Here is a 57,671-nt window from a genome sequence, read left to right as displayed (position 1 = left end):
CCAAAACAGTTTTGCCTTCAAAAGCCAATGCAAAAATTTCCATGAGATTGGTGCCCAATCAAAATGACGATGCCATCTGTGCGCTGTTTTCCAAACATTTCGAATCCATTGCGCCAGCTTCTGTAAAAGTGAAAGTTACCCCGCATCATGGTGGTTTGCCTTATGTTACGCCTACTGATTCTTTGGAATATAAGGCAGCCGAAATGGCTATGGAGGAGTCTTTTGGTATAAAACCAATACCAACCCGTGGTGGCGGCAGTATTCCCATTGTCGCTCTTTTCGAACAGGAACTAGGCAGGAAAAGTATTTTGATGGGATTTGGCCTGGATATTGACGCTTTGCATTCGCCAAATGAAAGCTACGGGCTTTTTAATTATTACAAAGGAATCGAAACAATCCCGCTGTTTTTCAAACATTACGCGGCGTTAAGACTTGCAAAGTCTTGAAGACTTGGCAAGTCTGCGCCGACTACCGCTTACGCCGCTGCTCGCGCTTCATCTTTTTCAAATTCGCGATCGCAATTTTCGCCTCTTTATCCTGGCTCGACTTCTTATCTGCCTTATCATCAGCCAGTTTGTAGTAGCGAAGCGCCTCGTCGTAATTCTTGTTAATCTCTGCAATTTTACCTAAGCCAATCAACGAAGAAATATAATAACCAGCATTGGTGGAGTTTGTTTGGGTCGAATATTCGATCGCCTTCTTATAATAACCGCTGGCGGCCTCATAATTCCGATGATAATTCATATTGTAAAATGCAAGTATATAAGCCGCATTTCGACCACTAACCCCTTCATATCCGGGCATTCCCTGGCCAATTTTATTAATGATATTTTGAGCCGCTTTCTCAGCTTCTACCATTTTACCGGTAACAAATGCGGTCCGGCAGAAATACCGTTCGAAATAAGGATTGTTTGGAAAAGTCTGCCACATGTATTTGGCCATTTCATACGCCTTACCATACTCATTTTCCATGCTATAAATCTGCAATAGAAAATACCTGGCCTCCACGCGCGTATAAAAAGCATTGTTGCCAACTTTTTCCAACTGCTGCTCTCCTAATTTTTTATTCCCTTTTGGAAAAAGCGCCAGGATAGGTTTTAAAATGGGATATTCCTTTGGGACCCATTCCGCATAATAATTGTAAAGTCCATCACCAAAAAGCAATTCGGGTGTTAGATCACCATTTCCTTTACATTCCTCGAAATATTTCAGAGATTTCTTTCCTGCAAATGCTGCCTTCGCCCAGCTCTCGCGCTCAGCATACAACCGACCTTTAAATGCATAAGCAGCCGCAAGAAAAAAAGCGGGTTCAACCTTACTTTTCCCATTATCGTAAAGTTCTTCGGCAAGGTTAATGGTCGAATCCATTTGGGCGAGAAAAGCCCGGTCGTGCGACTCATTGTCGGTGTTAGGTACAATCTTCCACCACTCGGCAAGACCCATTAAAAAATGGGGCATTGGATGTTTTGGGTAACGGTATTTAAGCCACCTGAACTCCGCGTCTGCCTCCGCAAATTTGTAATTATAAAGCATATTGATCGCCTCGGTAGACTCAATTTGCACACTCGGGTTTTTCAAAACCATATTATAGTTCTTGTCCAGTTCGGCCGAAGAATACAGTTGGGCTGAAACGTTGTGCGTAGTAAGGAAGGCTAAGCAACAGAATATGATGGTGTTAATGATACTTTTCATAGCAGGGGTATTATGTCCTATTTTAACGCGGGTTTTTTATTTTACGTTTGTCACCGGCCCGGTTTTTGAAAAAAGAGTTAATATTGATTCGATTAAAATGACACCTCAACTAATGATTAACATACTTGACAAAACATTCGTCCCTTTTATCTCAAAAGAAGACATTGAAACCCGCATAACCGAGCTTGCTGCGCTAATTAGCAAAGATTATAAGGAAAGTTGCCCGGTGTTTCTTGTGGTTTTGAATGGCGCTTTCTTGTTTGCAGGCGAATTGGTCAAGAGAATTCCGTTATCCTGTGAAATTACATTTATCCGTCTTGCCTCCTATTCTCAGACAGAGTCAGCGGGTAGTGTGACGGAAATTTTCGGAATAGATAAAAGCCTGGAAAACAGGGATGTTATCATTATTGAAGACATTGTAGATACAGGATTAACGATGAGCCAGCTATTGAAACAGATTGGCAAAATGTCTCCAAAATCAGTTGAGATAGCGACGTTGTTACACAAGCCGGAAGCTCTGAAAACCCCTGTAATCATACGATACAAAGGATTCGAAATCGCTAATAGATTTGTAGTTGGCTATGGTTTGGATTACGATGGAATCGGTCGCAACCTGGATTCTATTTACGTTGTAGCTTAGTAAAATCAGTTTAACTCAAGCACTAAACCTCAGATCATGCATATACATTTTTTTGGTGCGGCCAGAACCGTTACCGGAAGCAAGCATTTGATTACGACCGAAAAAGGCACCAAAATATTACTGGATTGCGGGCTTTTTCAAGGCATCCAGACAGATGAATTCAATCAAACTTTTGGCTTTAAACCATCCGAAGTTGATTATCTCATCCTTTCACACGCCCACATCGACCATTCCGGACTTATTCCCCGACTCGTTAAGCAAGGTTTTGAAGGCCCTATCTATTGTACTTCTGCAACAGCGGATCTTTGCCGCGTAATGCTGATGGACAGTGCTCATATCCAGGAACAAGACCTGGAAAGGATCAATCGCAGGCGACGAAAGCAGGGGCGGCCTTTACTGGAAGAACTTTACAATTCGAAAGATGCGGAACGTGCGTTAAGTCTTTTCAGTCCAGTCCAATACGGTCAGACATTTTATGTTGGGAATAATAATGAAGTTGCGGTTCTCTTTACCGACGCAGCGCATTTGCTTGGGAGCGCTGCCGTTCATTTAACCATCCCAGATAAAGGAAGCTCTGTCCAGCTAACATTTACCGGGGACATCGGCCGCCCAGAAGACCGGATTTTAAGAAAGCCAGACACTTTCCCGCAAGCAGACTTTATCATTTCAGAGTCGACCTATGGCGATCGTCTACACGAGAAAGAGAGAGATATGCATGCGCATCTCTTACAAATTGTGCAGGAAACGTGTGTCCAGAAACGTGGCAAACTTATTATTCCCGCCTTTGCCATTGACCGTACACAGGAATTGATCTACGCCCTGGATCAGCTGTACAGTTCCGGAAAACTACCGCACATTCCGGTTTATATTGACAGTCCATTGGCGATTCGGGCGACGGCTATTATGAAGGAACATGACGAATGTTTCAATCCCGAAATATTAGAATATATTGAAAAAGATGGTGACGCATTTGCGTTTCCGTACCTGCATTATATTTCCGACGTCCAGGATTCCATTGCGCTGAATGAAAAAAAGGAGCCATGCATTATTATTTCTGCTTCCGGAATGGCAGAGGCCGGGCGAATCAAGCATCACATTAAAAATAATATTGGTAATTCTGCCGCTACTATTTTGCTCGTTGGATATGCTTCGGCAAATACATTAGCCGGCGCTTTGAAACGCGGCGATAAGCACGTGAATATCTTTGGAGAACAATTCGAAGTCCGGTGCAAGGTCGCTTCGATGGAATCTTTTTCAGGGCATGGGGACTATAATGAAATGCTGGATTTCCTTTCATGCCAAACTCCTGAACAAGTAAAAAAGGTTTTTCTGGTTCACGGAGAATACGAAACGCAGGTTTCTTTCAAGCTAAAACTGGAAAAGGCGGGGTTCAAAAATGTATATATACCTGCCCTTTACGAAAATATCGAAATTTGAAAGACTTGGTAAGTTTTAAAAACTTGCCAAGTCTAGTTTGGAAAAAATTCCTATTTTTGCCAACCCAATTTCATATGCCGAAGTGGTGAAACTGGTAGACACGCACGTTTCAGAGGCGTGTGGGGGTTGCCCCATGCGGGTTCGAGTCCCGCCTTCGGCACAAGACGCTGTTCCTGCTATCAGGAACGGCGTTTTTGATTTGCGGGACAAAATCCGAATCCGGAAAAGTTGGTGATACCGCGTGAGTTTTTGGCACCCAATTGATAAGGATTTTCAGATAATGAGATGACGGCAGCTGAAACCAAGCTATAATCCTTCCCGGAAAGCTTGTGAAAAACTTTTCGGACTTTTGGCTCAATATAACCTGAACCCTCCTAACTTAAATAGTAGAAACTTAGCGCCAAAAACTTTCAAATAATACGATCTTGCGTAGCATTCGATTCTGATCGCCTGGCAATGGCTATCCTAACTAATCATTTTCATTTTTCCCTCTCATTTTGAGCAACTAACTATGGATTGGTATCTAAAAGTAATCAGGCAATATGCCGTCTTCAATGGAAGAGCAAGGAGGCAGGAGTATTGGATGTTTGTATTGTTCAATCTGATTTTCGCGGTTGCTGCCATTTTTCTTGACAATATGTTTGGAATCACAATGGATGGCATAGGGTATGGCCCCATTTATGGTCTGTACATCTTGGCGGTATTCATTCCCGGTTTGGCAGTTGCAGTAAGAAGGCTTCATGACATCAACAAGAGCGGCTTTATGATGTTCCTTGCTTTGATACCAATTTTAGGAGCGATCTGGCTGATCGTACTCATGGCGCAGGAAGGAAATGTGGGCCCTAATCAATATGGAGCAGACCCAAAAACGGTTGCCAGCATATCCTGAATAAAAAGTCAAATCCCTACCTATCCAACATGGATGAGTAGGGACTTGATATATAAAAACCTGAGGTCTAACCAACACTCCCCGCAACCGCAGCCTCATATTCTTTCTTCCTTCCCCCAAACTTGTGATTCAGGTAATTTCTGGCGGGGACTTCTACAAAACGATAAGTCACGGAACAAACGATAAGAGTTAGCAAAATAAAGGCGATGCAAATTATCCAGGCCGGTAATATGCTTGGAACGGGCGGTGGGCCGTAGATTCCTTCGGTTTTGTTTTGATAGTAAGAGTAAGCTTTGATAATGATCAGCATAAGCGGCTGGTGCATTAAATAAATTGAAAAAGAAAGGTCTCCCAGACGCTGTAACGCTTTTGTGCCAAAAAAAGAATTCATTTTTGGACTGCCATAAGCCGCCGATAACAGCATAAATGGTAAAAAGCTAACAGTAATGAAGTCATATGTTGCGAAATGCATGCAAACCAGCATTCCTGCTGTTAATGCCAGGAACACATATCCATTGGCCAACAATCCCTTACCCCAATCCTCTTTATACACCTGGTTTGCGATCATACCTAGCATAAAGCCGCTAAGGCAACGCAAAAAACTATATTGAACACAAGCATTGATGGTATTGTTCAGCGGATCGGCCGTGAAAAACGGCAGTGCAGCCGGAGCTGGCGCGTTTCTCAAAATCACGAATGTGAGCAGTAAGTAGCCTGCATATGAAAACGCTACAACTGCAATACGACCTGCCCAGCCCATATTTACAAACGGCCTCACCAGAAACGGAAATAGCATATACATCCACCATTCCACAGAAATTGACCAGGCCGCATGTGTCCAGGTAAACCAGTCGTGCACGTTCATTGCCTGGATGAGCAACAGATTGCTGATAAACGACCAAACGTTATTGTTGGGCTCAAAAATGAAATGTTTAGGAACACCTGCGTATCCGGCCACAGTCAAAATTACGACCATGGAAAGCAGCGATAACAAATGCAAGGGGTAAATCCTGGCAAACCGCGCAATGGTAAACCTCCTGAATTCCGACGCACTGACCGAATCCCGGAACCACTTGCCATATACGTGGCACATCACAAAGCCGCTTAGAATAAAAAAGAAATCGACCATCAGGTACATTCTCGAAAGGAAGAGCGAATCGGCGGTCTTTACCAGCGAATTGCCGCCTAAACCAAGCATCAGATCAACATGGAAAATTACAGTAAGCATTGCGGCGATTCCGCGCAAGGGAGTGAGGTTGGAAATGTATCCGGTCGTTTTCATATTTTGAGGATTGTTGGATTTTACAAATTACATTCCTTTACAGGGCAATTCTTAGAGCAATTCTACGCTTTCTCATTACGTAAATTTACGTAATAATCTAATTTACAATAAGTTACATAATGTTGCCGGGTAATGACAGACTCGACTTCAACGACGAAGCTAAGCATGCTTCCAGAAGCCTCCCACTTGCAGATTGCCAGTTGCAATGTAAACTAAGTGAGTATGCTGTTATTCTGAGTAATCCAAAATCAAAACCCCCAGGCAATCAGATTGCCCCGGGGGTTTTTTTAACCTTCAATAATAGGATACTATTTCTTAATTACAACTTTCCGAGTTTCTTTCAAACCCTTATCTGAAACGATCTCGATCAGATAAACGCCTTCTGACAAGTCACTTACATCCCAATTGTATGAATCGCCGGTCAACGCTTTTTTCTTGACGATCTGGCCGGCAGCATTCACCAGACGCATCGATACCTTCCGTTTTTCATCAAATCTGATGGTCAGTTTATCACTTACCGGGTTGGGGTAGATCTGAAACTGTCTATCAGAATTAAAGTCTGCCGATTCAATTTTTGAATAAGCAAATGTGCCGTCCGCATCCGTCATTTTAAGCCTGTAATAGTTTTGCCCGGCCAATGGCAACTTGTCTACAAAGCTGTACTGCTGATCACCAGCTGAATTACCTATTGACTTCACCACACCTATCTCCGTAAAACGCACCGCATCGGCCGAGCGCTCAATTCCGAAATGACTGCTGTTTTCCTCTGCGCTGGTTTTCCATTTTAGCGAAGCCGTGTTTTCATTTTCTTCCACTTTGAAAGATACTAATGTTACCGGGAGGCCTGATTCAACACCCTCGGCAAGGAAAAACTTGGAAAAGCCTGCGAAATCAACAGAGTATTTATAATAACCATCGGGAGCGTGGTTTTCAACAACCGGTGATTTTATGGTTCCATTTTCCGAACTGAGCTCGTTCACATTGGTAGCATTGGTCTTTGCAACTTTAAGAGCAGTAGGACCTACACCATATCCCGTCGATACTTCGGCTGTTTTGTAATAAAGTGACAGTCTGTAAGTTGCGGTTGGATTCGAACTAGGTGTAATCTGGATTACCTTTTGGGAGCGATGTCCTTCTTTAAAATTAATACCTCCCATACCTTCTGCCTGAGTAACGGTTGCAGTCACACAGCCCAGATCGGCACTGGCGTTATCAATGCTGGCGATCAGCTGGCCGTCGCTGGTGCTGTAAAAATAAACGGGTTTGCCAGTAGCAGGTAGCACCTTCTCGATGACAGAAGCATTCAGCTCCCCTTCAATGCTTCTGCCGGATGCTGATACAACCACATTGTCGATGGTAACACTGCCCAGCAGGCCAACGTTTTCATCGTTATTCCACAAAAATCCGAGATAGAATTGTTTTCCATTTAAAGACGCAGGTAAGTTAACGGTCACATTCTGATCCGTTGGCTGCAAAAACAAAGGAGCCAGCACATCAGGCGCAAAAGTCGAAAAATTCTGCCCGTCGTAGGAATACACCAGTTCGGCATAATCACAAGCAGGATCACATGCGGGCTCTCCGCCGGCGCTATAAGTAAATGATACTTTTATCTGCTTCAATCCCAGCGCATTAATCTGCTTTGTACGTAAAATAGTCTGCGCTGCCGTCGCAATCGGACTGTAAGTAGCCTGGCCTGGCAAAAGCGGATTTTCTATCACAGCTCTTTTCGTGGTCCATTGCAAAATACTCACAGCTGGCGCAGGAAGCACTTTCCAGCTTACTTCAGAAGGCGATATTTTGTCAATCTTATCCCAGCCCGCAGGAAGCATATCGGCTTCCAGGGCTCCTTCAAAATTTTCGTTCAGCAATTGCACAGAAGTTCCAAAAACCGGATTGGTATCGTCGTCAATGATAGTAATTGGCAGCTGTGATTCAAATGAACTGAAAGTACTTTGAGCTGTGATCGTCAGCGTTTCATTTCCTTCGACCGAAGCATCATCATAAATCCTTACCAAGATTGTTTTCACCCCTTTTTCGCCCGCATTGTAGGTGACCGAAGAAGGAATAAGCTGATATTCAGCCGTTGAAAGAGATCCGGATCCTGTGAAATTAACTGTAACCGCAGTTCCCTGAACGGCAGTAAGATTGGTAGTGACCAGATATTCATTAAACCGGTCACAAGCTCCGTTCGCATATTCGCTTACTTGGGTTACCGTACTTTTCGCCGATAGCAATGGTGCAGTACAGCTTCCAAATGCATCGCCTACATTGACAGCAAACCATGAATCCGTCACAGTTATTTCCTCCTGAGAGCAGGCTCCGTACAGAGCAACTGCCGCATTGATCGACGCCACACGTGCATCAGCAAATGTTGCATTCGGCGTAAGCATCATTTCCATCAGATAAGTGATTTTTTCTGATTTTTCAAATCCAAGCGGGTTAAATCCTGGCAAGGTCCCGTAATTTTCACTTAAATCATTTTGTCCGTCATCCGTAAAAGCATTTGGTGCCGTGCCAGTCGTCTTGTTCGGACCGTTTACAAGAAAGTAGAACCATTTATTGAGTACCCCACTATTGTTATGTACCCCGCATTGGTCATTCAGCAATGTTGGTGTACAATTTGGATCTGCCCAGTTATCGCCGCCATAGGTATCCGGATTGCTATAAGCTTTCGGGTTGTCCATTCGTCTCAAACCGACCCCGTCGGGAGCGATCTGCTCCCCGATCTGAAAAGGGTTGTAAGTACCCGGAAGCCCTGAAAGGCTCAAACCTTTTACGTAATTTTCGATTGCAGCTGCCCAGATATCACTCAACCCTTCATTCATCGCGCCTGATTCGCCCTGGTAAACCAAATCGGAGGTGAAAGTACAAACACCATGACCAATCTCGTGCGCACAAACATCTAACGAAACCAATGGTTTGAAGCCGCCGGCCGCCGTTCCGCTGCCGTCTCCATAAGTCATCACACTGCCATTCCAGAAGGCATTGTCATAAGCAACTCCATAATGTACATAGCTTTTGATCGCAGCATTATTGTTGTCATAACTAAGCCTTCCATGGCGGACTTTCCAATAATCATAAACCATTTCGGCACCCCAATGCGCATCTACAGCCATGTCGTCGTTTAATGCTTCGTCGACACCGGCACCGGCAGGTGGTACGGGGGCACGCAAAAGATCCTCGTTCGTTGCCGGAAACGGATTTTCATTTTTCCAATTGTTATCCTTGTCCACAAAAGCCAGGCCGGTTGATTGCAAACCTGGCACTGAAATCGGCAGACCTCCTATCCCGTTCAAATCATACGTTTCTACTCCTCCTCCACGTGTATCATCTTTCAGAATGTACACGTCCTGACTGGCCACGACTGGTATTATGGGTACTCTTGGCGTCGCGCCGCTGAATGACAGGAGGGCTAGCGGATTATTAGGGTCTGGGGTTCCACCAATAGGAACGGTAACTTTTGTGGTGAAAATGTTCCGGGTACCCGCATATCTCGTTAAACCAGTGCCCGCTGAGGATGCTGTGCGGAATGGTGAGTGAAATTTGAGCGTCTTCGGAACAATCAACTTCGGTGCTTTAATAGGCGGTGCAACCAAAACCTTATCGTTATTTGCCGATGCAGTTTTGTTGTCATTTGCATGTTTGATCACAGGATCGATCAGCAGTATTTCCGCAGATTTGGCATCGACATAAATCAATGTCCGGCTCAAAGGTTCACTCGCATAAATATCAAACTTGTACGCAAGCTTTGCGCCTCCTCCTTTGTAAAGCGCCTTCGCAATAACCAGTTCCCCTTTCGGCGTGTATTCGGCGATTAAATTATCCAGATTTTGAACCACTGCCGGTCTGTCTTTCACCTTCTTCTTTTCCTCTACAAGCGACTGCCAGGCGTAAGTTTTGGCGTTTATAAAATTTAAAGCACTTTCCTTTGCCTGATTTGAGGTTATTGTCGGTTTGATCGAGAAATCCGCGGGAATGTCAAAAGACTCCGCATTAATGGAAAAAATCTTTGAATCACGGGAAGTCACAATGTATGCCCCGTGTTCCACTTTAATTCCCTTGTGAAACTGCTTGTAGCGTTCCACCGTTAGTCCGTTGGGCAGGTCGGTATTGGCATGAAGTTTCAGTTCATCCCCGTCAGTAAGCGTATAGTAGTGTTTGATCAGCTCTTTTGCACCTTCTTTTTTATAGGGTGATTCGCTTTTGAAAGTAATGAAGGAAGGGGTTTTCAACTGCTCGCTCAATTGAAACGATTTCACATTCAAATCAGTCTCGAGGTTAATGCGCATCTTTTTCTGCCGTTCATTCATGAGCTGGCCAAAGGACGCCTGGGTCGTCAAAGCAATAAATAAGCATGCAAAACGGATCCGGCGGATCGAATTCGTAGAGTTTTTAATCATAAAAAAATAATAGTTAGGTTGTAAAAACATTGGATCGCTAAGTTCATGAAGAACATAGGGTATTTTTATGAAAGAGGACGTTGCAATTCTTAAAACATAGGATTTCTTTCGACCCCATTCCCGGAGCCGGATTAACACAAAAAATGATTGGAGAGGTATATTAAATATTGAAGAGTATGGCTGACAAAGCTCCCTTTGAAAAGGTGCACTCTGTTAACTAAACTTCGGTATTAAATACAGTAAAAACAAGTAGAACTAAATTTTATTAGATAGTTACAGTTCGCTATTTTCAGAGTACAAAAAATATTGGTAAGTATTGATTTACAATGGATTACAAGTAAAAATGTTATGACGCCGATTAGAACTAGTTGTTTGCAGCGAATCCAATCAGTTGGGGTTGTCTGGTTATAATTGTGCTAATCCTTTTTATTTTTTTTGCGCATTGATCTTACAATTCTTACTGCGGTCATGATCAGAATCGCAAAGGTAGTCAGTCCTAAAACTCCCCAGAGCCAATCAACCGTATTCTTCAAAACCACCAGAAATACAATGGAGAACAGAAATATGGTCGCAATCTCATTGAAAAGCCTCAGTTGAAATGAGGTATACCGGAATTTTCCGGCGCGTAATTCGAGCAAAATTTTGCGGGTAAACGAATGGTAACCAAGCAAGCCGAGTACAAAAAGCAATTTTAGCTTCATCCAATCCTGATCCAGCAAGGCGGGATTAATGTACAGCATCGCTGTTCCGCACAAAAGCGCAAGCCAGCAGGCGGGCGTCATGATTGCATTCCAAAGCAGTTTTTCCATCTTGGTAAACTGCGCGAAAAGGATTTCTTTTTCAAGAGCCGACTTATCATTTGCTTCCGTATGATATACAAAAAGTCTTGGCATGTAAAACAGCCCTGCAAACCAGCTGACAACAAAAATGATATGGAGGGCCTTGAAATGAAGGTAGGTCATGGTAGATCTTTTCGCACGCGAATTTCGTAAATATTGCATGAATACGGCTGATAAAACTTTCTTTCTCAGCTATTCGTTACCAATTTGAAAAATAATCGATATCAATATGATGAGAACGACCATCCCGATTTTCACGTTTCTATTCCTGTGCTGCATGGTTGTGATATCCTGCGCGCAATCGGACAAAAAACAAAAGAAAAACATGGATAAAGAGTCAGCATTAGCTGCATTGGATGAAAATAATGTAAACACAGCGGGTACTGAAACTGCGATTTTCGCAACCGGATGTTTCTGGTGTACCGAAGCGGTTATGGAATCATTGGACGGCGTTAAAAAAGTAGTTTCCGGCTACTCCGGCGGACATGACCCAAACCCTAATTATAAGGATGTATGTTCGGGCTCAACCGGCCATGCTGAATGTGTGGAGGTTACTTACGACCCGAAGGTGATAACCTATGCTGATCTTCTGGAAGCATTTTTCCGCAGCCATGACCCGACATCGCTGAACCGTCAGGGTAATGATGTAGGTACGCAATATCGTTCGGCGATTTACTATCGCACAGATGATCAAAAGAGCCTGGCGGAGCAGGCAAAATCGGAACTGGACAAATCTGGTGCGTATGGAAAGCCGATTGTAACCGAAATTACAAAAGCCTCGAAATTTTACCTTGCGGAAGATTACCATCAGAACTATTTCGCAAACAACCCGGATCAAGGATATTGTGCATTCGTAATTGCCCCGAAATTGGACAAATTCAAAAAAGTTTTCAAAGAAAAATTGCGTAAACAGATCTGAATTGCGGCCTGAAATCTGGTAAAAGGCCACTTACAAAGTAAGAGTACCCGGATAATAACTATAAATGGCACAAGTTTTGAAGCATTGAAATAAAGGCTTTAATTTGTGCCATTATTATTTAACAATAACAAATCTATTACGATGAAAAAGATTCTATTTATGTTTTTTGTTGCCTCTGTATTGAGTGTGACATCTGAGAAGGCTTTTGCCCAATTTGAAAAAGGAGATAAATTATTGAATGTGGGTATCAATCTAGGCGGTACTTACGGAGGTGGTGTTGGTGTGGGCGCTTCGTTCGAAGGTGGTGTTCATGACTTTATCAGCGTTGGTGCACAGGCTGATTTTGTTACCTGGAATTATGGTTACTTTGGATATAAGTGGAGATATAACTTTTTAACCATTGCTGCAAGAGGTTCCTACCATTATGGAAAGCACTTTTTGACAATGGATAACCTGGATCTTTACGCTGGTCCCGCTCTTGGATATCGCGTTTCATCTTTCAGCGATCCTGATGGTTACAATGGAATTTACGATGACGGATATGGAAGCGGCGTTTTCTTCGGTGCATTCGCAGGAGCACGTTACTATTTCAAACCAACAATGGGCGTTTTTGCAGAAGTTGGATACAATGCTTCTCCGTTGAAAGCTGGTATTGCATTTAAGTTCTAAGATATTTTATCATAAAAAAAGCGGCCTGGAAATGAGTTCAGGCCGCTTTTTTATGCATGAGTCTCAAAATTCAAGACGTACAGTCAGGCAACCCACACGGCTGGCAGGATTGAATCCCGGGCCAAATTGAATTGTTATTGGCTCGTTTCTCTGTAACAGTTCCCTACGAATTCTACTGGCCTTCGAACCATTTTTACCGGCTTTTATAAATCCTACCGTTCCAAAAGTTACAGCTCCTGCAAATCCTCCAATCATCATCAACGCCCCACGAATGGCTTTGCGCTCATCTTGATAACTATTGAAATTTCCATTTACATCGGTTGCACTTGCTACCATGCCAGTTCCAATACCTGCCACGATAACCCCTGCCGAGGTACCAGCAATACCCATGACCATTCCACCTTTCGATTTTGCCTTATAAAATTTATAGGTTGCCCTGAGATGGTCGGGAGCGGAAGAACGGATCTCGTCCAGAAATTTATTTCCTGTTTTTGGAGCGGCATTTACTGGCTTAACTCCATTTGTCGATTGTGATGGCGCATAATAACTAGGTACTTCCAACACGGCGTCAAAGGTTTCGACCTCTCCGTTCCCATAACGGATGGATGCAATTTCGGTTTTACGGATGTTAAAAACAGGGCCTTCCGGATCACTTATCTTTCTGTATTTCACCACAATGTCATCCATTTCCTGAATAGTAACTTCCAGCTTTGTATTGTCTCTCATAACAATTACATCTGGCTTGCGGGAGGTCTGCGCGAGTGAAAAATGACCAAAAAAAATCGTGAAGAACATGGCTACAAGCTGAATTCTTAGCTTTAATAAATTTACTTTCATTGTATAGGTATCTAGATATTGTTAATATACACCCACTGAAGGAATAAATTTTTCTTTATCAAAACGACATGCGTAATGTGAGGTTGCCCGATTTATTTAAAGGATTGAAGCCTGGGCTAAGTCGGAAAGTGGTAAGCGGCTGGTTCCTTCTTTCTAATTCTGACTTTACTTTTTCCGCCCTGCTCCTGTGTTTTTTGTAATTTTTAAAACCTACGGCACCTAATATTATTCCCACAGCCGGGCCTGCTATTGCAAGTGAATTTCCGATTGTTTTGTTATCAGGACTGTCGCCAGTCGATGAAATAATAATCCCCGCAACAAGAGATACGACCGCAACAGAGGTAAAAACGATCGCTCCGGTTTTTCCATCAATGGATCTGTCTTTATGATATTGGTATTTATCCCGCAGTTGGTCCGAATTGGCCATGACGACACTTTTTTCAAAAGCATTGTTTGGCAAATTATTCAAATCAGCATATTGTCCAACGCTGTCGGTTGGCATCTTCATTGCAGGAATGGAATCCCGGACATTGATAATTTTACCGTTTTTTAGTAAAACCCTCGCTACTTTGTCCAGATAAATATAGGTTTTAACACTGTCCGGCGTTCCCAAATCCCGGTAGTTAATTTTTTCGTAAGTCATCTGAGTAATCAGTGCCTGAATGCGGGAGCTATCGCGTTTAACAATCACATCGTTTTTACGCTCGGTTTGCGCGTAGGTGATTTGCATAAGAAGAATACCCACAATAGCTACGGAAAGAGAAAGCAACCTTCTTAATGTGTGTAATTGCATGACAGGATAGTTAGAGTGGAAAATAGATTTTAAACCTACTCAAAGTTTCCTGACTTCTGCTAAAAAATTATGCTATTACTTTCCAAATTTGTTCAATTGCTTCACAAGCACCTCAAAATCTTTGGGATACGGCGCGTCTATACGAACCGGATCGCCATTCATAACTGCGAATGATAATGAATGGGCATGTAACGCAACCCGCTGAATAAGAGGCAGTTCATCCGTATCTTTTTTCAGATTAAACTTGCGTTTCAGGTTTGAAAGGAATATGGGCTCTCCACCATACTGAGGGTCGCACACAATGGGGGCTTTCAGGCAGGAGAGGTGGATGCGGATCTGGTGCATACGTCCGGTAATGGGTATACATTCCACCAGTGTGTATCCACGGTAAACTTGGAGCGTATTAAAAATGGTTTCGGCAATCTTACCTTCTGCACGATCGATTTTTACTGCGGTGCCATTCTTCAAAGCCAAAATAGGCAGATAAACGGAGATACTGTCCAGATTGTGAATGCCGTTTGCAACGGCGTGATAGCGTTTGGTAACTTCGCGATGTTCGAATTGCATGGCTAAGTGACGATATGCGGCCGGATTTTTCGCAAAAGCCAATGCTCCCGAAGTTTCTTTATCCAATCTATGTGCAGCCTGAAGATCTGAATTATACTCTTTTGCCAGCCTCAACACGCTTCCTCCCCTATCCGCAGTCCTTTCGTCGAGCGTCGCCAGATGCGGCGGCTTATTGACCATCAGGAAATCCTCATCCTCGAATAAAATGAGGTCTTTGAAATTAATTTTCATAATTGTGCTGATAAAAATAATCCGAATGATTTACCACTTAACGGTAACTCATCCGGATCTACTCTGTTTTAATATATAACTGAGAGTCTTCTTTACAAAGGTAACTATTCCTGATTTTAATCAGAAAGTTTGTCACGATTTACACCAACGCACTCACTTTCTTTGGATTAGGATTAATGGTATCCGACTCAACCAGGCCATCGCGCAGACGCACGATGCGATGCGCGTAATGTGCGATATCCTCTTCGTGTGTAACCATTACGATGGTATTTCCTTTGCTATAAAGCTGGTCAAAAAGATCCATGATTTCGTAGGACGTTTTTGAATCCAAGTTTCCGGTAGGTTCATCCGCAAGCAAGATACTAGGATCATTGACCAATGCTCTTGCAATAGCGACGCGCTGACGCTGCCCACCTGAAAGTTCATTGGGTTTGTGGCCCGCGCGATTTTCCAGACCTACATTTTTAAGGGAAAGCATTGCCTTTTCAGTCCGGTCGGATTTATTCAAACCCGCATAAATAAGCGGTAATGCCACATTATCGAGAGACGACATTCGTGGGAGAAGATTGAATGTTTGAAAAACGAAGCCAATTTCTTTATTCCTGATTTCGGCCAGCTCACTTTCCGTCATATCACTCACATCCTTGCTATTGAGAATGTATCGGCCGGTACTAGGCGTATCCAAGCAGCCAATGATATTCATCAATGTAGACTTACCCGAACCCGACGGCCCCATAAAAGCAACATATTCTCCTTTGTCAACCGATATGGTAACTGACATCAATGCCTGGATAATCTCACTACCCATTACATATCGTTTCGAAATTTCAGTAGTATCTATAATTTTCATGGATTGCGATTTTCAGTAGGGTAAATTTTGATATGTTATTCTGATGTCATGCCGCAGCAGCCACCTTTCGAAAATGAATGTGTGCGTATAAGGATGCAAGGATAACTGCTGGAGGAATTTCTTGGTCTTCTATTTCTCCTTCTTTTTGCCAGAAACCCGTTTTTTTGAAAGCAGCGTGGGCGTTACCATTGCTGACATTCCATTTCCGCATGCTCCACGACGCAAACTTCCAGTTGTAATCAATATGATCATATGTAATAGTAGCCGAGCTGCTCATAAAATGAAACTGGATCTGTCCGAGAACTTTTTCCCCTTCTATATCCCTGATTTCAGTGATCTTCTGCAAAAACCCTTTTGTCTTGAAACGCAGAAGATTTCCATCTAACTCACCGTAACCTTCGTTTTTCCAGCTGCTTGTTCTCAATATTCCAGCAATGACTTTACCCCGGAAAATCCGAAATTCCGTACTGATAAAATTGGATTTCCAGGATAAAGACATGGTTGATGAAGTGTAATCAGAATAACTAAAATATTAAATCACTGAAATTCTGCCCGCTGTTTTTCGATAAGTGCCCGCATAGGCTGATAGCGAGTTATAAATCGCTGATAATCGGCTGGCACCGCGTATTGCTGAACTTTGGCCTCTCCCTCATTTCCCTGCCCGATTAACCCTTGTTCCAGGCTTAGAAATGCATATTGCTCCCAGATTTCGGGTGCATATTCATTATATCTCAGCGCATTCAAAACAATCCTATACGCTTTTGCCGTTTGTTTTTTCTTCCTCCAATATTCCGATGCAGCATAAACCACGCTCGCTTTGAAGGGATTAGCATTAATTGCTTTATTAAAATTCGCATCTGACGGAGATCCATTTGCGATTAGCAAAAGCGAATCTACGGGTGATATTGGCCTTACACCCGAAAACAATGTTTGCTTTAAGTGTTCAACAGAAGCATTTTTCTCCTTTTCCTGAATTTTGTCCAGCAAAATAACGGCGATCTCCTTTTTATTTGAAAGTGCATTGGCAACCGCCATTCCGATAGTCCCTTCAATCCCTTCTACCACCGATAAGGATTCAATTGCCTTATCGTACAATCCCAATTGCATTAGCCAATGTCCCAGAACTTTATGATACAGATTGCTTTCCTCCTCCTCTCCCGCCCATGCTGAAAGTGTTTCAATTGCTTTCAATTTATCCCCGCTGTAATACTCAGGATACAAGGCAGCGAAGGTTAAATCCTTTGCTAACATAGGATTTTTGAGCGCGAGTTTTGGCAATAATTTTGCAGTTGTGCTATCCTGTTTCGCCTGGTTGGTGGCATAATTTAAAAGGTAAGCCAGTCCGGAAACACTTAGTAACGAATCCGATGAAACCGACTCGTTGCTAAATGACTCTACCGTAAACTTTTTCCTTAAATTCTGTACAGCGAGCCAATTGGCCTGCCACGAGAGATAGTTCTTTTTTTCGCTTTTCGAGGCAAGAGAATCCAAAAGCCCTGCATCCGTGCTTTTAGCGAGAATGGACAGCAAATTTGTCGCAGGAATTTCCGGACGTTTTGTCTTCCCTTCCGCTTTGTCGACATAGTAATAAGCCGAATCTGCAACATTGGTTCTGGAATAAAGCATTCCGAGGTTATTCAGCAATTCCCCACTTTCAGGAAATTTGCGAATGCCTTCCTGCAAACTATAAACCGCATCAAAAAACAGGTTTTCCTGAATCAATATTCCACTTAACCCTGCGTAAGCTTGTGGCGACGGGTTTTTAAGCAATGATTGTCTGAAATAATAGGCGGCGGCATTGCGATCACCCTGCCGGAGTGCCAGCGATGCCAGTGCATAATTCGATTTATGGTTTTGAAATTCCTGCTGCAAGGCGAGTTTGTAATATTGTTCCGCCAGCGGAAACTCCTGCGTCGTGGTGTGCAAATCACCCAATCCGTTGAAATAACCCGCAATTGCCTGATTTACCGGCAAGAGTTTTTGAGTGGAGAATAAAATGACCACGCCGGCAAACCCGAACAGTCGTGTTTGCGTCAAACCAAAACGCATTGGTTTATAGAGTACCTTATATACAGCCAGTTTTTGCTGGAAAAGCGGAAAGAAATTGACCAGGATATAAAAGAAAAATAAAAGCGCCATGGCGAGTTGCCCTTGTACCACAACGTCTTCCAATGTTTCCAAAACAGGGTCATTGGCTGTTCCCGCAACCAATGCAGCAAAAGATATCGATATGATAAACATTCCTATGTAAAGCCAGAAACCGGTTCTTCGGAATGGAATGATCGTTCCAGTGGAATCCGCACGCCGCCTGAAACCCCACAATCCCAGGATCGCTGCTCCCATAGCAAGATATACCGGGCTTATCAATGTCATGTTCCAATCGATCGTCCTGGTGTTTTTGAGGTACATTAATAGCAGCAAAAGCAAATACAATACGCTGATTACAATGAAATTAAGTAATCCTGACCTTCCTTTAATAACCGACCCGCTGGTACTTAGCCAAACCAGCCCGGCCATAATTTCCGTTGAACTGACCAATAGGAAAATGACCGTGATGAATAGCCAAAGAGGAAAAGAATAGGCCGCGATAGTCAAAGAAGGAACAGCTGACTTGGATGCCAATGCTATTAATATGACTAACAATATTGAAACCAACGCAATACCGCCAATGCGAAAAGCAATTCCTAAATCCGGCCGGAATGCATGGAAATAGTAAGTGACTGCGCCGTACAAAATCACTGCGATCAAAAACAAAGTTCTGTTACTCTCTCCCAGCACATTTAATGTTTCAAGCCTCGAAAATGCGAGAAATAGGATAAACGCAACCATTCCGGCGAGATACCAAAAGCGCGACATTGTTGTCAATGCAGCCAAGATCAAGGTAAGGCCAATCAAAGCAAAAATCCAGAAAATATGAATCGTTGTAAAATCTATCTCCATCACGGATGCCATAAAGCTCTCCGTAACCAGATGTGAAGGGATTGAAACACCATATTGACACTGCCCCAATTGCAGCACATCTACAACAGTGCTGATCTCAGACAACTCGCTGACAACATTCCAGCGAATTACATTTTGTAAAGGGGCTATGATTTTGAAAGCAAAAAAAACAATAGCTAATAATAAGGTTGAGAGCGCCACAATCGTAAATCTACGCTCAGAAGAAGACCAAACTTTCCAGAAAAAAAATTCCTTCATAATTAAGTTAAAGAGGTATCAATATCCGGTAATCTCTACCAAATCAATTGTTTGAAGTAGTTCAAGGGCTTGGCGCAAATTTTGGTTTAACATTTCCATTAACCTGCTTTTCGAAGTATTTCCGCACGTCAGCCAGATCACCTTAGGTGGACTGCCATTCCGGTTCAGAAGCTCCACAAAGTCGTCGTCCTTTGTAATAACGATTGCGTTCTGCTCTCTTGCTAAGAAAAAAATATGTTTATCCTCAGCTTGTGAGAGATTAAGAAACGCCGCAGAGTAACATTGTATTTGAAAATTGGAAGTGATCCAGACAGCAAGACCTGGTGGGAGTTGGGCGTCAAGAATAATCATTAAGCCGCCTGTAGAACCGGGTGGTTAAGTTTTATGGCCGCGTAGAGCAGACAGGCAGTAACGTCTTCTGACTCAAGATCTGGCAACTCTTCGGAAACAATTTGTTCGGGAGTAATACCGTTGGCCAGCAATTCAAGAACATCAGTCACCCGGATACGCATATTGCGAATGCATGGCTTACCACCACATTGATTCGGATTAAAGGTTATACGTTCCAGAAGTTGCGTGTTCATCGTTATAAATGTTATTTCAGTCAAATTTAATCTTTTTTATAACTCCTTAAAGCATTTGAGAATTCCCGCTTTGGAAATACTAACGCAAATACTAAACTTTTTTGAGCCTTCAACCTTAAAATTTTAGACATTCTCAAGTTTAAAACGGGCCGATTTTCTAAATAATATCCAATAATTCACTCCGCTGACTATTGGTACTAACCAAATTATCCCATACTTTTGCGGTTCGAAAATAACCTCACCTGAGATAAATCAAAATTATATAATGGCAAACGCGACAAACATAGGAAAAATTACGCAGGTAATTGGACCCGTTGTAGACGTATCGTTTGAGGATAGTGCGAGTATTCCTGCTATCCTTGATGCGTTGGAAGTCATCAAACCAAACGGTCAGAAAGTTGTATTAGAAACACAGCAACATTTGGGCGAAGACCGCGTCCGTACCATCGCAATGGACAGTACCGAAGGGATGCAGCGCGGTATGCCAGTTACCCAATTGGGCTCACCCATCAAAATGCCAATCGGTGAAGGAATTAAAGGTCGTCTTTTCAATGTGATCGGTGAAGCGATCGATGGTCTTACGCCAATTGATAATACAAACGGTATCTCCATTCACCGTTCAGCTCCCAAATTTGAAGATCTTGCAACCGCTACCGAAGTACTTTTTACAGGTATTAAGGTAATCGATTTGCTTGCGCCTTATGTAAAAGGTGGTAAAATCGGATTATTCGGTGGTGCGGGTGTTGGTAAAACTGTATTGATCCAGGAACTGATCAACAATATTGCAAAAGCATACGCCGGCCTTTCGGTATTTGCAGGTGTTGGAGAGCGTACCCGCGAAGGAAATGATTTGATGCGTGAAATGATCGAAGCTGGTATTATCAAATACGGCGAAGAATTCAAGCACAGCATGGAAGAAGGCGGCTGGGATATTTCAAAAGTGGATTATAATACTTTGAAAGACTCACAAGCGACTTTCGTTTTCGGACAAATGAACGAGCCTCCTGGCGCACGTGCTCGTGTGGCACTTTCAGGACTTACCATGGCGGAATATTTCCGTGACGGTGATGGCGAAGGTCAGGGACGCGATATACTTTTCTTTATTGATAACATTTTCCGTTTTACGCAAGCAGGTTCAGAGGTATCGGCCCTTTTGGGACGTATGCCATCTGCGGTAGGTTACCAACCTACACTGGCCACAGAAATGGGTCAGATGCAGGAACGCATTACTTCCACAAAACGTGGTTCAATTACTTCTGTACAAGCGGTTTATGTGCCTGCTGATGATTTAACTGACCCTGCTCCGGCGACGACATTTGCCCACCTGGACGCTACTACGGTACTAAGTCGTAAAGTTTCTGAAAAAGGTATTTATCCTGCGGTGGATCCATTGGATTCAGCTTCAAGGATTTTGAATGCCGAAACATTAGGTGATGAACATTACGATTGCGCACAGCGTGTTAAAAGCATTCTTCAGCGTTACAAAGAATTGCAGGATATCATTGCAATCCTTGGTATGGAAGAACTTTCCGATGAAGATAAGCTGGTAGTGTCCCGCGCCCGTCGTGTGGAACGTTTCTTGTCACAGCCGTTCTTTGTTGCAGAGCAATTCACAGGTCTGAAAGGAACATTGGTTGATATCATGGATACAATAAAAGGCTTCAACCTGATCATGGACGGAGGTTACGACCACCTTCCTGAAATGGCGTTCAACCTGGTAGGAACCATTGAAGACGCTCAGGCAAAAGGAGAAAAAATGCTAGCGGAAGCAAGCAGACAATAGCTAAACGCCAAACAAATGCATTTAGAAATCATTACCCCAGATAAAAAAGTGTTTGCCGGAGACGCAAATGCCGTTACGTTACCGGGGACAGAAGGACAGTTTCAGGTTTTGAACCGCCATGCGCCTTTGGTTAGCACGCTAGGCAAAGGAAATGTGGTAGTAGACACGGGAGCCGCCAAAACGACCTATATTATCGACGGCGGAGTTGTGGAAGTGCTTAACAACAAAGTGTTGGTTTTGGCTGAGGCTATCTTATAGATAGAAAAGAAATTTTGCAAAAAGCAGAAACTGGAAACGGTTTCTGCTTTTTTGTTTTTTAGGAGTTTCTTTCAAGAATTTCAATGAAAGCACCTAGTCTAATGATGGATATTCCCTAAAACATTTCCAGTGATAATAAATCGGATTTATCGCCGATTATAAGATAATCCGCCTTCCCATCTTGAGCGAGAGCCAAAAGAAAATTGTCATCCGGATCCTTACTAGCTGCAACGTGAGAGAATACTTGGACAGGCTTTAATCTAAGTTTGAGAGCTTCAATGAAAATATCAACCTCAACAATTGAAACATACTTTCTGAACTTGTCCCGGTAGGCTACTTCTTTAATTTCGCTCAATAATGTCAGATCCGCCAGGATCTCGACCTCCTTATTCAAAATTACCTTTTCAAGTTTCTGGCGGTGCTTAATACCAATTAAAGCACTGATATAGTCATTGGTGTCTATGACTAATCTCATCTAGGATCTATTTCTATTTTTCCGAACCGCCTTTATCTCAGCTTCCATTTCCTCAGCAGTTATTTCAGGATCATTTTGAGGAAGGTCACTTGCCAGTTTCATCCATTGTTGCCGAAAGTCTTCAAAAGAATGATTCGGCGCAGGTTGCTTTATCTTTAAAAATTTGAGGCTTCTTAGTAATTCCATTACAAACGGAGCCTTTTTTTCCGGAATCTCAATTGTTATCTCCATTTCAGATCGTTTATACCTCATTGATTGCCTAAATATAACAATACAGTTTAACAAATATTTTAGAGCACCCGCGTCTCTCGCTCCCAACCATTTTAATCTCACCATAAATTATTATTATTGAGTAACTTATAATTAACGTACCTCAAACTCTCAATTCTCCACAAGTGAAACTAACGATCCAAAACCTCCAAAAAACTTATCCCAATGGTGTCCAGGCCTTGAAGGGTATCAACTTAACCATCGATCAGGGCATGTTTGGTTTATTGGGGCCAAATGGCGCGGGAAAATCCTCGCTTATGCGAACCATTGCTACTTTGCAGGAAGCCGACGCAGGCAGCATTTTATTGGATGATCTGGATATTTTAAATAACAAACCCGCAGTAAGAAAGATATTGGGTTATCTGCCACAGGAATTTGGTGTTTATCCAAAAATCAGCTCAGAGCTCATGCTGGATCACATTGCCCAGTTGAAAGGAATTCTGGATGCCAAAGAGCGCAAGCAAACTGTGGCAGCGCTCCTTGACAGGGTTAACCTTTACAATGAACGCAAAAAACACCTCGGCACTTTTTCGGGTGGGATGAAACAGCGTTTTGGGATCGCGCAGGCCCTTTTGGCCAATCCAAAACTCATCATTGTAGACGAACCGACCGCTGGTTTAGATCCGGCAGAACGAAACCGCTTTTACAATTTGCTCAGTGAACTTGGTGAAAATACCATTGTAATCCTCTCGACGCACATTGTGGAAGACGTAAGAACTTTATGCAGCGATTTTGCAATCATTTGTAAGGGAGAAGTATTGCGCAATGGTAATCCTGACGAGGCGGTGAAAGAACTGGAAGGATTTATTTACAATACAGTCATCGAAAAGTCAGAAATAGAAGAATACAAGGCCAAATACCAGGTAATATCCGCGCAAATGAAAAGCGGTAAACTGAGCATCAGGATTTTTTCAGAGTCGGATCCAGGTAACGGATTTATTCCAGTCGAACCCATTCTGGAAGATATCTACTTTCACCAGATTGCATCCAAAATGGACGTGATCGCCTTGTAATTCCCTCACTTCTAATGATTTTACTATGTTCTCTCAAATATTTTCGTTTGAACTCCAATACCGTTTCAACCGCCCTGCCACCTGGATTTACTTTGGCGTATTTGTTCTCGTAGGCTTTCTTTCTGTTGCTACCGGCTGGACGCCTGCATCCGAAAAGGTGATGCACAATGCACCCTGGACGATGGCAGAAGGAAATATCTTTTTCAGCTTTGTCATGATGCTAGTTTGCTCGGCAGTAATGGGAGTCCCGCTTTATCGCGACATTGAGTACCAGACCCGTAACTATCTTTTCGCGGCTCCGATTACCAAAGCAGGCTATTTCTGGGGAAGGTTTTTCGGGTCGTTTGCTTATGTTTTACTCATCGGGACTGGATTTAGCGTGGGCGCTTATATCGGCTCTTTTATCGGACCGCCACTGGGTTGGGTACCTTTGGAGCGGGTAGGCGACTATGGCATTTGGAATTACTTCCGTCCATATTTCGTGTATTCGATTGGCAATTTGCTGTTGTCTTCTACCATCTTTTTCGCGCTGGTATCTTTTACGAGGAATGTAAAAGTCATTTACTCCGCCAGTATCCTGCTTTTCATTGCTTATCTGCTTGGTAATTTTTTGGCCAAAGACATTGAAAATCACGAGCTTGTAAAATTGCTGGATCCATTTGCGATCAATACTTACAACCTTGAAACGCGTTTTACCACACCTTTTGAAAAAAACACGATCCCCGCTCCAATTACAGCAGTATACCTGCTCAATCGCCTGATCTGGGTCGGTTTGGCAATTGTTCTTATCCTTTTTACTTACTACAAATTCAGTTTCTCCAAATTTTTACAACCTGAAATCACAGGTACCAAAAAGCGGAAAAACGAAAAAGAGGAAAAAGCCCCAGCCTTGCTTTCTAACATTCACCAAGAATTTGGAAATGTTTATAACAAACAAATCCTCTGGAACCTGACCAAAATTGAATTCCTCAACATCATTCGCGATAACTATTTCAAAGCGATTGTGTTGGGTGCAATGATTTTTTTGGTGCTCGATATCTGGATTGGCGATACCATTTTCAGTGTCAGCAACCTGCCGCTGACCATTTTTATCATGGATTACAAAGGATACGATTACAATGTGTTCATCTTCATTATCCTGCTATTTTACACCGGCGAGGCCGTTCACCGGGAAAAAGCAACCCGGTACAACATTTTGAATGATGCGCTTCCGGTTTCAAATAATATTCTGTTTTTCTCCAAACTATTGGGATTGGCAGGAATAGCATTCGTGATGGCGACCATCCCGATTTTTGTAGGAATGATTATCCAGATCATAAAAGGCTTCTTTGATTTCAATCTGCCAGTTTATTTCATTGATTCCTACTTATTAACGCTTCCGGGTTTTATCCAAATGCTCCTGCTGTCATTTGCTGTCCACATTTTGGTCAATAATAAATTTGCCGGGCACGGTGTGGCCATGCTGATCTGGATTGCGATGTTCCTGCTCCGCAACTTTGCAGAGATGAATTATAATTTGTTCTTCTACTTTTTCACGCCCGACTTTAAATGGTCGGATATGAATGGGTTGGGGCATTTCGCGAAACCATTGTTCTGGTTCAATTTCTACTGGCTGGCCTTGGGAATGTTACTTGCCGCATTGGGTTATCTGTTTTTTCAGAGAGGGGTTGTTGGCGGATTTAAAGAGAGGTGGCGGGTTGCGAAACAACGTTTTACGGGCGTTCCACGGATATTGATGCCCTTGTTTTTTCTGGCCTGGATCGGAAGTGGCGCTTACATTTATTACAATGTTAGCTATCTCAATAATTATTACAGCGCATCCGAGACCCGCGAAAATTCAGCATTGTACGAGAAAAAGCTGAAAAAATACGAAAACCTCCCGATGCCCAAGGTCACCAGCCTGATTTTGACAGCAGACATTTTTCCTGATGAACGTAAGGCTAACATTTATGGAAAAATGATGATCAAAAATAAGTCCGGAGAACCTATTGAAGCCTTGCATTTATTGAGTGGCGACGACGATCTGGAATACAAAATGCTGTATAATGGGAAAAGCCTCCCGTTCAGCTATCCCGCCAAACACCCCTATTCCAAGTTCTCGTTCTTCAAAAAAGGCGAACAAAACTTCAATTACCGCATTTACCAGCTTCCTGCGACCATGCAGCCTGGCGATTCAGCTAAGCTGGAAATTTACTCGGTAAAAGACAACCGGGGTTTTCTCAACAGTGGGTTTAGCCGGGAAATATTAAAAAATGGTACTTTTTACAGTGGTGGGCTACCTTCTTTTGGTTATTCGGCAGAAGCTGAGCTGGAAAGTGATGAATACCGGAAAAAGCTGGGTCTGAAACCTAAAAAAGATGACTTGCCAGATCACAACGATCCCAAAGGAATGCGTACCCTGCGATTCAACGACGATGCGGATTTGATCCATTTCGAGGCAACCGTTAGTACCACAGCAGACCAGCTTGCGATTGCTCCGGGTTACCTGTTGAAAACCTGGGAAAAAGGTGGACGCAAATATTATCAATATGTGCAGGATTCGCCGATTCAACTCTTTTTTAATCTTGTATCTGCGAAGTACGATGTCTTGAAAGACGTACAAAAGTTGCCGGATGGAAAGAATATCAACATTGAAATATTTTACGATAAAAGCCATCCTTACAACCTTCAACGCTTTAATGTTGCCTACAAAGACGGTTTGAAATACTTTTCAGAAACTTACGGCCCATTTCAATTTCGGCAAATGCGGTTAATGGAATTTCCCAGATATGAAAGTTTCGCCCAAAGTTTCGCCAATACCGTTCCCTATTCCGAAAATTTTGGCTGGGTAGCGGATTTTAAAAGTCCGGACGATTTTGATTACACCTATTTCGTGACAGCCCATGAATTGGCGCATCAATGGTGGGGCCATCAGGTTCCGCCCAATAATACACGAGGCGCCAATCTGGTGTCGGAGGCATTGGCAGAATATACTGCGCTGATTCTCACCGAACGCAAGTATGGCAGGGACAACATGAAAAGGTTTTTGAAGGATGAATTAGATCGTTACCTGCGTGGCCGGGCCAATGAAGCGAAAAAGGAAAACACTTTTATCAATTGCAATCGGCCTTACGAATGGTATAACAAAGGCAGTCTCATCATATACGGTCTGCGCGACCTGGTTGGCGATACGGCTGTAAACCATGCACTCCGGGAATTCCGCGACGAATATGCATTGCGGGAAAATCCGCCATTTGCTGGAAGTAACAATTTGTTTGACTACCTCGACAAGCATACCCCGGATTCATTGAAGTACTATCTCAACGATACCTGGAAAAAGATCACTTTGTACGAAAACAAATTCGAAAAGGTGTCTTCTAAGTCCGCTGGGAAGGATATATACGATGTTTCGCTTACGTTTTCTGCTAAGAAGTTTTATGCCGATAGTTCGGGAAAGGAAACGGTAGCGCCGATGAACGACTATATAGATCTGGGCGTCTTTGCCGCCGAAACAACCAATAAAGCAGGCCAAAAACAGACAAATCCATTATTTATCAAAAAATACAAACTGAAACCCGGCACGCAGACGGTGACGATGCGGGTGAAGGGAAAACCCGTGAAGGCTGGGATTGACCCATATAACAAGCTGATAGACAGGATCCCGGATGATAATGTTGGGGAGGCTGACTGACTCGCCGATTTATTTTGCCAATATTTCACTATCTTAGTTTGACTAATATCATCAGATATGAAACTGATATTGAAAAAGGGGCAGCTTTTAGAAGAAATACTCCCTTTAAATAAGCATTCAAAAATTACCAAAAAGCGCAACGCTCAAAAATATGTAGGAGTGTTAAACTTAAAGGAAGATCCTTTGGAAATCCAAAGGCGAATGCGTAATGATTGGGAACAAGATATTAATTGACACAAACATTGCAATAACCCTTTTTAAAGGGGATGAAAATTTGGGACGTATGCTTCAAGATGTCGAAGCATACGTCTCTTTTATTGTAGAGCTTTTTACGTCAATCCTCAACTACCAAAATCACAGCATCATTGGAAAGCGCTTCGAACTCGATCTCGTCTGCTCCCAAGACGGACAAGCCGTCGCGCTTTTCCAATAACCTGTTTTGAACCTCAAAAGCGCCTTCGATAACAAATGCAAAAACCCCGCGCTTTGAAGCTTCAAAAATACCCTCTTCCCTGCCTCCATATTTACCTAGGTAAATATTCGCCTCACTTAAATCGCCACTGAAAACCGTTAGAAGGGTGTTTTTATCTAAAAGATCGAATTGGGTTAACGTATTTTTAAAATCCTGATCATTACTTTTTATTCTGATCTGCAGGTAATTGATCGCCCCCTCAGAATAGGGATTAGTAATGATAAACTCCTTACCAGTGCTTGCAAAAAATGCGAATGTTTCCCCCGAATCGACAAACTCAACGGAACTCTCGACATTCACCTCAACCCCCCCAACCAGCGGAATCAAAATTATCTTGCATACTTCCTCAACCTTGAAAACCTGACTGCATTGCGCCAGCAAAGTCTCATCATTCACCGTCAGCAAATGTCCAAATGCCTCCCTGCCCTCAGCGTGATATTCATCAAAATTAAACGTCCGAAAACTGCGGAAAGAATCGGTCTGGAAGAGGCCACGCTGGGCTTGGAGGAAGATTTGGGCAGCGGTTTGGGTCAGCATTGTTGGGGAGCTTTTAGCTGTTAGCCTTTGGCTATTAGCTTTTTTAATTGAATACCTACATTTATTTTCAGCACATTACCTTTATTTTCAGCACATTACCTTCCAGGCCAAACGAAGCTAAAAGCTAACAGCTAGTGGCTAACAGCTTTCCCCTACCCAGCAACCACAATCGCATGCGTCAGCTCGTATCCTGCTGATACACTTCCCGTGATTGTTGACATTTCAGTAGCTACGCCGTCCCCAAAAACATTATCCCTCGCATTGGTCGTATCAGCCTGTCCGTGGCTTGCGTAAACGCCTTGCGCGTACACAACTTTGCTGATATCCTCAGAAAAAGCGATCTGCGTTACCAGAAGCGATTTTCCGCTGGAATTGTAAACGTGCACGTGAATGTGCGGTGCGCGGCCTGAGTACCAGCCCGGGTAAATGCTTGTGAATGTGACAAGCCCGTTTGCATCGGTAGTTTGCCTTCCGCGAAGGAAATGCACATTGGTATAATTGGTCGACTGCATTCCCGAGCCGCCATATTCTGAGTAATTTCCGGTCGCATCGCAATGCCAGATATCCACAAGCGCTCCCGCAAGTCCTGCGCAGCTATTGTTTTTGTTTTGAATGGTGATCTTCACGGATAGCTTTGTCCCCTGTCTCTCATACCTAATGTCGTTCAGCACATAACTGGCCGGGGATTTAGTTGGGAATGGGCCTGCGGTTTCTGAAGCGGTGGCGGTACAGGTGCCAGATGTAGTTCCGCCGGTTGTTCCGGAAGTGGAGCCTGTCGTAGTTTCCGTTGCCGTTTCAGGGTCAACGGTATTATTCGAGCAGCTGATCAGTGGTACGATTGTCACAAGCCCCAGTGCCGAAAACCCTCTTTTTAAAAATTCTTTACGTTCCATATTTGCAACAGTTCATGATTGTAAATACATAATCGCATTTACCGCTTCTTTTGTTGCGGCACATTACCCGAGTGTCGGTCAATCAGATGAATGTGACGGTGAATGGGCATTCTTACCAAATCGTCAGCGGTTTTTCCACCTTTCTATAAAACCAACATAACTATCACTGACAGGCAGTTCTATGTCTGTTACCAGCTTAACTTTCTTATTCTGAATGGATTTTACGAAAATATCCGGCACAATGTAGCTTCTGTGGATCCGGCTGAATTGATTTTCAGGCAGCATTTCAAGGATGCCTTTTAAAGACATTAATGTTAAAACCGGGTGACGCGTGCTTTGCAAATGGATTTTGATATAATCTTCCATTCCTTCAATGTACTCAATGTCGTTGAGCGCGACCTTGATCATTTTGTATTCAGATCTGACAACAATCGAACCGCTAACCTCTTCCTGATTTGCTTTTTTGAACTGATATCTATCCAATGCTTTATGGACCGCCTTCTCAAAACGTTCGAAACTGATGGGTTTCAGCAAATAATCGACGGCTTCCAATTCGAAGCCTTCATGGGCGAAATTTTTATAAGCCGTTGTGAAAATCACCATTGGTTTTTGTGCCAATTGCGATACCAGATCAAGGCCGGATAAGTCGGGCATATTGATATCGATGAACAGCAGATCAACGCTATTGTTTCTTAAAAAAACAGCTCCCTCAACTGCATCATCAAAGGTTTTGACCAGATTTAATAAAGGAAAAGAGCTCATGTATTTTTCGAGGATTTGAAGCGCAAGTGGCTCGTCGTCAATGGCAATGCAGTTCATGCGATGGTAAGTTTCAAGGTTACCGTAAAAATCCCGTCTGCATTTTGAATGTCCAGATAATATCGCTCAGGGTATAAAAATTCCAATCGTTTTCGGGTATTGGCTATCCCGATACCAACCCGATCCTGATCCGCCTTTTGTTCAAAAACCTTGTTTCGACAGACAAATAATATCTCATTGCCTGACACATCGATCCTCACTCCTACCTTCGACTCATGATGGCTGCTAACCCCAAATTTGAATGCGTTTTCAACAAAAGTCATGAATATGAGCGGCGCAATTTTAACATTCATAATCGAACCGGTTAATCCAAAATCAACCTGTGTTTTAGCATTAAGCCTTAATTTTTGCAGCTCAATGTAATTTTTCAAACAACCAATTTCATCTGCCAGCGGCACATAGTTTTCAGTCACTTCTTCTGTGATATAACGCATGAGCTGGGACAGTTTCAGAATGCTCGGGGCTGTATTTTCACTGCTGCTTATTGCCAGTGAATAAATGTTATTTAATGTATTAAAAAGAAAATGCGGGTTGATCTGGGCTTTGAAAAACGAAAGTTCTGCCTGTGCTTTATCCGCTTCGGATAGGATTACCTTTTTCTCTGAAAGCTGCCATTGCCTGGAAAAACTAATGGCCATCCCCACCACCCATATCACCACAAACAGTACCAGACTGACAAAATCGACAGTAATCGCGGATTCTCTTCCAGGCTGCCCGGGCATGGGTGGCCTTTCCTCTCCAAATGGTGCAGGCGGCGGCGGGCCTGGCGGCATTTTCATTCGCGGACCGAACTGCTCATTCTGCTGATGAAATTTTTGAAAGATCAGGCTTTCAAAGGGTTGGGAAATGTAAATGATTACAAAGCTTGCGACAAATATGCCTGTATAGACCAGATAACGCTGCTTCAAAAACAATTTTGGAATAAGAAACAGGAGGTTGAAGTAAAAAGCAAAGCAATAGATCAGGAAAAACAGCCAGAATGAGCCGGAAGTAAGCAATTCCAATTGCATATCCCCTGTCGGCTCCCGTGACATGATTGTGAGGGGCAGACTGATAAACAATATCCAGCCCAGCACATGAATTACCCAAAGATTCTTTGCCTGAAACATCTTGTGACCTTACAAAATTTTAGATAATATAACCGCGACGAATATAGAAGTTACAAAAAGAAAAAGTTTTCCTATTTTCGAAAAGCACATTTTTTCACTCCCGCATGGAACAACCCTCTACACGCAACGAACTTTTTAAAATCCTGGGCGTCGGCTTTGGCATAGCCGTAACCATTGGAGGCACGATTGGAACCGGAATTTTAAGAAAACCCGGACCGATTGCAGCCCAATTGGGAGAGCCCTGGCTGATTATGACGTTGTGGGTGGCCGTAAGTCTGTATGCGTTTTTGGGGACGCTTTGCACCATTGAGCTGGGAACTTCGATGCCGAAAGCAGGTGCCTGGTACATTTATGCACAAAGAGCCTTTGGTAATTATGCGGGATTTGTGGTGGGAATCAATAGCTGGCTGGGCACTTGCTCGGCACTCGGTTTTGGCGTTTATACGATGAGCGAATATCTGGCATTGCTTATCCCTTCTTTTGTCGGCTATGAACCTTACGTAGCAGCGGCTATTCTGGTGATACTGACTGGGATACATTGGATCGGGCTGGCACTTGCGAGTACTTTCCAGAATGTGATGAGTGTTTTAAAAGGAATCGGTTTGTTTCTTTTTGTGGCAATCTGTTATATATATGGAGATGAAGTAACCGCGGCGCAAGCAACATCTACCACCAGCAAGATCATTGAAACCGGAAGCTGGATAGCCCCTGTGATTTTTTCGCTACAAGCCATTTTTTACACCTACGACGGCTGGCATACCGCTGCTTATTTCTCCGAAGAAGACCGTGATCCTACTAAAAACCTGCCAAAATCCATGATTGGAGGTGTTTTGCTGATCATTGCTATTTATCTGCTCTGCAATCTGGCCATTCTGCACATTCTGCCGATGAATGAGTTATCGCAGTCTAAACTGGCGGCAGCAGATGCGATCCGTCTCATTTTCGGAGAAGGTTCGGGTAAAATTGTGACGCTGTTTCTGATGATCTCCATACTCGGCATCGTTAATGCACAATTGCTCTTCAATCCAAGAGTTTTGTATTCGATGAGCCGTGATGGATTGTTTCTCAAGGCCGGTATCCGGGTGAATAAAGGAGGTACGCCCGCAGTAGCCATGCTGATTACGGCCGGAGTTGCTGTCATGTTGATATTGATTGGGAAAGATGCCTGCGAAAAGCTATCGGACATTGCGACGTTCTTTTTTGTGCTGGGTTACACTTCCGGTTTCGCATCCTTATTGGCGCTCAGGAAAAACGAGCCGCTCCTGCCACGACCCTGGAAGGTCCCTGCATACCCATTTTTGCCCATTCTAATGCTGATACTTTCCCTGGCATTTCTTGTCAGTGCCGTTATTCAGGATTTGCCAAGTAGTAAATTTGCTTTGTTGTTTATGATCATTAGTTATCCCGTCTTTTTGCTAGTCCGGCGTTTTAACCAATGAGCAAACCTGTTCATCACCTAAACTTAGCCATATGCCATGCACGAAAAAATTCTTACGACTCCTGACAATTACCTCATTCGTCCTTCTCACAGCCGCAATCCAATCTTCTGAAACGGATTTCACCCAATATGTATCAACAAAGCTGCTGGAATACAGGCAAGTACTTCCAATCGAAAAAGCATATCTCCACCTGGACAAACCTTATTATGTCACGGGAGATACCTTATGGTTTAAAGCTTACCTTGCTGAAGGCTCGGTACATTGGGCAGATAGCGCCAGCAACTTATTATATGTAGACCTGATCGAACACAGAACTGGTAAAAATTTCGCTTTGAAACAGGTTAGGCTTGATGGCGGGATCGGACACGGAGACCTGATACTCACCGATTCCATCCCCAATGGATCCTACACCATCCGCGCTTACACTAACTGGATGCGCAACTTCACCGAAGATTTCTTTTTCCACAAGGATATTTATGTTTTTGGACAAGATGAGCATGTTCCAACAGCGATTCCTGACAAAACAGATTTGCAGTTCTTCCCGGAAGGTGGCGAGTTGGTTGCAGGAATTAGTACCCGAATCGCTTTCAAAGCGGTGGATGGTCGCGGTCTTGGGCAAGATGTAAATGGTTTTGTGCTTAATCAAAGCAAGGATACCGTGGCATCTTTCAGGAATGGGCACCTTGGCATGGGGCGTTTCCAGTTCGAAGCCAAGCCTGGAGAAACCTATTCTGCATTTTTGAAGACAAAAAATGGCTTAGTCCCGCTTAAATTCCCTGAGATAAAGGAAAATGGCTATACCATGATCGTGGACAATTTATCCAATCCACTTAAAATGAGGATTATAGCTTACGCAAAAATTCCGGATAAGATAGAAGTACCTGTGCATATTGTGGCACATTCAAGAGGCGTTATTGCATTTGTGGCCAAAGGTAAAATTGCAAATAAAGGGCTAATGATGAACCTGCCCACCACAGAGCTACCCGATGGAATTACGCACTTGACCCTCTTTAATGATGAAAATAAACCGGTTTGCGAAAGGTTGGTTTTCATCAATCATGGAAGATCATTGCAGGTCAAAATCAATCCATCGAAAACCACTTATAAGCCCCGCGAAAAATCAGAGGTGGAAATAACCGTTAGCGATTCGGCGGGAAAACCGGTGGAAACCAGCCTTTCGGTGGCTGTTACCGATGCAGGGCAGATTTTGCAGCAGCCTTTTGACCAGAATATTGTTTCCTATCTGCTGCTATCTTCTGATCTGAAAGGTTTCATAGAACAACCTGCCTATTATTTTGATCCGGAAAAGTCGGAGCGGAAAATTCACATGGATTACCTGATGATGACCCAGGGATGGAGCCGTTTTCGTTGGAATGACGTGTTGCAAGATTCACTTCCCGCGCCAAAACGCTTCGTAGAACAAGGTATTACATTGGAAGGTGAAGTGACCCGTAACAATAAAAAAGTCCAGGACAAGATCCTGCTGTCGGTATATTTGAGCAGTGACAGTCTCAGCACTTTTATGACGGCCGAAAGTGGAGCAAACGGGCGGTTTGCAATCTATAACCTCGTATTTGCCGATTCTCTGAAATTAAGGTTACAGGGAATGAATAAAAGAGGCAATCAAAATCTTTCTTTTAAACTCACGCCATTCATGTCGCCGCCCATGGCGATTGTGAAGATTCCCTATTATCCCATTACAATTGATGTACAGAAATTGGATGAATATCTCAAGAGGGCTGCTCAGGATCAGGAAATTACGAGGCGGATCAGGGAAAGCCGGGAGCGGTTATTAAAGGAAGTGACCATTAAGGCGAAAAAGAATGTGCCGAGAGATTCAAGAAAATTATATTCGTCTGCGGACGCTACTGTGAAAATAACCCCTCAAATGGCTGCTGGGAGCATGAGCGTTTTAGATTTGCTGGCAGGGCGCGTGGCAGGTGTGCGGGTTAGTGGTTCGGGGATGAATGCTTCTGTTTCCATTCGCGGTAATTTGGGAGAGCCGCTATTTGTCCTGGATGGAATGCCTGTCGACAAGGACTTCATTACTTCTCTGAATGTAAATGATATAGAGTCGGTTGATGTATTGAAAGGTCCGGGTGCGGCTATTTTTGGAAGCAGAGGCGGCAACGGTGTAATTTCAGTCCTGACCAAAAGAGGTAATGAGAATTATGACTATTCGCAAGATATTGTACCGGGCGTCTTAGTATCCAAAATACCAGGTTTCAATGTCGCCCGAGATTTTTACTCCCCAACTTATGAAGTAAGCAACACAATAAGCGCATTGCCTGATTATCGCTCAACTATTTTTTGGGCGCCTATGTTAAGAACAGATAGAAACGGTAAAGCTAAACTGACTTATTTTAATTCGGATGCGGCTACCAATGTGGAAATCAGAGCGGAAGTCCTGAGCACATACGGTCTTCCCGGGTTTGGAAAATCGTCGTATTTAGTCAATTAAACATTATTGTAAGAATATTTTGATTTCCACGTTACTAGTCTTATCTGTGTATTGATTTGGAAAGATCTTACAGACAAAAATTGGTAACTTTGTTAATTACACGATATATCCGGTCACTTCTTATGATCTGATGCCAAATGATTAAAATATGAGGACCGGATACTTAAAACTAACCCTTCTTTTTTACCTGATTGCGACTTCCTTCGCAGCGGTCAATGCGCAACGTAGAGCCAAAGAACATGAAAAGGAGCCAGAAAAGTCTCAGAATACGGGTTTCAGGTTGGAGGAAGAGACTTTGGTTGCAGAGGGAATGAAGTTCTTGATGAAGGATGAGCCGGACCGCGCACTTCCTGTTTTCGAAAAGCTGGTTCAAAAAAATACCCAGGATGCCGCTAGTCACTATCTCGTTGCGACGGCCCTGATCAAACTGGAAAAGTTTGATGACGCGATGAATTCCTCCAAAAAAGCATTTGACCTTGACAAGGGAAATATCTTTTACGCGCAGCAGCTCGCTGAGTTGTACGCAAAGCGCCGTAAATATTCCGAGGCTGCACAAATCTATCAGACCCTGGTCGCTAAAAATCCCGAAAACATCCAGTATGCGGTTGAATTAGCAGCAGTGTATGTATTCAATGATCAATTCGACAAGGCCATTGAAACTTATGATGGGCTGGAAAAAGCGATGGGTATCACCGAAGAAATCACCCACCAGAAACAACAGCTTTATCTAAGGCAAAATAATCTTGACAAAGCACTTGTCGAGGCAAAAAAACTGATTGTAGCTGAGCCAACGGAAGTGAGTTACCGCGTGGAAATGGCAGAGTTACTAATCGCCAATGATCGTGTTGCCGAAGCGATTATACCCTTGGAAGAAGCGCTTAAAATAAACCCGGATGAAGCACAAGCACATGTATTGCTGGCTGACATTTACCGTCGCAACGGCGATGTGCAAAAGTGCAATCAGGAATTAAAGCTTGTTTTTGGTAATCCAAATTTGGATGCCGACCCAAAAATCAGGGTTTTAACTGGGTATCTTACTATGTTGAAAACGGAGGCTGAAATTAGTGAAGCGGTCGTTTTAGCCAAGCAGCTTTACGAAACGCATCCCAATGAAGCCCGCGCTAATGTGATTTATGCGGATTTGCTGGTGCGTCAGGATAAAAAAGCGGAAGCCAGGGATATGTATGTGAAAGCTTCGCGCATTGACGGATCCGTTTTCCAGGTTTGGGGCGCAATTTTACAGCTAGACCGTGATCTTAACCAGGTGGATAGCTTGCTGGTCCACTCCGAAAAAGCGCTGGAATTGTTTCCGAACCAGGGGTTGTTCTGGTTGTCAAACGGCGAGTCTCATTTGATGAAAAAGGGGTATAAAGAAGCCATTTCGTCCCTGGAAGAGGGTCTTAAATTAAGTGGCGACAAACCGGACCTGATTGCATTTATCAATACACAACTCGGAGATGCTTATAATGCCTTGGGTGAAAATCAAAAATCAGATACTGCCTACGAACTTGCCCTCAAGGCTAATCCGGACAATGACCACGTTTTAAACAATTACAGCTATTTCCTATCGCTTCGGAAAGAAAAGCTGGACCTGGCGCTGAAAATGTCGGAGAGGCTGGTTCAGCAGCACCAGAATAACCCAACCTACCTGGATACCCACGCATGGGTATTGTACATTCGGAAAGATTACAAAAAAGCCAAGGAGTTTCTTGAGAAGGCAATGTTGGACAGCACTGGTGTGAGTGGCACGATTGTTGAACATTATGGGGACGTGCTTTTCAAATTGGGCGAACGCGAAAATGCGGTGGCGCAATGGAAAAAGGCCAAAAGAATGGGAGAGACCACTGAACTTCTTGACAAAAAAATAGCAACGGGTGCATTACATGAGCAATAAACTTACGATCGGACTGGTAACCATTTGTTTCATGTGGTTTACGGCCTGTCATAAACAACGTTCTGCAAAAAGTCTTGCGAAAAATTCCACTACCGATTCAACAATTGTAATTACAGCGCCAGAAATTAAAGATTCTGTTGCGGTTGCTACCCCTGAGACAAAGGATTCCGCTGCGGTTGCTTCTCTCGAAAACGTCGAGGCGGTTAAGATCAAGGAAATAGCATTTGATTACCTGGTTGCCAAATCAAAAGTATCTTTCAAGAGCAAATCGCAGGACTTCGATAATACGAATGTCAATATTCGTATAAAAAAAGATAGCCTGATCTGGATTTCTGTGACGGGAGTTGGATTAGAAGTAGCCCGAGGGATTATCACGCGGGATTCCATTGTTTTTATGGACAAAATTCACCGCGATTATTTTGTATTCAGTTATCAGCAATTAAGCAAACAATACAATTTTGACCTCAATTTTGCTCTTCTTCAATCCGTGATTATCGGTAACCTTCCGTTTGGCCAACAGCCGGACAGCCGATTTATCAAACAGAATGAATTTTACATTCTCAAGCAAATCAAAGAACGATTGGAAGTAGATAACTACATCAGTGAAAGCAACTTGAAGTTATCCCGCCTCAAAGCGATTGAGGTACCGACTCAGAATACATTCACGCTGGATTATGAGGATTTTAAAGATGTCAATTCCTTTCTTTTCCCTTTTACCAGTATCATCAACCTTAATGTAAAGTCGGCAAAAGATCAGCAGATCAAAGAGACTAATATGCGGATCAAACACAGCAAAGTGGAGCTGGTAAATCAGAGTCCTGGTTTTCCGTTTAAAGTACCTTCGGGCTACAAGCGTAAAAGGTAAATACAGAAAGTCTGCTTAACTTTGCCCGCCTTTAAGTTCTGTTTTGGCCGCAAGAATCAATAATATGCCCTTTCTTACCCCCGGTTTCCGTCATCTATTTTTAGTTCTAACATTACTTTTTTGTGCGTGTGCAGGTGCATTCGCGCAGAAAACGCGTGAGCAATTGGAACGTGAAAAAAATGAAAACCAGAGCAAAATCCGGGAAATACAGAACATTCTGAAACAGACATCATCCCAGAAAAATGTCAATCTTGGCCAGCTAAAAGCACTTAATCAGCAGATCAACACCTACAAAAAGCAAATAGACTTGCTTTCTGATGATCTTGAATTGTTGGACAAGGAATTGAGGGTACTCGAAAAGAAGCGGCAAACCCTCGATAGCAGTTTGAACAAGCTTAAAAAGGAGTACGGCCATATGATCTACGAGGCCTCCAAAAGGAATACCTACTTCAATCAATTGGTTTTCCTTTTCTCGGCCGGCACATTCAACCAGCTTGTGTTAAGGTATAAATATTTGAAACAGTATACCGATGCCCGTGAGGACCAGGTGGAAGAAATAGAAGTTTTGCAGAAGCAGGTTGCAGCTGAACGTCAACGCATTACCAGCAAGAAAAGCCAGCAAAAAACCGTATTGAACACCCGGCTTTCGGAAAATACCAAATTGGAAGGACTTAAGACCAAGCAAAACGAGGTAATCCAGGAGCTTTCTCAAAAAGAAGTTGAGCTCCGAAACCAAATCGCTGAAAACAAACGGGCTACCGACTTACTGGAAGCCAATATCCGCCGCATTGCCGAACGCGAAAAACGCGAACGCCTCGAACGCGAGCGGAAAGAACGGGAGGAGCGCGAGGCGAGAAGAAAAGCAGAACGGGAAAGACTTGCCCGTGAAAATGCGGAAAGAGAAAAAAAGGGGGAAGCAGCGGTAGTTGAACAGCCCAAAGAAGAGGAAGAGCCTGTCATTTCGAGCGGTATGAGCGAGGAGGAAACTACATTGGCATCTTCATTTACAGCCTCACAAGCACGTTTGCCCTGGCCCGTAAAGGGTTTTGTGTCCGGCCATTTCGGGCAACGGCCACATGCTGTATTAAAAGGGGTAATGATTGATAATCTTGGTGTGGACATTCAAACAACGGCGGGAGAACCAGTTCGCTCGGTTTACGACGGCGTCGTGCTGGATGTGACCGAAATGCCAGGAATGGGCAATGTCGTTGCAATCCAGCATGGTAATTATATGACCATTTATGCAAAGATGAACGGCGTTTCCGTTCGGGCAGGGCAGAAAGTAAAAGCCAGGGAAAATATTGGAAGGGTAGCTACCGACAGCGATGGTACTTCCGAATTACAATTCCAGATCTGGAAAAACACATCCCGACTGAATCCGGAGAGCTGGCTGATGCACAGGTGACAGGAATGGTCATTTATAGTCATTAATTGTCATTTGTAGTCATTTATCGTAGTAAGGACTCAACACAACAAATGACAATTTCCTGACTACATATGACCACAAATGACTATTCCTGACTATAAATGACAACCTCGAACCAAGCCCGAACAACCCCGAACCAAGCTGAACCAATCCAAACCACCACCAACCCCATAAGAACCAATGTCCATCCATACCCCTGATATCAAACGTGTTACCACCCACATCATTCAGGAAATGAAAATCCGTGGGGAGAAAATATCCTGTCTTACTGCCTACGATTATTCTATGGCGGGGATTGTGGACGCTGCGGGTGTAGAGTTGATCCTCGTTGGAGATTCGGCATCCAATGTCATGGCGGGACATGAAACGACATTACCCATTACCATTGATCAGATGATTTACCACGCTACCTCGGTTGTTCGAGCGGTCAAAAGAGCATTGGTCGTGGTGGATCTCCCATTTGGTTCTTACCAGGGTAATTCCCGTGAAGCGTTGAATTCTGCCATCCGAATTATGAAAGAATCGGGCGCGCATGCTGTGAAGCTGGAAGGCGGTTTGGAAATCAAAGATTCAATTACCAGAATATTAAGCGCCGGGGTTCCAGTAATGGGACATTTGGGACTTACACCTCAATCAATTTATAAATTCGGTACTTACACCGTTCGTGCCAGGCAGGAAACAGAGGCTCAAAAACTTTTGGAAGATGCGAAAATGCTGGAAGAGGTAGGTTGCTTCTCGATGGTTTTAGAAAAAATCCCAGCTTCTTTAACCAAAAAAGTATCGGAAAGCGTAACCATTCCCACCATTGGCATTGGTGCTGGACAGCATGCAGATGGGCAGATTCTGGTGTTACATGATTTGCTTGGGATTAATAAAGCATTCAAACCCCGGTTTCTGCGGCGCTATGCAGACCTCAACGGAATCATGACCGATGCTATTTCTAATTATATCAAAGATGTAAAAGGCAAATCGTTTCCCAATGAGCAGGAATCGTACTAACCTTTTTAAAGTAAAGAATAGACAAAATGGCTAAGAAACCACTCCACGTCATATACGAAGACAATCACCTGCTTATCATCAACAAAGAGCCGGGCGTACTCGTCCAGGGAGATGCGACAGGGGATAAATGTCTTTTGGATATGGGCAAAGAATATATTAAAGAGACCTATAAAAAGCCCGGTGCCGTTTTTCTGGGTACCGTCCACCGCCTCGACCGCCCCGTAAGTGGCCTGGTTGTTTTTGCACGCACATCCAAGGCGCTTGAACGCATGAATGAAATATTTCGGAAACGCGATGTTCAAAAAACCTATTGGGCGGTAGTCAAAAACAAACCTGCGGAAAAAAAGGGTAAGCTGATCCACTGGCTCTCTAAAGATGAAACCCGCAATGTTACCACAGCTTATGACTATGAAAAGCCCGATACACAGCGCGCTGAGCTGAGTTATCGGTGGCTTGGAGAAGTAAATAAATTTCACCTTCTGGAAGTGATGCCAATAACCGGAAGGCCGCATCAGATCCGCGTGCAATTGGCTTCTATGGATTGTCCAATCAGGGGAGATGTGAAGTACGGTTATCCAAAAGGCAATCCGGACAACAACATTAACCTGCATGCACGTCGACTTTATTTTGAGCATCCAGTAAAGAAAGAACCAATGATCTGTAAAGCAGGACTTCCTAATGATCCTTTCTGGGAGGAGTTTTTATCACTGGATACGGACGTTACCAAACCTGAACATCTTGATTTTCTGTACGAATAAGCCGAAATGATTGAAAAGCTGAAACAGCGCTGGAACGTTAAGAATGGCTGGGATGTCCTCGTCATTCTGGTCGTTTTTGCCTGCACCGGTTTTTCAGTGCTTTACGTAAAACGTTTTCTTTTTGAAATGATCGGTCTCACTAATTCATCACCGACCTGGTTACGCTGGACAGTTAATATCCTGATCATACTCCCGCTTTATCAGGTGATATTGTTGGCTTGGGGCTGGGTTTGGGGTAAATTTTCGTTTTTCTGGGAATTCGAAAAACGAATGTTCAGCAGGATTGGAGGAATGTTCAGGAAGTAACTATTTTGCTGCCTGACCGTCGATAATGCTGCGATATACTTTTCTCGCTTCATCATAAAATGCTTCCGCTGCCTTTTTTTCCTCTGCGCGGATATTGGGCTCTTTCATTTTCCAGCATTGTTCCAATGTCGCCAGGCACCATTCCGCGCTTTTCTTTTCGCTGATCGGTTGGTTATCCACTTTTACAAAAATCGGATTGGAATGTGAACTTGGAAAAACCCTAAGCGCTATCCATCCGGATTTCTTGATCGCATAATTGAATTTCACATCTGTCACCACTCCATTTGCGGTAACCTCGGTGGTATCCACAGCTTCCCCATTCACTATCAATTCGACTCTTACCTTCCTGGATTTAGCAATTCTTGCGCGCTCAATGTCCCAGTAAGGCATGAATACGATGGACGTTTTAGCGATTCTTTCTCCAATGCTATCCTGCTCCGCAGGAAGATATGCCGCGATCTTCGCAGATACTGACACATTTTTTGCTCCCGTCAGTGCCAACTCACTTTCTCCTACACCCACTTCCTGACCATTAACTTTAAAGTCCATCATGTGCGATTTCCCATCTGAAACATAGCTTCTACCTTTTTTGATAGCTTGTACATACTTATCATAGGTCATCGCACCTTCGGGCTTGAAATAGCTCCTTGCCTGCCCTACCCGCGCATCGGTGATGCACGGAAAATCCGTTTCGCCGCTTAGTCTCGGCCTGAAACCGCAATTCAGCGTGTGATAAAACATGTTGAGCTCCCAGGGAGCTGGGGTATCGCCCGCACTGAAAAAGTCAACCAGATTCTGTGTAACTGTTACAATGTATTCATTGGCGCCAATTCCATCCATTTTGGGAACAATATAGTTGGGTAACTTGTCGACCCGTGTCAGCGGCTCCAATCCCCAGCCCGAATGTGCATAGCCAACTACCCCGTCCTGGGACTTCGCCCACGAAAGTATCGGTGCAGTCCAGCTCGGCCACTGTTCAATTTCGGTAGTGCCGGGGTAATCATCTTCTTTGATCCTGAGCAAAACAATGTGTCCTGAATGTGATGACGGAAAACCTGAGACCTCCACATCATTGCGCATAATGTTCTTTTTGTCAGACAATGGAAGGTCTTTTCCAGTAAAAAAGGTTTTCTGATGGTACCAGCTCGGTCCCCAGGCCAGGTTAGCAGCCATATTCAGGTCTTCGCCCAATGCCTGGCGATACATATCTTTGGGATCAACCCCTTCCGTCGGACTATCATAATGACTGCAACCTGCTGCGTGAATGTGATGATCTGCGCTGAACCAGCCGAGTTTGGACAATTGGATCCAGCGTTTCAGCTCGAAAGTGACATCCGAGGAATCAACATTGGATGGAACATTGATTTCCTTCGTCTGGCTGATGTATTCTGGTCCGCGGGTGTAAGTGACTTTGTATTTTCCGGCAGAAAGCATTACATGCTCGCCATCTGCCCGATAGATCTGCGGCTGAAAGAAGAAATCAGGGAATTCATCGAGGGCGGCTACGCGTCTGGAAGGCAGCGGATATTTTTTTTCGAGTTTGCCTGCGGCCGGATGTGGAAAATCAGAAATCACAAACGAAGCCATAGTAGCAGTACCGTCCTGGTCTTTTATACGAAATTTGACCTTAACCGCTGGTTTGCTGTCAAAAAGGATGTGTGTGGCATTGCGAAAACCAATGTCCTGCGAACCCTGACCCACATTGTATGCTACCTCCGCTTCACGCTGCCCAGCGTCCTTTGAATATACTTGCACGATCGCATATTCTAACCTTAACCCGTTGAGGTTCGGCAGCATAGGACGATTGGTATACATTTGAATATCCAAAAACCTGTTTGCGCTCTGGCCAGGTGTTACCTCATTTTGCGTTTTGACTTTTGGATCAAAGGAAGGAGAATGGTAAGGCTTGGCCGCGTTGACGCTTTCGGCTACGAGTTCGGCGGTGATACCTGCTTCGTTATTTACCCTAACCAAAAAACTCGTCCAGCCACCCTGAACCAGTATGGCCTTTGCGGGCCCGCGCTCTACTTTTACCCGACCTTCCGGGTTAATGTCTATAAAATTCAGACAATAGGGATCCAATATTTCCTGTATTCCAGCGACAGTTTCTTTGGTTAAAGGTTTATCGCTCAATGCTTTCAATTTTTTGGTATCCACAACAGATAGTGCATTTCCCGAGAATGACAGGGCTTCCTGCAAACGCATGGCCTGCGCAAGTAAAGGCTGTGGCTCAATTCCAACCGTTTTAAGATTTGCGGAATGATGTTCATGCTGGGCGAGCAACCCAAGAGGGGAAAGTAACCAGAAGAAAAGCAGGGTAGATTTTTTTCTCATATTATTCTTTGTCTTTGTTCCTGTAAAGTTTCCAGGCTGTAAATCCGATATAGACCATACTGCCTCTTGCCCCACCCTTTTTCATCAGACCATTCACGCTGCTGAAACCAAGAAAAATCGGCCCAAAATGCCCCATTGCACCGATAGAAGGCCGGTTATTGCCCTGAATAAAGGTAATTGGGAATGCAAAATCCGAATCTTCGTCTTCAAACCGGGGTGTAATGGTAAATGAATTAGGCATATACACATCCAAAGGCTGTCCGTCCCTGCTTTTGAATCTTTTTGTTTTCGATAATGTAAGAAAAAAGCCTTTAACCAACTGTATATCTGCTTCAAAATGAACAGCTTGTGCTAACTGAACGTCTCTTCTGAAAATGGAGTCATTCTCAGCAGGAAACAAGCTCATAAAACCCTCCGGCCCGCGATCACTGATCGTTTCCAATTGCTGCTGACCAATTACTGATTCAGCTGCACGACCAGAAATCACCCTTGAATCGGCTGTGCGATACTTAATGCTGCCAACATCTGTAAGCGAAGCGCCCAGCCTAATCAGGTATTCTGGACTTTCATCGTAAACTTCTTTTGATTTGCCCCAATAAGAGCCCAATTCATAAGAAGCACCCAGATCATAAGCCCAGCCTGCGCCGGTTTTGTCCGCATTGAATAAATTACCTAAGCCATTTTTCCGGGTAGGTGCGCTATAACCGCTCTGATAAGAAAGATTTGAGATAGTCAATTCACTGGACTCTGAATTTGCAGCAACCGGATTGAGACTATAACTATCTGCTGAGCCTACTACAAAACCGATTCTTGCTCCAAAAACACGCTTGATTGTTCCACCAATACGAAGCTTATGGGAATCAAAATCAAGCAATTGCGCACCATAAGTCAGACTTACATCCGAATAGCTCTGCTGTACCAGACTGAAATCACCCCATTGCTGGTTGTTGATGTCGGGCGTGCCTCCGGTATCCAGCCGGTAGAAATATAAATTTTGAATTGGTTCGGGAATATTGCTGGCTTTTGCATAACCTCTTGTTCGAAATTGCAATGCGAGCCCCTGGTATTTGCCCAATGCGATCATTGCCGACGGCCAGCGGATTTCGCTCACCAGATAAACCGGATCTTTGTAGGTCAGTGAGCCCATCGTGCGGGATCGTCCGTATAATTCCTTTGTCGAACGCGGAGCTAACAGCGGATAAAGCAATGAATTTTCCCCGACGAAACGAAAGTACCTGTAATTGATACTCCCGCCGAGCGTACCAATGTTGATCTGCCATTTATGTCTGGGCCCTCCAATGATTGAGGGATTGTAGGTCGCGCGGTAAATTCCGCCGTAATTGCTGTTTTCGAGACCTGGTATTTGCTGTCCGTAACTTGCTGTGAAAATAAGATTGAGCAATAATGCGAAAGTAAGTGCTGCTTTTTTCAATGTTGAGTTTTGTTAGTTAGAGACAGTTTTCCCGCGTCGTCGTAACGGATAACTTCCTCTTCAATTAATTCTTGTAAGGTAATTAAGAAAGTAGTGTCCGGAATGTTCTCAAATGCATGCCTCATCTTCCGGGGTGTTGTTGCAAGTTCTTTTTGTAAATACCGCGTGATTGCAATGGCGAGACCTGAATCCTTTTGCGTCTCCGTTTTTTTGTTTTTAATGCATATATCGCAAACGCCGCATTCCTTCGCATCAAACTCATTGAAATATTCTAGTAAAAGCAATGTCCTGCAAATGTGCGTGTGAGAGGCGTATCTGGCTACCGCTTTGGCTTTTTTTAGGTCCCTGTCTTTCTTTTTTTGTATTTCAAAAATATTCAGCGGTAACAATGCCGCATCATATCTGGGTGTAAGGAAAGTCAGCTGCGGCTTGTCCCTTCTGGGTTCGTAGGCGATAATGTCACGTTCTGCCAGAAATTTCAGCTTTTTGATGACTTCCTGTTCTTGTGCAAAATAGATCTGGCCAATTTCTGTTTCTGAGATCCGGAGGTATTCTGTAAAAACCTCTCCCCCATACATTCGCAGAATCACTTTGATAAACGAATCGATTTCCTGATAGCGTATTTGAAAATCGTATAATTGACGGTTATCAACCAGGAAATGGATCTTGGATGGATCATTGAAATTTTCGCTCAGTTGAATAAATCCCTCTTCTTCAAGAAGTTTGAGTGCGTAATGGGTTTCGTTCGCGGGCAATCCAAAAATCCCTGTAAATGCCTGTATGTCGAAACTAAAACTACGGAATTCGCCACCACCCGCCGCGATTTTGTAATAATTGGCCAGCGACTGATACACTCTGCGCAAAGTTTCAATGGGCGGATACTTCCTTTCTATGCTATCCGATAACTCTTCGAGCTCGATTTGATTAAAAAGCGCAACTGCATATGCCTTTTTCTCGTCCCTGCCAGCCCGCCCCGCTTCCTGATAATACGCTTCCAGATTGTCAGGAAGGTCAAAATGAATTACTGCCCTCACATCCGGCTTATCGATCCCCATTCCAAATGCATTGGTCGCTACCACTACCCGGGTTTGGTTTTTTATCCAGGCAGATTGCCGGTCCGAACGTTCGCGAAAAGGTAATCCGGCATGGTAACCTTGGGCTGATATGCCTTGTTGAACAAGCCAATCCGCGAGTTCTTTCGTTTTTTTCCTCGTCCGGACGTAGATTATGGCTGTACCCGGAACATTTTTCAATACCTGCAAAAGCTTTGCCTCTTTATTCTCCTCGCCGAATGCGGAATAGGACAAATTCGCCCTTGCAAAAGACTGTTTGAAAACCCTTGCATTTCGCATTTCCAGTTTGTCCAGAATGTCCGCACGCACCTCCTCGGTAGCGGTCGCAGTAAGCGCCATCACGGGAACATTCGGAATAATTTTTCGGAAATCAGAAATTAGCAGATAGGACGGACGAAAATCATAGCCCCACGCAGATATGCAATGCGCTTCATCAATCGCCAGCAGGCAAATATCCATTTGCTTCGTACGGGCCAGCATGATATCAGTCCGCAACCTTTCGGGAGAAACGTAGAGGAATTTGGTGTGGCCGTGAATGCAGTTATCAAGTGTAATGTCAATCTCATTTTTGCTCATTCCGGAATGGATGGCAGCGGCCGAAATTTCCCGCTTTTTAAGCTGTTCCACCTGATCTTTCATCAGAGCAATCAACGGCGTAACCACAATGCAAACGCCCTCGGAAGCCATAACAGGCACCTGGAAACAAATGGATTTTCCCCCGCCCGTCGGAAGTAAAACCAGCGCATCGTTGCCATGAAGTACCGTTTGGATCGCCTCCTCCTGAAATGGACGGAAAGAATCGTAACCCCAATATTGCCGAAGGATAGATTGAAGATCAATCATCAGAATTCTGTTTGTACTGGGTTTATTCCATGCAAAGTAATGTCATTATCTGCCGAAAAAATTCATTCATTTGAAAAAACTTCATTTCTGGTAATGCCATTTATCAGCTGGAAAATGCACGAAAATATTAACTTTGGATTTTAGAAAATCTTAAAACACCTCTATGCGCACGCTTCTTTTCGTTGTTAGTATCCTTTCATTATCAAGTTGCTCAGTTTCTCACTATCTCAATCGAGAATTAAAAAACTCCACTGTTTTAAATCAGCAACATACAGGGATCTCTATTTCGAGTTTAGGCGATAAACAGGCTTTGGCTTCTTATCAGGATAACAAGTATTTCACTCCAGCGTCCAATACCAAACTTTTCAGCTTTTATGCCGGCCTTTCGGCATTGGGAGACTCTATTCCAGGATTAGAATATCTGGAATGGGGCGAATTGCTCATCATCCGCGGAACCGGTGACCCCTCGCTCCTGCATCCCGATCTGCCGCACAGCAAGGTTTTTGATTTTCTTAAAAGCCGGAAAGAACCTATCTTTTTTACACCTTATAACTTTGATAATAAGCGTTTTGGGCCTGGCTGGGCGTGGGACGATTACAATGATTACTACCAGCCCGAAATTACCCCAATGCCCGTTTATGGAAACATTGTGCAGATTAGGGGCGAAGCTTCGCAAAAGTTCAAGGTAAGTCCACGGTTTTGGGAGAAATCCATGGTTTTTGATACGTCGGCGTCGGGTATTCAGCGGGAAGAATCTCAAAATGCATTTCACCATTCCCGCCTGGCCGTTCCGCAAGGGCTATTACAAGAAGTACCCGTTCACATGACCAACCAGCTGGCTGTTCAACTTTTGAGCGATACGTTAAAAAAGGAAATTAAGCTGATTAACATTCCATTGGAAATTGAATTGCAGAAAGTATATAGCATTCCGTCCGATTCACTTTACAGGCGGATGATGTATGTGAGTGACAATATGCTTGCGGAGCAACTGATGTTATTATATGCCTCCAGCAACGGCCTTCCATTAAATACTGAAAAAGCGATCGCTCATATGATCGAACATCATTTAAGCGACTTGCCGGACAAGCCGATATGGAAGGATGGCTCCGGATTGAGCCGATATAACCTTTTTACTCCAAGAAGTTTAGTAGCATTGCTTCAAAAAATCTATGTGAAAGTTCCGCGCGAAAGGCTTTTTCAGATATTGCCAACAGGAGGCAGAAGTGGCACATTGACCAATCTTTTTAAGGGTGAGGCTCCTTTTATATTTGCTAAAAGTGGTAGTTTGAGTAACGTTTATAACCTGAGCGGGTTTTTAGTAACCAAAAAAGGTAAAACATTGGCTTTCAGCTTTATGAATAATAATTTCACAAAACCTACCTCGGAAATCAGGAAGGAAGTAGAGCGGATTTTAACAGGCATTCATCAGAAATTCTGAGCTACTTGTTCTCCTGCCAGGTTTTACCGGTACAATAGATCTTATTCTTGCCGTTTTTACGCACCAACAAATATATTTGGTAAAGGCCGGGCTCAACAGTTGCCTCGTGAAAGCTTGCATGTACTCCTTTTGAAAAATACATCAGCCGGCGGAATGTGGTTTTCAAAGGTACAGCCGGTTGATTGGGCGGCGACGCATAAATGTGGTTTGCTGACTTCAATAACACATAAGCTCCATCAGAATAATCCTTCTCCGGCTTAAAAAAATCCGCATTGAATGTGACCAGGATGTTGTTTCCCATTTGGGTAACGGCATCGGGCTGGTATATGCTGTCACAAACAATATCAGAAACCATCTTAGGGTTCCAGCCTTCGGCGATCGGATCTGCCGATTGGTAGTAGGCCCTGATCTGCTCGTAATATTTCTGATCCATTGAAAACATCCTTACTCCTAGCCAGTCCGCATTATAACGCGCATTAAATTCCTGCACAATGGCAGCTCGCCGATTATTGACGGCATCGGCAAAGTTGCCATGTAAAATGAACAGATTGAGCAAAATAGTGGCAATTAGGATAACGGGAGCCCATTTTTTTGTCAAATCCGATTTGGCAACGGACAAAAAACCAAAATAAAGCGCGATTACCCACAGCGTCGAATACATTCTGTAACGTCCTTTAAACATTCCTTCAAAAGTATCGGTGGGTATTCTCTTGTAAGTCAGTGCAAGGGCGGTGATTCCGACAAAAATGGCAATAGCAGCTGCGAAAAGGGCGGTTTGATTGGTATATCTGGTTTTTAATAAAATTGAATCCCAAAGTTTTAGAAACTGCTTTCTATACAATATAAGGAAGAACACGATCATTAAAATACCCACAAAAGAGGCCAGATATAGCCTTACAGGCGGTGTGCTATAAGCGGTAAGTGTTGCAATAGATCCAATAAATCCAAAAAAGCCGAAAAAACCTTCCTTAACCTGCTGTGGATTTGAAAGATCCAGGTTTTGCGTGATGGGTGTGAAATCAATAAAATAAATGAGGGCAATTACAACTGTCGTAATAATGGCAATTACAAATTGCCTGCGATAGCCCGCAAGCAGATAAACCAGGCCAATGACCGGAAAAACCATCAGACCATTTCCATAAGTAAATGTAGCGGCAATTGCGAAAAACAGGGAAAAAGCAATTTTTCCGGGATGATATACCGCATAATACAGGGCGCTTAGGGCAAATAACAATAACCCGAAATTACACAGCGAACTCACGCCCCAAAAAATGTTTTCAAAGGACTGGATATTGAACCAAAGCCAGAGAATGGGCACGAAATACCATAAAGAGCGATTGAGCCGAAGAAAAGCCCGGTAAAATACAACAGCGCACAATCCCCAACATACGTTAGCAATGATCATGGGCCAGACCAGGTTCACTTTTCCAAAAATTGCGTGCAAAATCAATATGACCGAGCGGGAGAATACGAGGCGATGTTCGGGAAAAAGGGTTGTGAGGAGCTGCCAGCGTTCGAGTAATGATGCCTGATCGAATGCAGGAATTATCCCCAGGATCATGATATCATCAAACGCGACGTAATTTACATTGAGGGCAATGACCTTAAAAACCCAGATATAAATTACAATTGGAAGGATACAAAATATAGCTGCAAGCCAGGCATTATTTCTGACAAACCGGAGGAAAGATAAATACATAGAAAATGGAATGTGCCCCGTTAGTTTTCGGTTTCTTCCTCGACAGAAGCGCGGGGATCCTTGGTGTAATCATAAAGAAGCTTGCCCTTATCATCCCACTCTCTCAAAACAAAAGGCTCAAATTCTTCTTCCCAACCAGTTTTTGGATACTGGATTTCTTTTTTACGCTGGCGACGGAATTGATAATATTCAACCCAGCGGCCTATCTTCTTGCCCTCGTCGTACTTGCCATTGGCCATCAACTGGCCTTCTTTGTAAAAGGCTAAATACTCTCCTTCTACCTCGCCGAATGCCACCGGCACTACTTCTTTCACTTGCGTATGGGCTGAATCGTAATAGGTTATGCGCGATTCTGCTGGGAAACCCCGGTTCCAGATTATCTTGTCGATCAGGTTGTATTTGGTATCATACTTCACCCAGCGGCCATCCCTGACGCCCATGTAATAGTAACCTTCCTCAATCAGGTTTTCACCATTGTATTTTTTGTAAGATCCATGCAATGGAAGGGCCTGCTGCGTTTCCTTTACCAATGCAGAACTCAATTTTTTTCCTTTTTTGTCATACCAGCGCGTCTCCGTTGCCCGCACATATGGGTTCATCGGCTTGTATTCTTTGAGGACGTGGAATGACTCGACGGTTGCCCTGTCGCCACTTCCATATTTGACAGACATGGCCTGCATTGGAATACCCTCATATTGTACTTTGGCAAGTCGCGCTTTATCCTTTTTTTGCTTGCGGTCCTTTTTCTGGCTTTTATATTCCTTAACCCTTAATCCCAGGTCAGGAATTGTTTCTCCGAATAAAGTCGAAAGGCTTGTAGATTTTCCATTTGATCCCGGTAATGAAGTTCCTACCACAGGATCAAGGCCTGAAATGAAAGATTTTAAATCTTTGGATCGGCTGGCAGTATCCTTTTTCACAGTTTCCTTGGGTAGCCAGGCTGGCGGTGCAGAGTCCTTTTGCTCCGTTTGGGCTGAAACAGGCGCGATCAGAATCAAAGAAAAGATGCCCCAAAAGAGAATAACTTTTTGCATGCGAATTGGATTTTTTTCAGAGCAAGAGTGTTACTTTTGTAACGTATTGATTGTTTTTATATTGATTATCAAGCACAAAATTAAACAAACCCGTGGAAAAAAGTTCTAAAATTTATATTGCCGGACATCGTGGCATGGTAGGCTCAGCCATTCACCGAAAATTAGTACAAGAAGGGTATAATAATTTTGTGTTAAAAACATCATCAGAACTGGATCTACGGAACCAAAGTGAGGTAAAAGTTTTCTTTGAAGCAGAAAAACCAGAATATATTTTCCTGGCCGCAGCCAAAGTAGGCGGTATTATGGCCAACAACATTTACCGGGCCGAATTTTTACACGATAATTTGCTGATTCAGAACAATGTCATCGATAATGCGTACCGTTCAGGAGCAAAAAAACTGATGTTTCTGGGTTCCAGCTGCATTTACCCAAAATTAGCTGAACAGCCGCTGCGTGAAGAATCCCTTCTAACCGGCCTTTTGGAATCCACCAATGAACCTTATGCCATCGCTAAGATCGCTGGTATAAAAATGTGCGAAGCCTATCGCGCGCAGTACGGCTGTAATTTCATTTCGGTAATGCCGACAAATTTGTATGGCCCCAATGATAATTATGACCTTAATAACTCTCACGTTCTTCCCGCAATGATCCGTAAGTTCCACGAGGCAAAGGAGGAAAATAAGCCATTTGTTGAGTTATGGGGTACCGGATCTCCATTAAGAGAGTTTTTGCATGCCAACGATTTGGCTGATGCTTGTTATTTTCTGATGCAGAATTACGACGAGCCCGGTTTCCTCAATATTGGAGTCGGATCGGATGTCCCGATCAAAGTACTTGCAGAAATGATTCAAAAAGTGACGGGTTATGAAGGCCAAATTCACTGGAATTCAGATAAGCCCGACGGTACTCCCCGAAAGCTAATGGATGTCAGCAAGCTGCATGATCTGGGATGGAGGCACAGTATTGAGCTGGAAGATGGGATAAAGCTTACTTACCAGGATTTTTTACAAAAAATCGAAACTTATGCTGTTTAAAATCATAGGTAATAGTGCGTTAGAATGTGTAAAAACCTAATATTTAAACACTAAAATCATTTTTGACCTACGATAATTCTTTTTTTTGACAAATTTCCAGTATAAAATTATACGATTCTTCGGGAAACTAATTAGTTTTGCAGCGTCCTAAAATGGACCTAATATTAACCTTAGTCATAGAGAAATGTCGGCCATTATTAAGTTAGACCAGATAGACCGTAAAGTACTGGAAATCCTTCAAACGAATGCTAAAATAACGAATGCACAACTATCCAAGGAAATCGGCCTCTCCCCAGCGCCAACATTGGAACGTGTTAAAAAGTTAGAACAATCCGGAATCATTAAAAGCTACCACGCTCAACTGGAACCTGAAAAAGTAGGTTTGGGTGTTAGCACCTTTGTTCAGATCTCATTGGTCGGTCACCGGAAAGCGGTAACTGAATCATTTGTTGAAAAAATTCAGGCTATCCCGGAAGTTATTGAATGCCACCACATTACTGGTACTGGTGACTTTTTGTTAAGGGTTATTTCAAAAGATATCAGCACTTACCAAAAACTAATGCTTGAAAAAATCAATGAAATTGAAGAAGTGGCGAGTACCCAGACTATGGTAATTCTGTCTACTTTCAAAGAAAGCAAAGTAATGCCGATACCATAATTCAAAATTTTGAATCCAAATAAAAAACCGCCCGACTATATTCGGACGGTTTTTTATTTGGCTAGGTACTAGCAGATTTACTGATGTTGTTCTCTCAAAAGATCGTTAACCGTCTTTACAGGATTGAATGTCAATAATGGTACTTCAACAAAAAGGGTGTTCCAATTGGCCATGGCACCATTCCATAAACCAGGAAGCTCCTGCGCTTTCAAATCCTTTCCATCCTTTGATTTGGCAGTGATAAAACCAGTCAAAGGATCCCTGAATTTTTTCAGATCATACAATTCTCCTTTGCTGTTCTTCACTCCGCACACAAGATCCACCGGATTGAAATGCGTGGACTCCTTGAAGATCGTATTCTGAGCAGCATCGTCTACATCTACCTGAGCAGATTCAACAATTTGCAAGGACGACGATTTATCCGCATTTTCAGCCCAAAAAGGCCCACCACCGGGTTCTCCCTGATTTTTAACCATTCCGCATGCACGAATTGGCCTGTCCAGTTTTTGAACAAAATACTCCTTCTTGCTTTCGTCGGACCAGGTTTCAAATCCAGCGGGAGGGATAACACATAATTCATCTTTAAAAAAAGCATCCAATTCGTCCAGCAGGGCTGAATCAGCTTGCTTACTCAATTTTTCCAGGTAGCCGAAAACACGTTTTTGATATTGCAACACAATGCCTGCCAGCGCCTTCTTGTAAGTAATGGTATCGTCCTTAATCCGGTCGGGAACCACATTATCAATGTTTTTGATGAAAATAATATCGGCGTCCAATTGGCCCAGGTTCTCCAAAAGAGCCCCGTGGCCCGCGGGCCGAAAAAGCAGCGAACCATCTTTTTCCCGAAAAGGGGTGTTATCCGGGTTAACCGCAATTGTATCTGTTGAATTTTTTTGTTCGGAAAAAGAAACAATGTACCTCACTCCGAATTCGCTCTGATAACTCGGCAAAACTTCTACAACCAATTTTTCAAATTTATCGCGGTGATCGGGAGAAACCGTAAAATGTATCTGGACACTTCCACCTGCATTTGCATATTTGGCACCTTCTACCAAATGTTCTTCCAAAGGAGTCCTGGAACGGTCCTCATAATTGTGGAATTTCAATAGACCCTTCGGTAACTCACCATATCCAAGCCCTTTGGCTGTGAGGAAGTAAGATGCAATGGTTTTCTCGTCGGCAGTCTCAATGTCATTTCCGTCAGCTGCAAGTGATGCTTTCAGATCATCATAAAAAGCAAAGTCGGGGAGTTTATCGAAAAATTCATCTACGGATTTATCTTTCTTACCTGCTTCCAAAAAGCTAAAAAGCGACTTAAACATCCGAGTTGCTGCACCAGAAGCGGGAACGAATTTTAATAAAGCCATCTCGCCTTCGGCAGCACTTCTGTCAAAATCCGTAAGTAATTGGTCAATCTGATCATCTGATAGCCGGATAATCCCATCGCCTACAGTAGCAGCTTTCGAAAGCTGAAGAAATGGAAACCCATTTTCGAAATAACCAACCTGCTCTTGCACAGTATCAATGTCACTTCCTCTTTCATTTATTTGTAAAATATCGTTATCGATGAACATATAGAATCGTTTTGTCCGTGAAGTTTCAGGGTACCTTTAATTATAGTAAAGCGGATGGATATCCTACTATAACCATCCGTGTTGATTTATTTGAGAATTCGCAGTTTTGCAAAACTGAGGAGCAATGTTTTTTCTCCTACAATGTTGAATTTAACAGTCGCTTTACGGTCTGTCCCATTAATATCCATTTTTACCACTTCACCAAAACCGAACTTCAAGTGTTCCACTTTATCCCCTTCGACAAGTTCAAAGGTGTCACTCGGCACAAAGTCTGTTGACGGAACATGAGAAGTTGTTGCGTTGTTAACGTTCGGGACCGCAGGTTTGCGCTGCACCAGGTTACGTGCGAAGGCTGTGATGGGGGGCGTGGTATCCCGCTCAATTGCATTCTGCACCATCTTGGATACATTAAGGAAACGGTTATCGACTTCAAGCAGGAAGCGGCTGGGTTCGCACATTTTGATCCGTCCCCATTGATATCGGCTTTCTGCATAGGAAAATGATAATTTTTTCTCTGCCCGGGTAATGGCAACATAAAACAGCCTTCTTTCTTCTTCCAGATCCTGCCTGCTTTCCAGCATCATCTGACTGGGGAACAAATCCTCTTCCAAGCCGACAATGAACACATTCCGGAATTCCAGACCTTTTGCGGAGTGAATGGTCATCATGGTAACCCGGTCGTTGTCATTATTGTCGTCGGGCTCATCAGCGTTAGTAAGGAGTGACACCGATTGTAAAAACGCGCTCAATGTTTTGTCTTCATTTGCTTCACCATCCACAAATTCCTTGATACCATTCAGCAATTCCTGGACGTTTTCGTATCGGGATAGCCCTTCAACTGTCTTATCTTCATACAGTTCCCGTAAAATTCCGGAGCTTTTGGCAATATGGGCAGAGACGTCATAGGCATCCTTCCCTTCTTCAATTAATATTTTGAAACTTTTAATGAGCGTTGCAAACTGTTCAATGGGCGCTATGGTACGACCGCTCGCATATTTTCCTATACTGGCAACTACATCCCAGATGGGGAGATTATTTTCAGAGGCTGTAACTGCAATTTTGGCAACCGTCGCGTCTCCTATCCCTCTTTTGGGAAGATTAATAATTCTTTTGAAAGCTTCTTCATCCCGTTGGTTTACCGTAAACCTCAGATAGGCCAGGAGATCCTTAATTTCTTTTCTCTGGTAAAAAGATTGCCCTCCGATAATACGATACTTGATCCCCAATTTTCTGAGCGCTTCTTCAAAAGAGCGGGACTGCGCATTGGTCCGGTACAGAATGGCAAAATTCTCATTGCGTAATGCTTTCTGCATTTTTTCTTCAAAAATGGCAGTGGCCACAAGCCTTCCTTCTTCATTGTCAGAGCCTGCCTTTATGACGTCTATCAGCGATCCTTCTTCATTTGCGGTAAAAGTCTTTTTTTCGAGTTGTGCCTTGTTTCTCGCAATGACAGAGTTAGCAGCATTTACGATGTTACTCGTCGACCGGTAGTTCTGTTCAAGTTTGATGGTCTGAACATCCGGAAAGTCCTTGGCAAAATTCAGGATGTTTTCAATGTTCGCACCTCTAAAAGCATAAATACTCTGTGCATCGTCTCCTACTACGACAATATTCCGGTGAACTGCCGATAACTTACGAGTTATAAGGTATTGGGAAACGTTGGTATCCTGGAACTCATCGACCATCACATGCTGGAACTTGTGCTGGTACTTATAAAGAACATCCGGAAAATCTCGAAAAAGAATATTCGTATTATAAAGCAGATCATCAAAATCCATTGCATTGGCCTGGAAGCAGCGGGTTACATACGTTTTATATAACCTTCCCATCTCTTTCATTTTTGCCGAATCATCATCCGCCTGGATTACCGGATTATTAATGTAGTCATCAGCAGAGATAAGCCTGTTCTTGGCTCCTGAAATCCTGTTGAAAACCACATTTGCCTTATAAGTCTTGTCATCAAGGTTAAATTCCTTAATAATACTTCTCAATAAAGATTTTGAATCGTCGGTATCATAGATTGAAAAATCACTCGTGTATCCTAAGTATCTAGCTTCTATCCTCAATATTTTTGCAAAAACGGAGTGAAAAGTACCCATCCATATATTACGCGCTTCTGTGCCCACAGCCCCTTCAATTCGCTTTCGCATTTCTCCCGAAGCTTTATTTGTAAAAGTCAGGGATAAAATCCGGAAAGGATCAACTCCATTTTCGATCAGGTGGGCAATTCGATAGGTCAGGACCCGTGTTTTTCCCGAACCCGCTCCTGCAATGATCATAAGTGGACCATTTCCATATAAAACCGCCTCTCTCTGTGGTTCATTTAGTGTGGCGAGGTAATCACTATGATTTGAAATTGTATGTTTTCCCAATTTGGTCATTCTTATATATAGCGAAATCCAAAGTTAGGAAAAAGCATGTAAAGCCTCCGTCGATTGATGGGCGAATGCACTTCTGTTTCATTGGCTGAGAAAATATATTCTGCAAATACCGGAAGCCTTCACATGCATATTATTTATTATCCACATTTTTATGTCTAGTTTGTAAGTCAGGGAAGCGCGAGCATTAATTTTATAAGTGTGATGGATATAGAAGATCAGCCACTGGATGTTCAATGGGAGCATTTATTGGAAAAACTTGAAAATTTAATTGGGAAAAAACCAGGGGACCTTAATGGTGTCTTGTTCCTGATAGGTGTCCAGGAATTGGGCCAGGGCGCGAAAAGATTTACTAAGGAGCAGAAGCAGGATTTAATGCACATTGGAATTTGTAAGGTTTTAAGCCTGTCCTCTTACTATTTGTTTGAATATGCTGATAAAGACGGCTGGCCCCATTACAAGCTAAATCGGGCGTTGCCGCCTGGCGACGTTTTGAAGCAGGAAGCGCTTTTGAAAATGCATGTAATAGAGTATTTCAAAAATTTCTGACTTTTTGATTGACCTATTGTGTTTTGGTTGTCAGTGATTTAACCATCTATGGCAAATTATCTCTCAAAATATTTCCGTCTTGTATTTGGAGAATAGGAAATAAGGTGGCACTTTTGCACTCCCAATCTGGGAGAAAGGTTTTGCAGACGGCAAAACGACTGGTCTGAGCAAGCTCAGGGCAAAGTTCTTTGACATGATGAAGAGAGCAAAAAGGAATGTTCGTTTAATATTATTGGTGGTTTAGGCCATCGCAAAAATTTACAATGGAGAGTTTGATCCTGGCTCAGGATGAACGCTAGCGGCAGGCTTAATACATGCAAGGCGAGGGGGCAGCAATGTCACCGTCGTACG

General features: G+C 43.3%; 48 protein-coding genes, 1 tRNA gene and 1 rRNA gene (1 of these 50 running past the window's edge). 25 read left to right on the top strand and 25 right to left on the bottom strand.

Going from position 1 to position 57,671, the window contains the following annotated elements; translation table 11 throughout:
- Nucleotides 1–446, top strand: partial view of a dipeptidase gene (locus FHS68_RS00250; RefSeq protein WP_167265992.1) — the 3' portion only. 925 nt of this gene lie to the left of the window's left edge; 446 of the gene's 1,371 nt are visible here — the last part of the coding sequence; its start codon lies off the left edge, out of view; it ends in the stop codon at nucleotides 444–446.
- Nucleotides 447–468: 22 nt separating this feature from the next.
- Here the strand turns inward: FHS68_RS00250 and FHS68_RS00245 are convergent, their stop codons facing one another.
- On the bottom strand, nucleotides 469–1,692 hold the full coding sequence (locus FHS68_RS00245) for a tetratricopeptide repeat protein (RefSeq protein WP_229211723.1): 1,224 nt from the start codon (nucleotides 1,690–1,692) through the stop codon (nucleotides 469–471).
- Between the two features lie 112 nt (nucleotides 1,693–1,804).
- Between FHS68_RS00245 and hpt the strand changes: the two genes are divergently transcribed.
- From hpt to FHS68_RS00225, 4 genes are all read left to right on the top strand, one after another.
- Nucleotides 1,805–2,332 carry a hypoxanthine phosphoribosyltransferase gene (hpt, locus tag FHS68_RS00240; RefSeq protein WP_167265989.1) on the top strand — a complete coding sequence of 176 codons (528 nt, stop codon included), beginning with the start codon at nucleotides 1,805–1,807 and terminating at the stop codon, nucleotides 2,330–2,332.
- A gap of 36 nt (nucleotides 2,333–2,368) precedes the next feature.
- A complete protein-coding gene (locus tag FHS68_RS00235) occupies nucleotides 2,369–3,769 on the top strand; it encodes an MBL fold metallo-hydrolase RNA specificity domain-containing protein (protein WP_167265986.1) in 1,401 nt (466 codons plus the stop codon).
- A 76-nt stretch (nucleotides 3,770–3,845) separates the two neighbouring features.
- Nucleotides 3,846–3,929, top strand: a tRNA-Leu gene (locus tag FHS68_RS00230).
- A 351-nt stretch (nucleotides 3,930–4,280) separates the two neighbouring features.
- Complete coding sequence (locus FHS68_RS00225; RefSeq protein ID WP_167265984.1) at nucleotides 4,281–4,658, top strand: DUF805 domain-containing protein; 378 nt, start codon at nucleotides 4,281–4,283, stop codon at nucleotides 4,656–4,658.
- Between the two features lie 67 nt (nucleotides 4,659–4,725).
- On the opposite strand, the gene FHS68_RS00220 is transcribed toward FHS68_RS00225, so the two are convergent.
- The 3 genes from FHS68_RS00220 to FHS68_RS00210 all read right to left on the bottom strand — a co-directional run bounded on the left by FHS68_RS00220 (nucleotide 4,726) and on the right by FHS68_RS00210 (nucleotide 11,341).
- Nucleotides 4,726–5,940: an acyltransferase family protein gene (locus FHS68_RS00220; RefSeq protein WP_167265981.1), complete on the bottom strand. Its 1,215-nt coding sequence runs from the start codon at nucleotides 5,938–5,940 to the stop codon at nucleotides 4,726–4,728.
- A 308-nt stretch (nucleotides 5,941–6,248) separates the two neighbouring features.
- Nucleotides 6,249–10,340 carry a M4 family metallopeptidase gene (locus FHS68_RS00215; protein WP_167265978.1) on the bottom strand — a complete coding sequence of 1,364 codons (4,092 nt, stop codon included), beginning with the start codon at nucleotides 10,338–10,340 and terminating at the stop codon, nucleotides 6,249–6,251.
- 416 nt (nucleotides 10,341–10,756) lie between these two features.
- The gene (locus FHS68_RS00210; protein ID WP_229211722.1) at nucleotides 10,757–11,341 is read right to left on the bottom strand and encodes a CopD family protein; all 585 of its coding nucleotides are present in this window, start codon (nucleotides 11,339–11,341) and stop codon (nucleotides 10,757–10,759) included.
- Between the two features lie 70 nt (nucleotides 11,342–11,411).
- Here FHS68_RS00210 and msrA point away from each other — a divergent pair, with 70 nt between their 5' ends.
- Both msrA and FHS68_RS00200 read left to right on the top strand, forming a co-directional pair.
- Nucleotides 11,412–12,098 carry a peptide-methionine (S)-S-oxide reductase MsrA gene (gene msrA / locus FHS68_RS00205; protein WP_167268629.1) on the top strand — a complete coding sequence of 229 codons (687 nt, stop codon included), beginning with the start codon at nucleotides 11,412–11,414 and terminating at the stop codon, nucleotides 12,096–12,098.
- A gap of 141 nt (nucleotides 12,099–12,239) precedes the next feature.
- Nucleotides 12,240–12,767: a hypothetical protein gene (locus FHS68_RS00200; RefSeq protein ID WP_167265975.1), complete on the top strand. Its 528-nt coding sequence runs from the start codon at nucleotides 12,240–12,242 to the stop codon at nucleotides 12,765–12,767.
- A 63-nt stretch (nucleotides 12,768–12,830) separates the two neighbouring features.
- Here FHS68_RS00200 and FHS68_RS00195 read toward each other — a convergent pair whose 3' ends face one another.
- The 8 genes from FHS68_RS00195 to FHS68_RS00160 form a co-directional block, all read right to left on the bottom strand.
- Nucleotides 12,831–13,604, bottom strand: a complete 774-nt coding sequence (locus FHS68_RS00195) for a hypothetical protein (RefSeq protein ID WP_167265972.1) — start codon at nucleotides 13,602–13,604, stop codon at nucleotides 12,831–12,833.
- A 58-nt stretch (nucleotides 13,605–13,662) separates the two neighbouring features.
- The gene (locus tag FHS68_RS00190; protein WP_208408118.1) at nucleotides 13,663–14,397 is read right to left on the bottom strand and encodes a hypothetical protein; all 735 of its coding nucleotides are present in this window, start codon (nucleotides 14,395–14,397) and stop codon (nucleotides 13,663–13,665) included.
- Between the two features lie 75 nt (nucleotides 14,398–14,472).
- A complete protein-coding gene (locus tag FHS68_RS00185) occupies nucleotides 14,473–15,195 on the bottom strand; it encodes an RluA family pseudouridine synthase (RefSeq protein ID WP_167265969.1) in 723 nt (240 codons plus the stop codon).
- A gap of 139 nt (nucleotides 15,196–15,334) precedes the next feature.
- On the bottom strand, nucleotides 15,335–16,045 hold the full coding sequence (locus FHS68_RS00180; protein ID WP_167265966.1) for an ABC transporter ATP-binding protein: 711 nt from the start codon (nucleotides 16,043–16,045) through the stop codon (nucleotides 15,335–15,337).
- Nucleotides 16,046–16,091: 46 nt separating this feature from the next.
- A complete protein-coding gene (locus tag FHS68_RS00175; RefSeq protein ID WP_167265963.1) occupies nucleotides 16,092–16,544 on the bottom strand; it encodes a hypothetical protein in 453 nt (150 codons plus the stop codon).
- Between the two features lie 38 nt (nucleotides 16,545–16,582).
- On the bottom strand, nucleotides 16,583–19,243 hold the full coding sequence (locus tag FHS68_RS00170; RefSeq protein WP_167265960.1) for a tetratricopeptide repeat protein: 2,661 nt from the start codon (nucleotides 19,241–19,243) through the stop codon (nucleotides 16,583–16,585).
- Nucleotides 19,244–19,261: 18 nt separating this feature from the next.
- The gene (locus tag FHS68_RS00165; RefSeq protein WP_167265957.1) at nucleotides 19,262–19,594 is read right to left on the bottom strand and encodes a DUF5615 family PIN-like protein; all 333 of its coding nucleotides are present in this window, start codon (nucleotides 19,592–19,594) and stop codon (nucleotides 19,262–19,264) included.
- Nucleotides 19,594–19,827, bottom strand: coding sequence for a DUF433 domain-containing protein (locus tag FHS68_RS00160; RefSeq protein WP_167265955.1), 234 nt, complete (start codon nucleotides 19,825–19,827; stop codon nucleotides 19,594–19,596). Before FHS68_RS00160 ends, FHS68_RS00165 begins: the two co-directional genes overlap by 1 nt.
- A 265-nt stretch (nucleotides 19,828–20,092) precedes the next feature.
- Between FHS68_RS00160 and atpD the strand changes: the two genes are divergently transcribed.
- A complete protein-coding gene (gene atpD / locus FHS68_RS00155) occupies nucleotides 20,093–21,610 on the top strand; it encodes a F0F1 ATP synthase subunit beta (protein ID WP_167265952.1) in 1,518 nt (505 codons plus the stop codon).
- 15 nt (nucleotides 21,611–21,625) lie between these two features.
- Nucleotides 21,626–21,868, top strand: a complete 243-nt coding sequence (gene atpC / locus FHS68_RS00150; RefSeq protein WP_167265950.1) for an ATP synthase F1 subunit epsilon — start codon at nucleotides 21,626–21,628, stop codon at nucleotides 21,866–21,868.
- 115 nt (nucleotides 21,869–21,983) lie between these two features.
- Here the strand turns inward: atpC and FHS68_RS00145 are convergent, their stop codons facing one another.
- Both FHS68_RS00145 and FHS68_RS00140 read right to left on the bottom strand, forming a co-directional pair.
- Complete coding sequence (locus FHS68_RS00145) at nucleotides 21,984–22,343, bottom strand: putative toxin-antitoxin system toxin component, PIN family (RefSeq protein WP_167265947.1); 360 nt, start codon at nucleotides 22,341–22,343, stop codon at nucleotides 21,984–21,986.
- Nucleotides 22,344–22,574: a hypothetical protein gene (locus FHS68_RS00140; protein WP_167265944.1), complete on the bottom strand. Its 231-nt coding sequence runs from the start codon at nucleotides 22,572–22,574 to the stop codon at nucleotides 22,344–22,346.
- 164 nt (nucleotides 22,575–22,738) lie between these two features.
- On the opposite strand from FHS68_RS00140, the gene FHS68_RS00135 reads away from it, so the two are divergent.
- The 3 genes from FHS68_RS00135 to FHS68_RS00125 are packed head-to-tail and all read left to right on the top strand — an operon-like array spanning nucleotide 22,739 to nucleotide 27,530.
- Nucleotides 22,739–23,626 carry an ABC transporter ATP-binding protein gene (locus FHS68_RS00135; protein WP_167265940.1) on the top strand — a complete coding sequence of 296 codons (888 nt, stop codon included), beginning with the start codon at nucleotides 22,739–22,741 and terminating at the stop codon, nucleotides 23,624–23,626.
- Nucleotides 23,627–23,651: 25 nt separating this feature from the next.
- Complete coding sequence (locus tag FHS68_RS00130) at nucleotides 23,652–27,296, top strand: ABC transporter permease/M1 family aminopeptidase (protein WP_167265937.1); 3,645 nt, start codon at nucleotides 23,652–23,654, stop codon at nucleotides 27,294–27,296.
- Between the two features lie 57 nt (nucleotides 27,297–27,353).
- Nucleotides 27,354–27,530 (top strand): hypothetical protein, encoded by a 177-nt coding sequence (locus FHS68_RS00125; RefSeq protein WP_167265934.1) that lies wholly within the window; start codon nucleotides 27,354–27,356, stop codon nucleotides 27,528–27,530.
- A gap of 100 nt (nucleotides 27,531–27,630) precedes the next feature.
- Here the strand turns inward: FHS68_RS00125 and FHS68_RS00120 are convergent, their stop codons facing one another.
- The 4 genes from FHS68_RS00120 to FHS68_RS00105 all read right to left on the bottom strand — a co-directional run bounded on the left by FHS68_RS00120 (nucleotide 27,631) and on the right by FHS68_RS00105 (nucleotide 31,126).
- Complete coding sequence (locus FHS68_RS00120; protein ID WP_167265931.1) at nucleotides 27,631–28,305, bottom strand: pirin family protein; 675 nt, start codon at nucleotides 28,303–28,305, stop codon at nucleotides 27,631–27,633.
- Nucleotides 28,306–28,457: 152 nt separating this feature from the next.
- Nucleotides 28,458–29,198 (bottom strand): dioxygenase family protein, encoded by a 741-nt coding sequence (locus FHS68_RS00115; protein ID WP_167265929.1) that lies wholly within the window; start codon nucleotides 29,196–29,198, stop codon nucleotides 28,458–28,460.
- 123 nt (nucleotides 29,199–29,321) lie between these two features.
- Complete coding sequence (locus tag FHS68_RS00110) at nucleotides 29,322–30,017, bottom strand: LytR/AlgR family response regulator transcription factor (protein WP_167265926.1); 696 nt, start codon at nucleotides 30,015–30,017, stop codon at nucleotides 29,322–29,324.
- Nucleotides 30,014–31,126 (bottom strand): sensor histidine kinase, encoded by a 1,113-nt coding sequence (locus tag FHS68_RS00105; protein WP_167265923.1) that lies wholly within the window; start codon nucleotides 31,124–31,126, stop codon nucleotides 30,014–30,016. The genes FHS68_RS00110 and FHS68_RS00105 overlap by 4 nt, the downstream gene beginning before the upstream one ends.
- 104 nt (nucleotides 31,127–31,230) lie before the next feature.
- On the opposite strand from FHS68_RS00105, the gene FHS68_RS00100 reads away from it, so the two are divergent.
- From FHS68_RS00100 to FHS68_RS00065, 8 genes are all read left to right on the top strand, one after another.
- Nucleotides 31,231–32,565, top strand: coding sequence for an APC family permease (locus tag FHS68_RS00100; protein ID WP_167265920.1), 1,335 nt, complete (start codon nucleotides 31,231–31,233; stop codon nucleotides 32,563–32,565).
- Nucleotides 32,566–32,596: 31 nt separating this feature from the next.
- Nucleotides 32,597–35,026: a TonB-dependent receptor plug domain-containing protein gene (locus FHS68_RS00095; RefSeq protein ID WP_167265917.1), complete on the top strand. Its 2,430-nt coding sequence runs from the start codon at nucleotides 32,597–32,599 to the stop codon at nucleotides 35,024–35,026.
- 148 nt (nucleotides 35,027–35,174) lie between these two features.
- On the top strand, nucleotides 35,175–36,920 hold the full coding sequence (locus FHS68_RS00090; protein ID WP_167265915.1) for a tetratricopeptide repeat protein: 1,746 nt from the start codon (nucleotides 35,175–35,177) through the stop codon (nucleotides 36,918–36,920).
- Nucleotides 36,910–37,785 carry a lipoprotein insertase outer membrane protein LolB1 gene (lolB1, locus tag FHS68_RS00085; protein WP_167265912.1) on the top strand — a complete coding sequence of 292 codons (876 nt, stop codon included), beginning with the start codon at nucleotides 36,910–36,912 and terminating at the stop codon, nucleotides 37,783–37,785. Before FHS68_RS00090 ends, lolB1 begins: the two co-directional genes overlap by 11 nt.
- Before the next feature lie 163 nt (nucleotides 37,786–37,948).
- Nucleotides 37,949–39,190 (top strand): murein hydrolase activator EnvC family protein, encoded by a 1,242-nt coding sequence (locus FHS68_RS00080; RefSeq protein ID WP_229211721.1) that lies wholly within the window; start codon nucleotides 37,949–37,951, stop codon nucleotides 39,188–39,190.
- Nucleotides 39,191–39,391: 201 nt separating this feature from the next.
- A complete protein-coding gene (gene panB, locus FHS68_RS00075) occupies nucleotides 39,392–40,210 on the top strand; it encodes a 3-methyl-2-oxobutanoate hydroxymethyltransferase (protein WP_167265907.1) in 819 nt (272 codons plus the stop codon).
- A gap of 26 nt (nucleotides 40,211–40,236) precedes the next feature.
- On the top strand, nucleotides 40,237–40,968 hold the full coding sequence (locus FHS68_RS00070) for an RluA family pseudouridine synthase (protein ID WP_167265904.1): 732 nt from the start codon (nucleotides 40,237–40,239) through the stop codon (nucleotides 40,966–40,968).
- A 6-nt stretch (nucleotides 40,969–40,974) separates the two neighbouring features.
- Entirely contained in the window at nucleotides 40,975–41,274 is a 300-nt protein-coding gene (locus FHS68_RS00065; protein WP_167265901.1) for a DUF6787 family protein, read from the top strand.
- Here the strand turns inward: FHS68_RS00065 and FHS68_RS00060 are convergent, their stop codons facing one another.
- Genes FHS68_RS00060 through FHS68_RS00050 form a run of 3 tightly spaced genes read right to left on the bottom strand, consistent with a single transcriptional unit; the run spans nucleotide 41,275 to nucleotide 46,956 of the window.
- On the bottom strand, nucleotides 41,275–43,608 hold the full coding sequence (locus FHS68_RS00060; protein WP_167265898.1) for a CehA/McbA family metallohydrolase: 2,334 nt from the start codon (nucleotides 43,606–43,608) through the stop codon (nucleotides 41,275–41,277). It abuts the gene before it with no gap.
- A gap of 1 nt (nucleotide 43,609) precedes the next feature.
- Nucleotides 43,610–45,040 carry a DUF5723 family protein gene (locus tag FHS68_RS00055; protein WP_208408117.1) on the bottom strand — a complete coding sequence of 477 codons (1,431 nt, stop codon included), beginning with the start codon at nucleotides 45,038–45,040 and terminating at the stop codon, nucleotides 43,610–43,612.
- Complete coding sequence (locus FHS68_RS00050) at nucleotides 45,037–46,956, bottom strand: RecQ family ATP-dependent DNA helicase (RefSeq protein WP_167265895.1); 1,920 nt, start codon at nucleotides 46,954–46,956, stop codon at nucleotides 45,037–45,039. Before FHS68_RS00050 ends, FHS68_RS00055 begins: the two co-directional genes overlap by 4 nt.
- Before the next feature lie 163 nt (nucleotides 46,957–47,119).
- Between FHS68_RS00050 and dacB the strand changes: the two genes are divergently transcribed.
- Nucleotides 47,120–48,394 (top strand): D-alanyl-D-alanine carboxypeptidase/D-alanyl-D-alanine endopeptidase, encoded by a 1,275-nt coding sequence (gene dacB, locus FHS68_RS00045; protein ID WP_167265892.1) that lies wholly within the window; start codon nucleotides 47,120–47,122, stop codon nucleotides 48,392–48,394.
- Nucleotide 48,395: 1 nt separating this feature from the next.
- Here dacB and FHS68_RS00040 read toward each other — a convergent pair whose 3' ends face one another.
- Both FHS68_RS00040 and FHS68_RS00035 read right to left on the bottom strand, forming a co-directional pair.
- Complete coding sequence (locus FHS68_RS00040; protein ID WP_167265889.1) at nucleotides 48,396–50,093, bottom strand: hypothetical protein; 1,698 nt, start codon at nucleotides 50,091–50,093, stop codon at nucleotides 48,396–48,398.
- A gap of 20 nt (nucleotides 50,094–50,113) precedes the next feature.
- Complete coding sequence (locus FHS68_RS00035; RefSeq protein ID WP_167265886.1) at nucleotides 50,114–51,127, bottom strand: toxin-antitoxin system YwqK family antitoxin; 1,014 nt, start codon at nucleotides 51,125–51,127, stop codon at nucleotides 50,114–50,116.
- A gap of 92 nt (nucleotides 51,128–51,219) precedes the next feature.
- On the opposite strand from FHS68_RS00035, the gene FHS68_RS00030 reads away from it, so the two are divergent.
- Nucleotides 51,220–52,161: a GDP-L-fucose synthase family protein gene (locus FHS68_RS00030; protein WP_167265884.1), complete on the top strand. Its 942-nt coding sequence runs from the start codon at nucleotides 51,220–51,222 to the stop codon at nucleotides 52,159–52,161.
- Nucleotides 52,162–52,345: 184 nt separating this feature from the next.
- Nucleotides 52,346–52,819 (top strand): Lrp/AsnC family transcriptional regulator, encoded by a 474-nt coding sequence (locus tag FHS68_RS00025; protein ID WP_167265882.1) that lies wholly within the window; start codon nucleotides 52,346–52,348, stop codon nucleotides 52,817–52,819.
- A 77-nt stretch (nucleotides 52,820–52,896) separates the two neighbouring features.
- On the opposite strand, the gene FHS68_RS00020 is transcribed toward FHS68_RS00025, so the two are convergent.
- Nucleotides 52,897–54,393 (bottom strand): DUF4301 family protein, encoded by a 1,497-nt coding sequence (locus FHS68_RS00020; RefSeq protein WP_167265880.1) that lies wholly within the window; start codon nucleotides 54,391–54,393, stop codon nucleotides 52,897–52,899.
- 86 nt (nucleotides 54,394–54,479) lie between these two features.
- Nucleotides 54,480–56,774, bottom strand: a complete 2,295-nt coding sequence (locus FHS68_RS00015) for an ATP-dependent helicase (RefSeq protein WP_167265878.1) — start codon at nucleotides 56,772–56,774, stop codon at nucleotides 54,480–54,482.
- A 201-nt stretch (nucleotides 56,775–56,975) separates the two neighbouring features.
- On the opposite strand from FHS68_RS00015, the gene FHS68_RS00010 reads away from it, so the two are divergent.
- Together FHS68_RS00010 and FHS68_RS00005 are read left to right on the top strand one after the other, a co-directional pair.
- Nucleotides 56,976–57,320: a hypothetical protein gene (locus FHS68_RS00010; protein WP_167265875.1), complete on the top strand. Its 345-nt coding sequence runs from the start codon at nucleotides 56,976–56,978 to the stop codon at nucleotides 57,318–57,320.
- Between the two features lie 260 nt (nucleotides 57,321–57,580).
- Nucleotides 57,581–57,671, top strand: a 16S ribosomal RNA gene (locus tag FHS68_RS00005); the annotation flags it as partial.

Source organism: Dyadobacter arcticus (assembly GCF_011762185.1).
Lineage (GTDB): Bacteria > Bacteroidota > Bacteroidia > Cytophagales > Spirosomataceae > Dyadobacter > Dyadobacter arcticus.
This window is presented reverse-complemented; position numbering and strand designations above follow the sequence as displayed.

What these genes read in the sequence shown, in the direction of transcription:
- FHS68_RS00245 (WP_229211723.1), bottom strand. Translation starts at nt 1,692, where the DNA reads ATGAAAAGTATCATTAACACCATCATATTCTGTTGCTTAGCCTTCCTT.
- hpt (WP_167265989.1), top strand. Translation starts at nt 1,805, where the DNA reads ATGATTAACATACTTGACAAAACATTCGTCCCTTTTATCTCAAAAGAA.
- FHS68_RS00235 (WP_167265986.1), top strand. Translation starts at nt 2,369, where the DNA reads ATGCATATACATTTTTTTGGTGCGGCCAGAACCGTTACCGGAAGCAAG.
- FHS68_RS00225 (WP_167265984.1), top strand. Translation starts at nt 4,281, where the DNA reads ATGGATTGGTATCTAAAAGTAATCAGGCAATATGCCGTCTTCAATGGA.
- FHS68_RS00220 (WP_167265981.1), bottom strand. Translation starts at nt 5,940, where the DNA reads ATGAAAACGACCGGATACATTTCCAACCTCACTCCCTTGCGCGGAATC.
- FHS68_RS00215 (WP_167265978.1), bottom strand. Translation starts at nt 10,340, where the DNA reads ATGATTAAAAACTCTACGAATTCGATCCGCCGGATCCGTTTTGCATGC.
- FHS68_RS00210 (WP_229211722.1), bottom strand. Translation starts at nt 11,341, where the DNA reads ATGCAATATTTACGAAATTCGCGTGCGAAAAGATCTACCATGACCTAC.
- msrA (WP_167268629.1), top strand. Translation starts at nt 11,412, where the DNA reads ATGAGAACGACCATCCCGATTTTCACGTTTCTATTCCTGTGCTGCATG.
- FHS68_RS00200 (WP_167265975.1), top strand. Translation starts at nt 12,240, where the DNA reads ATGAAAAAGATTCTATTTATGTTTTTTGTTGCCTCTGTATTGAGTGTG.
- FHS68_RS00195 (WP_167265972.1), bottom strand. Translation starts at nt 13,604, where the DNA reads ATGAAAGTAAATTTATTAAAGCTAAGAATTCAGCTTGTAGCCATGTTC.
- FHS68_RS00190 (WP_208408118.1), bottom strand. Translation starts at nt 14,397, where the DNA reads ATGCAATTACACACATTAAGAAGGTTGCTTTCTCTTTCCGTAGCTATT.
- FHS68_RS00185 (WP_167265969.1), bottom strand. Translation starts at nt 15,195, where the DNA reads ATGAAAATTAATTTCAAAGACCTCATTTTATTCGAGGATGAGGATTTC.
- FHS68_RS00180 (WP_167265966.1), bottom strand. Translation starts at nt 16,045, where the DNA reads ATGAAAATTATAGATACTACTGAAATTTCGAAACGATATGTAATGGGT.
- FHS68_RS00175 (WP_167265963.1), bottom strand. Translation starts at nt 16,544, where the DNA reads ATGTCTTTATCCTGGAAATCCAATTTTATCAGTACGGAATTTCGGATT.
- FHS68_RS00170 (WP_167265960.1), bottom strand. Translation starts at nt 19,243, where the DNA reads ATGAAGGAATTTTTTTTCTGGAAAGTTTGGTCTTCTTCTGAGCGTAGA.
- FHS68_RS00165 (WP_167265957.1), bottom strand. Translation starts at nt 19,594, where the DNA reads ATGATTATTCTTGACGCCCAACTCCCACCAGGTCTTGCTGTCTGGATC.
- FHS68_RS00160 (WP_167265955.1), bottom strand. Translation starts at nt 19,827, where the DNA reads ATGAACACGCAACTTCTGGAACGTATAACCTTTAATCCGAATCAATGT.
- atpD (WP_167265952.1), top strand. Translation starts at nt 20,093, where the DNA reads ATGGCAAACGCGACAAACATAGGAAAAATTACGCAGGTAATTGGACCC.
- atpC (WP_167265950.1), top strand. Translation starts at nt 21,626, where the DNA reads ATGCATTTAGAAATCATTACCCCAGATAAAAAAGTGTTTGCCGGAGAC.
- FHS68_RS00145 (WP_167265947.1), bottom strand. Translation starts at nt 22,343, where the DNA reads ATGAGATTAGTCATAGACACCAATGACTATATCAGTGCTTTAATTGGT.
- FHS68_RS00140 (WP_167265944.1), bottom strand. Translation starts at nt 22,574, where the DNA reads ATGGAGATAACAATTGAGATTCCGGAAAAAAAGGCTCCGTTTGTAATG.
- FHS68_RS00130 (WP_167265937.1), top strand. Translation starts at nt 23,652, where the DNA reads ATGTTCTCTCAAATATTTTCGTTTGAACTCCAATACCGTTTCAACCGC.
- FHS68_RS00125 (WP_167265934.1), top strand. Translation starts at nt 27,354, where the DNA reads ATGAAACTGATATTGAAAAAGGGGCAGCTTTTAGAAGAAATACTCCCT.
- FHS68_RS00120 (WP_167265931.1), bottom strand. Translation starts at nt 28,305, where the DNA reads ATGCTGACCCAAACCGCTGCCCAAATCTTCCTCCAAGCCCAGCGTGGC.
- FHS68_RS00115 (WP_167265929.1), bottom strand. Translation starts at nt 29,198, where the DNA reads ATGGAACGTAAAGAATTTTTAAAAAGAGGGTTTTCGGCACTGGGGCTT.
- FHS68_RS00110 (WP_167265926.1), bottom strand. Translation starts at nt 30,017, where the DNA reads ATGAACTGCATTGCCATTGACGACGAGCCACTTGCGCTTCAAATCCTC.
- FHS68_RS00105 (WP_167265923.1), bottom strand. Translation starts at nt 31,126, where the DNA reads ATGTTTCAGGCAAAGAATCTTTGGGTAATTCATGTGCTGGGCTGGATA.
- FHS68_RS00100 (WP_167265920.1), top strand. Translation starts at nt 31,231, where the DNA reads ATGGAACAACCCTCTACACGCAACGAACTTTTTAAAATCCTGGGCGTC.
- FHS68_RS00095 (WP_167265917.1), top strand. Translation starts at nt 32,597, where the DNA reads ATGCCATGCACGAAAAAATTCTTACGACTCCTGACAATTACCTCATTC.
- FHS68_RS00090 (WP_167265915.1), top strand. Translation starts at nt 35,175, where the DNA reads ATGAGGACCGGATACTTAAAACTAACCCTTCTTTTTTACCTGATTGCG.
- lolB1 (WP_167265912.1), top strand. Translation starts at nt 36,910, where the DNA reads ATGAGCAATAAACTTACGATCGGACTGGTAACCATTTGTTTCATGTGG.
- panB (WP_167265907.1), top strand. Translation starts at nt 39,392, where the DNA reads ATGTCCATCCATACCCCTGATATCAAACGTGTTACCACCCACATCATT.
- FHS68_RS00070 (WP_167265904.1), top strand. Translation starts at nt 40,237, where the DNA reads ATGGCTAAGAAACCACTCCACGTCATATACGAAGACAATCACCTGCTT.
- FHS68_RS00065 (WP_167265901.1), top strand. Translation starts at nt 40,975, where the DNA reads ATGATTGAAAAGCTGAAACAGCGCTGGAACGTTAAGAATGGCTGGGAT.
- FHS68_RS00060 (WP_167265898.1), bottom strand. Translation starts at nt 43,608, where the DNA reads ATGAGAAAAAAATCTACCCTGCTTTTCTTCTGGTTACTTTCCCCTCTT.
- FHS68_RS00050 (WP_167265895.1), bottom strand. Translation starts at nt 46,956, where the DNA reads ATGATTGATCTTCAATCTATCCTTCGGCAATATTGGGGTTACGATTCT.
- dacB (WP_167265892.1), top strand. Translation starts at nt 47,120, where the DNA reads ATGCGCACGCTTCTTTTCGTTGTTAGTATCCTTTCATTATCAAGTTGC.
- FHS68_RS00040 (WP_167265889.1), bottom strand. Translation starts at nt 50,093, where the DNA reads ATGTATTTATCTTTCCTCCGGTTTGTCAGAAATAATGCCTGGCTTGCA.
- FHS68_RS00035 (WP_167265886.1), bottom strand. Translation starts at nt 51,127, where the DNA reads ATGCAAAAAGTTATTCTCTTTTGGGGCATCTTTTCTTTGATTCTGATC.
- FHS68_RS00025 (WP_167265882.1), top strand. Translation starts at nt 52,346, where the DNA reads ATGTCGGCCATTATTAAGTTAGACCAGATAGACCGTAAAGTACTGGAA.
- FHS68_RS00020 (WP_167265880.1), bottom strand. Translation starts at nt 54,393, where the DNA reads ATGTTCATCGATAACGATATTTTACAAATAAATGAAAGAGGAAGTGAC.
- FHS68_RS00015 (WP_167265878.1), bottom strand. Translation starts at nt 56,774, where the DNA reads ATGACCAAATTGGGAAAACATACAATTTCAAATCATAGTGATTACCTC.
- FHS68_RS00010 (WP_167265875.1), top strand. Translation starts at nt 56,976, where the DNA reads ATGGATATAGAAGATCAGCCACTGGATGTTCAATGGGAGCATTTATTG.